A 57,671-nucleotide genomic window follows, 5' to 3' on the forward strand; every position below is an offset into this window, starting at 1 on the left:
GCATCCTTCCATCCGTGGATGCAGCGCTATTCGTGCATCCACGGCCGGCGGTACGACGCCGCGGGCAAGCCCTTCTTCTGGCAGCACCTCCTCCATGAGTCCCTCGGGGTGCACCTCCCGGTCCGCGGAGACGTCTTCGAGGACTCCCCGGTCTTCCACACCAACGTGGGCTGTTTCGAGGGGATGCTGGTGTCCTCGGAGGTGGTGCGCGAGATCGGCCTCCCCGACGCCCGGTTCTTCCTCAACGGCGACGACCTGACGTACGGCTGGCTCATCTCCCGGCGTCACCCCGTGGCGTACGTGGACGCGTTCGTGCTGCAGAAGACCAGGGCGCAGCGCCAGATCGATCTGGGGGTACGCCACCTGAACGACTCGAGTGACCTCTCACGCTTCTGCGGCATGCGCAATCGTGGGCACCAGGCGCGATACCTCCAACTCCACGGCAGCTACAGCAGGGTGGGGTTCGGGGTGGGGACCCTCCTCGCTGCGGGCAAGGAGTTGGTCCGACTGGTCGCCGTCGAGCGCTCGCTCACCGGGCTGGCCCCCGTCTGGCGCGGCTGGCGGGCCGCACGGACGATCCTGCGCGATCCGCACTGGCGCCCCGAGCCCCCGTTCGGCGACCGGCGTGCGGGCGGTGCGTCATGAGCTGGGCCGTGGTGGGCGGCTCGGGCTTCGTGGGAACGGCGGTCATCGAGGCGCTCGCGGCTGCCGGGATCGAAGCGCACACCGTCCCGGCCCCCCGCCTGGCCACGGAGGCAAGGACCGCTGCCGCCCTCGTCGCGGAGGCCCTCCGGTACGACGTCGGCGCACTGGGAACGGCGCTGCGCGGGCACGACGTCGTGGTCAACGCCGCCGGGATGGCGACCCCCTCGGGCCAGGACGGCCCGGACCTGCTGGGCGCGAACGCGCTGCTTCCCGCCGTCGTCGCCCGCGCGGCGGCGGGGGTCGGAGTGCAGCGCGTCATCCACCTCAGCAGTGCCGCGGTGCAGGGCAGTGCCCGGATGCTGGACGAGACGACGGCGGTGCATCCGTTCTCCGGCTATTCCCGCAGCAAGGCGCTCGGCGAGCAGGCGCTCACCGCACTGGACCCGGCGGACCTCTCGATGGTGATCCTGCGGGCCACGTCCGTGCAGGGCCACGGACGACCCACGACGGCCTCACTCGCGACACTGGCGCGCTCACCCCTGGCCTCGGTGGCGGCTCCCGGGACCGCGCCGTCGCCCATCACATCGGTCGGCGCGCTGGCGGACCTCGTCGTCACGATCGGCCGGCACGGGGCAGCCGTGCCGGACATCGTCCTGCAGCCGTGGGAGGGCCTGTCGGTGCGGACCGTGCTCGAGGCCGCGGGCGGGCGGCCGCGCCTGCTCCCCGCCGTCCTGTGCAGGATCGCGGTCACGGCAGGCTTCAGGATCTCGTCGCTGCTGGGCGGCCGCCTCGACGGACAGGTGCGCCGCGTCGAGCTGCTCTGGTTCGGGCAGGACCAGGTAGCGGGGTGGGCCGCGGACCAGGGACTCGTACCCCGGGCCCGGGTGCGGGACGTCCTGGCCCGGGCCGGTCGCGGCGACTGGGCCGGTCGGTAGCTGTGGTCGGCGGCCTCGGTCGGTAGCGCCTCGGCCAGTATGCCCGGCGTCAGAGCTTCAGTCAGCCGGGTCCCTGTCCTCCGGTGCTGCGTCCGCCGGGTCCCTGTCCTCCGGTGCTGCATCTACCGCTGGCGCTGCGTCCGCCGCCGGGGCTGCGTCTTCGCCGGCACCGGCGAGATCCGGCACCACCTCGCGCAACCGTTCCACGGAGAGGGTTCCCTGCCGGACGATCCGCAGGACCTCGCCCGTCGCGTCGACGATGGTGGAGCCCATCCCGTCGGCAGCGGTCCGCGGACCGGCGTCCAGATAGACGGCCACCGATTCGGCGAGCTGCGCTGCGGCATCGGCCGCCGTGGTTGCCGCGTCCTGCCCCGTCCTGTTCGCCGAGGAGACCGCGAGGGGGCCCGTGAGGGCGAGCAGCTCGAGCGCGACGTCGTCGTCGGGTACCCGCAGGGCCACTGTTCCCAGCGTGTCGCCCAGATCCCAGCTCAGGGACGGCTGCGCGTGGCAGATGAGTGTCAGGGCTCCCGGCCAGAACGCCTCGGCGAGTCGCCGGGCGTCCGGGTGGACCTCGGCGGCGAGGCCGTCGAGCGTCTGGATCCGCGGGATGAGGACGGGCGGGGGCATGTTCCGCCCGCGCCCCTTGGAGGCGAGCAGTGTCGCCACGGCCTGCGGGGAGAAGGCGTCGGCGCCGATGCCGTACACGGTGTCCGTCGGCAGGACCACGCACTGCTTGCGCTCCACCGCCTGGTGGGCGGCGGCGAGTCCTTCGCTTCGCTGGGCAGGATCTGAGCAGTCGTAGCTGGTAATCACGCCCTCATCCTTCCACTGCGGAACAGCGCGGCGCACATCGCCCACCAACAACGGCACGCATCCTCGGCGGAATACCTCAGGAGGACGGCGGAGGGCCGAAGCCCCTGCCCCTCAGACCGCCCGCGTAGGCGGAGAACCAGGCCCGCAGTCCCGGGAGATCACGCTGGGTGAGGAAGTAGTAGGGGAAACCGATCACATCCGCCCCGAACCAGCGGAGATTACGGTGCTTGCGGGCCAGGTGGGCCCGGTTGCGGAAGTAGGAGAACCGTTTGAAGTCACCCTCGGGGATCACCGGGGTGAGGAAGCCTCCGAAGATCGGCTTCATCTCGGACCAGGTGGCCGGATGCCGCACCGCGACACTCGTCAGTGTCCCGTAGCGGAGACCGGCCTTCCTCACGCGGGCCAGGAAGTCCACCTCGTCGCCGCGGATGAAGTACTTCATGTCCGGCAGGCCGATCGTCGAGAAGACCTCGGCCCGGATCAGGGCTCCGTTGAAGAAGTGCACCATGTCCGGCAGGTAGCCCCGGGCCTCCAGCGTGGCCCTGTCGTTCGTCAGCAGTCCGTTGATACGGAAGTTGAAGGACAGGCGGGTGGGATCGGAGGTCGCCGCAACCAGCGGGCTGACGATATCGAGGTCGTGCTCGCGTGCGGCGTCGAGCAGCGCCGCGAGGCACCGCTCGTCCTCGGGGTGGCCGTCGTCGTCCATCAGCCAGATCCACTGTGCCCCGCTGGCAATGGCGGCGAGGATCGCGAAGGCGAAACCGCCGGCACCGCCGAGATTGGCCTCCGAGCGGAGATAGTTGATGCTGCCCTTTGCCGCGTCGACGACGGCGGTGGCCGGCGTCGTGCCCGAATCCACGAGGGCGACGGTCCTGATGGGTGCGCTCTGCGCCGCGAGCTTGTGCAGCAGCAGCGCGAGTTCCGCCGGCCGGTCGTAGGTGACGGCGGCCACCGCCACCGTCGCGGGAGGTGCGGCGCCCTCTGTCCGTGTCGTCATCGCCCGGCCCCGTTCGTCGTCGACCCGCCGGGCCGTTCGCTGATCCGCACGGCACTTGTTGCCCGGTCCCGGCCCGTGAGGTCCTGGTGCGTGGTGACCGCCTCCCACGATCCTGTGCCGGCGAGGAAGGCCGCCACCGCAGGAGCCTGCACCTCGGCGTGCTCCATGACGAAGTAGCCGCCGGGCTTCAGGAGCCTCGCCGCGGTTCTCGCGGCTGCACGCGGCAGGTCCAGGCCGTCCGCTCCCCCGCCGTACAGGGCCAGGTGCGGATCGTGGTCGGCGACCTCGGGGTCCACCGGCACCGCGTCGGGAGGGATGTACGGCGGGTTGGACACGACGACGTCGAACGAGCCGCCCTGCTCCGGCAACGCCGTCGCCAGATCGCCCTGGGTGAGCTGCACGCCGGACGACGCGAGATTGCGGCCCGCCCAGGCCAGGGCCAGCTCGCTGAGCTCGACGGCGTGCACCTCGGCGCCCGGGACCTCGTCGGCGATCGCCGCCGCGATGGCTCCCGACCCCGTGCCCAGGTCCACGATCCGCGGAGCGTCCAGCTGCACCGCCCGGTCGATCGCGAGCTGCGCCACCGACTCCGTCTCCGGACGCGGGACGAAGACCCCGGGACCCACCGCGAGGTCCACCCGGCGGAAGGTCGCCGTGCCCGTCAGGTGCTGCAGCGGGACGCGACCGGCCCGCTGCTCGACCAGTGCCTCGAATCCCTCCGGCACCTCGGCGCCGGTCAGGACCAGCGCCCGCAGGCGCCCCCGGGAGACACCCAGCAGATGCGCGGCGAGGAGCTCGGCGTCGACCCGGGGGCTGGGGATCCCGGCCACGCGGAGCCGCTGTTCCGCCGAGCGCAGCGCGTCCTCCATGCCTACTCGTCCGCGCCGATGGCGTCGAGGCGCGCCTGCTCGTCCAGCTCGATCGCCGACTGCACCACGGGCTCCAGATCGCCGTTCATGACGGCGTCCAGATTGTAGGCCTTGTAGCCGGTCCGGTGATCGGCCACGCGATTCTCCGGGTAGTTGTACGTGCGGATGCGCTCCGAGCGGTCCATCGTGCGGATCTGCGACTTGCGGATATCGGAGTTGGCGGCATCGATCTTCTCCTGCTCGTGCGCCAGGATGCGCGAGCGCAGCACCCGCATGGCCGCCTCGCGATTCTGCAGCTGGGACTTCTCGTTCTGCATCGCGACGACGATCCCCGTGGGCAGGTGCGTGATCCTGACCGCCGAGTCCGTGGTGTTGACGGATTGGCCGCCGGGCCCTGAGGAGCGGTAGACGTCGATCTTCAGGTCGTTCTGGCTGATCTCGACCTCCTCCGGCTCGTCGACCTCCGGAAGCACGAGCACACCCGCGGCGGAGGTGTGGATGCGTCCCTGCGACTCGGTGACCGGGACGCGTTGCACGCGGTGCACACCGCCCTCGAACTTGAGGCGGGCGTAGACGCCCTCGGCCGGGTCGTTGGAGGACTGCTTGATGGCCATCTGGACGTCCTTGTAGCCGCCGAGATCGGACTCGTTGGCCGAGAGGAGTTCGGTCTTCCAGCCGCGGGACTCGGCGTACCGCGTGTACATGCGCAGCAGGTCACCGGCGAAGAGGGCTGCCTCGTCGCCGCCCTCACCACCCTTGACCTCGATGATCACGTTGCGGCCGTCGTTGGGGTCCCGTGGGATGAGGAGGCGGCGCAGGCGCTCCTGTGCCGCGGCGAGCTGACCCTCGAGGACGGGGACCTCGGCGGCGAGCTCCGGGTCCTCCCCCGCCATCTCGCGGGCGGCCTCGAGATCCTCGTCGAGCGCCGCCCACCGGTTGTGTGCGTCGACGATGCGGCCGAGCTCGGCGTACCGGCGTCCGAGCTTGCGGGCCAGTGCCTGGTCCGCGTGGACGGCGGGATCCGCGAGCTGGTCCTGCAGCTCGGAGTGCTCATCGAGCAGTCCCTGGATGGATTCGAACATCGGGTGTACCTCTTTCGGCGTGTGCAGCCAGTCTACGAAGGACGAGCTGGCAGGAATGACCGTTCACCACGCACTGGGGCGGTCGTTCCTGCCATCTCGGCACCGGCCTTAACGGCCACAGCCGTCCGGGACACACCGGGTGGCGGCGTGTCCCGAACGGCTGATGGGGTGCTAGTCGGAGTCCTTGGAGCCCAGCGTGGTCTTCTGGACCTGCATCAGGAACTCCACGTTGGACTGCGTCTCCCGGATCTTGTTGGTGAGCAGCTCCAGTGCCTGCTGGGTCTCGAGACCCGACAGCACGCGGCGTAGCTTCCACATGATCTTGACCTCGTCGGGCGAGAGCAGATTCTCCTCGCGCCGAGTACCGGAGGCGTTGACGTCGACGGCGGGGAAGATCCGCTTGTCCGCGAGATTGCGGGAGAGGCGGAGCTCCATGTTGCCGGTGCCCTTGAACTCCTCGAAGATGACCTCGTCCATCTTGGACCCGGTCTCCACGAGCGCCGTGGCGAGAATGGTGAGCGAGCCACCGTTCTCGATGTTGCGCGCCGCACCGAAGAAGCGCTTGGGCGGGTAGAGCGCCGCGGAGTCGACACCGCCGGAGAGGATACGTCCCGACGCCGGAGCGGCCAGGTTGTAGGCACGTCCCAGGCGCGTCATCGAGTCCAGCAGCACGACGACGTCCATGCCCATCTCCACGAGGCGCTTGGCGCGCTCGATGGAGAGCTCCGCGACGGTCGTGTGATCGTCGGCGGGCCGGTCGAAGGTCGAGGCGATGACCTCGCCCTTGACCGTGCGCTGCATGTCGGTGACTTCCTCGGGACGCTCGTCCACCAGGACCATCATGAGGTGCACCTCAGGATTGTTGATCGTGATGGCGTTCGCGATCGCCTGCAGGATGAGCGTCTTGCCTGCCTTGGGCGGGGAGACGATCAGACCGCGCTGGCCTTTGCCGATCGGCGCCACGAGATCGATCACGCGGGGACCGATCTTCTTCGGGTCCGTCTCGAGGCGCAGGCGGTCCGAGGGGTACAGGGGCACGAGCTTGGCGAACTCGACGCGGTCCGTGAGCTCCTCCGCCGACTTGCCGTTCACCGAGGTGACGCGGACGAGTGCGTTGAACTTCTGGCGCGCGCTGGCCTGGGTCTCGCCCTCACGGGGAGCGCGGATGGCTCCCACCACGGCGTCGCCCTTGCGCAGACCGTGCTTCTTGACCTGCGCGAGTGAGACATAGACGTCGTTGGGGCCCGGCAGATAGCCGGAGGTGCGGACGAAGGCGTAGCTCTCGAGGATGTCGAGGATGCCCGCGACGGGCAGCAGGACGTCGTCCTCGGTGACCTCGACGTCGTCGACGTCGGGGTTCTGGTTGCGTCCGCGCCGGCGGTCGTTGCGCTCGTTGCGGTCACGGAACCGGCTGTTGCGGTCCTCGGAGGCGTTGCCACCGCGATTCGACCGGTTGCGCCGGTTGCGACCGCGACCCTCGTCGTCATTCGAGGAGTTCGACCGGTTGTCACTGCGGGCGCTGTCGTTCCGGTTCTCGTTCCGGTTGTCACCACGGTTGTCATTACGCGAGTTGTCGTTCCGGGCGCCGTCGTTCCGGTTCTCGTTCCGGTTGTCATTACGCGAGCTGTCGTTCCGGACGCCGTCGTTCCGGTTCTCGCCACGGTTGTCACTGCGCGAGCTGTCATTACGCGAGCTGTCGTTCCGGGCGCCGTCGTTGGAGGCGTCGTCCCCTGCCGGGCTGTTCCCCGCATTGCCGGACGAGGTGTTCGAGGAGTCGTCCCGCCCGTTGCGTGAGCGACTGCGCCTACCGTCCCGGCCCTCGGACTGCGTGTCGGTCGAGACAGCGTTCTGCCCGCCGTCCTTGCCACTGCTCTCGGAGCTGTCCTGGGAATCACCCTGGTCCGTCTGGGCGTCGGTACGGTCCTCGCCCCGCCGGTTCCGGCGATTGCGCGAGGGCCTGCTTCCGGCGTCGCGGTCAGTACGATCCTGCTGCTCTCCGGCGGGAGCCGTGACGCTCGCGTCCGTGCCGGAGGCCTCGGCCGGGCTGTCCCCCGTTGCCGCCTCGCTCGCGGACACCACACCGTCGCTGCCTGCGCGGCGGTTCCGGTTCCGGGTGCGTGGCTGGCGCTCCGCGGGAGCGGACTGTCCGCCGCCGGACCGGTCCTCGTCGGACGTGTCGACTGCGGCAGGAGTCTCGGGCGCCGACTTCTCCGTGTCGGCCTTCGCCGTGTCGGAGCCGCGTGCGCCGGAGCTCTTCTGGCGATCCGCGACGGCGCCGCCGCGCTGGTGGTCGGAGATGGCCGAGACGAGATCACTCTTGCGCATCCTCGACCCGCCGGTGATGCCGAGTTGACCGGCAAGAGCCTGCAGCTGTGCGAGTTTCAGGCCTGCAAGGCCGCTGCTCTTGGTAGCTGGTGCGCCGTCTGCTGCAGCGTCTTGGGTGGCCACACCTGGTAACAGGTCAGTGGTGTCAGTCACGAAGGATCCTTCCCCCTCGTCGGGCGGCCATCAGATCGGTGGTCCGCGGTGGTGTGCCCGTGCCGCTGTGCGGACTGGGCGGCCGGTGGTGGTCCGGCGTCGGCTGTGTACTGGGAGCCTGAGGATGTCCGCGTGCGGCAGCCCTGAGAGCCGCGCACGAGAATAAGGTCGGAGGCTACACCGAGGTGGGCAACTGCTGAAGGGGAGCTGCAGTGGTGCGGCGGTCTTCAGAGGACGGCCAGATCAGCAGGAGCACACGATGTCCGGTGGACGAGGAGCGTCATCACGACGCCGGTGCCCGGGAACACGGTAGGACCAGAGTGCGCACGCTGTGCGCCGGAACGATCTCTACCCTTGATGCACTCCCACATTAGCACCTTCCCGCTCCACTGCGAGCCTGATGATCCGCCAGCCGCCCGGCGTTTCGTCCTGCTCCAGCAACGCGTGCAGCGCATCCTCGGCAGCGCCCGCGTCGGACTCTCCCACCGCCAGGGTCAGGACACTCGGGCCGGCGCCGGAGATGGTGCTGGCGAAGCCCTCCGCACGCATCCCGCGCATGAGGGTGGCGCTGGGCAGCATCGCCGGCGCGCGGAAGTCCTGGTGGAGTGCGTCCTGCGTCGCGGCCGGGAGCAGGGACGGATCGGCGCCGAGTGCGTGGACCAGCAGGGCTGCGCGGCCGGCGTTGGCGGCAGCACTGCGGTGGGAGACCGACGTCGGCAGCAGCGCCCTCGCGCTCTCCGTGGACAGCGAGGTGTCCGGGACGGCGAGGACCGGAACGATGTCCGGGTGCACGTCCACCCGGGTGCTGTGGTAGACCCGGCCGCTCTCCCAGGAGATGGCGAGCGAGCCCATCAGCGCCGGGGCCACGTTGTCGGGGTGGCCCTCGAGGGACGCGGCCCACTGCAGCAGCTGCGCCGGCGCGAAGCGCTCCCCCGCGGGCAGCAGCGCGTTCCCCGCCAGCACCCCGGCGACGATGGCCGCCGCCGACGACCCGAGCCCCCGACCGTGCGGGATGACGTTGAGCGTATCGAGTTCGAGACCGTCCGCTCGATACCCGGCCCGCTGCAGCGTACTGATCAGCGAGGCTGCCACGAGGTGCGTCCCGTCCGTCGGCAGACCGTCGGCGCCCTCACCCTCGGAGCGGACCAGGATCGTGCCGGAGGCGGTGGTGCGCACGCGCACGGTGTCGTGGAGCGTCAGTGCGAGACCCAGGGCGTCGAAGCCCGGTCCCAGGTTCGCACTCGTGGCAGGCGCCCTGACGGAGACGTCCTGTCCGGCCTCCACGGCGGGGAGTGCAAGGACATCCGGCAGCACCGGTACGGCAGGCAGGCGTGCCATCTCAGCCCTCGAGACCGAGGGCAGCCGCCACGCTGACGACGTCGAACTCCACCTTGGTGGGTTGGATGTCGGCGCCGTCCGCTGTCCGGAGGGCCCACTGCGGATCCTTCAGGCCGTGCCCGGTGACGGTGATGACGATCGTCTTGCCCGTGGGCACCTTGCCCTCGGCGTGCTTCTTGATGAGGCCGGCGACACCCGCGGCGGAAGCCGGCTCCACGAAGACACCTTCCCTGGCGGACAGCCAGCGGTGCGCGTCGAGGATCTCCTCGTCGCTCACCGCCTCGATGAGTCCCCCCGACTCGTCGCGAGCGGCGACGGCGAAGTCCCACGATGCGGGATTTCCGATGCGGATGGCGGTCGCGATGGTGTCGGGCTCGGTGACGGGGTGGCCCTTGACCAGGGGCGAGGCCCCTTCGGCCTGGAAGCCCCACATGATCGGGGTGCGCGTGGAGACGGGGGCGAGCTCACCGTGGTGCATGGAGGCGTAGGGCGCGGCGTACTCCGTGTACCCCTTCCAGTACGCACTGATGTTCCCCGCATTGCCGACGGGCATCAGGTGGTAGTCCGGTGCGTCGCCGAGGGTGTCCACCACCTCGAAGGCCGCCGTCTTCTGCCCCTCGAGCCTCGCCGGGTTCACGGAGTTAACGAGAAAGACGGGGTAGGACTCCGCGAGCTTCCGGGCCACGTCGAGGCAGTTGTCGAAGTTGCCGTCCACCTGGAGGAGCTGCGCGCCGTGGGCGATGGCCTGGCTCAGCTTGCCCATCGAGATCTTGCCGTCCGGGACGAGCACCGCGCAGGTGATACCCGCCTGGGTGGCGTAGGCCGCCGCGGACGCCGAGGTGTTGCCGGTGGATGCGCACACCACGGCCTTGGCGCCGGCGGCGACGGCCGCCGTCATCGCCATGGTCATGCCGCGGTCCTTGAAGGACCCCGTGGGGTTCATGCCCTCCACCTTCAGGTGGACACTGCACCCGGTGAGCTCGGACAGGTGGCGCGCGTACACGAGCGGCGTACCGCCCTCACCGAGCGTGATCACCTCCGTGGCGTCGGTGACCGGCAGGCGTTCGGCGTACTCGCGGATGACTCCGCGCCACTGGTGGGCCACTTAGATTCCCTCTACTCGAAGAACGGATGAGACGGCGGTGATGACCTCGAGCTCGGCGACCTGCCGCACGGTGGCCGCCAGGGATGCCTCGACGGCCCGGTGTGTGACGATGCGCAGCTCGGCCGTGGTGGCGCCGTCGGGCCCGTCCTGCCGGATGCGCTGGCGCATGGTCTCGATGGAGACCCCGTTGGCCGCGAAGATCTGCGCGATCCGCGCGAGGACACCGGGCTCGTCGACCACCTGCAGGGCGATGCAGTAGCTCGTGCGCACGGCGTCGATGCCGAGGGCCGGCACCTGGGAGGTGGTCGTCTCCGTGCGGCCGGGGCCTCCGAGGACCCTGCGGCGCGCGGCACTGACGACATCGCCGAGGACGGCGGAGGCGGTGGGCGTACCCCCGGCGCCCTGCCCGTAGAACATGAGCTCGCCGGCGTTCTCCGCCTCGACGAAGACGGCGTTGAAGGCCCCGTGCACTGCGGCCAGCGGATGGGTGCGCGGCAGCAGGGTGGGGTGGACGCGCACTCCGATCCCCTCCGCACCGGTCGCATCGGTGAGCAGCTCCGCGATGGCGAGCAGCTTGATGACGTAGCCGTCCTCCGCCGCGGCGGCGATGTCGTCGGCCGTGACGGACGTGATGCCCTCGCAGGAGACGTCCTCGAGGGCGAAACGTGTGTGGAAGGACAGGGAGGCCAGGATGGCGGCCTTGGCCGCGGCGTCGTGGCCCTCGATGTCGGCCGTGGGATCCGCCTCCGCGTAGCCGAGGTGTTGGGCCGCCTGCAGCGCGTCGTCGAACTGGGCTCCCGTGGAGTCCATCTGGTCGAGGATGTAGTTCGTGGTGCCGTTGACGATGCCGAGGACGCGCGTGATGCGGTCACCGGAGAGGCTGTCACGGATAGGTCGGAGAATGGGGATGGCTCCGGCGACGGCGGCTTCGTAGGACAGCTGCACGCCCGCGGCATCGGCCTGCTCGTAGAGCTCCGGTCCGTCCAGGGCCAGCAGCGCCTTGTTACCGCTCACCACGGCGGCGCCGTGCGCGATGGCCCGGAGGATCAGCGACTTGGCCGGCTCGATGCCCCCCATGAGTTCGATGACGATGTCCGCGTCCGCGACCAGCGCGTCGGCGTCCGTGGTGAGGAGCCCGTCGGGCAGCTCGACATCGCGCTCGGCGTCGAGACTGCGGACCGCGACACCCACGAGGTCGAGCCGGGCGCCCGCGCGGCCGGCGAGGTTGTCCGCGTCGTCGAGGAGGATGCGGGCCACCTGCGAGCCGACCGTGCCGCAGCCGAGCAGGGCCACGCGAAGGGCTCGTGCGGCGGGCGTTGCTGGAGTGGTCATGGGTGTGCGTCTCCTGGATCGGTGGCGGGTTCGCGCTGGACGTCCCTGCGGAAGAGGTCGTCCTCGGTCTCACCGCGGACGATCAGCCGGGCGGCGCCGTCGGCCACCGCGATGACGGGTGGGCGCGTCAGGTAGTTGTAGTTGCTCGCGAGCACCCAGCAGTAGGCGCCGGTGCCGGGAACGGCGAGGAGGTCTCCGGCTCCGGTGTCCTCCGGGAGATAGGCGTCACGCACCACGATGTCGCCGCTCTCGCAGTGCTTGCCGACCACGCGGGAGAGCACCGGGGCTGCCTCGGGTGGGCGCGAGGCGAGAACGGCGGAGTAGTCCGCTCCGTAGAGCACGGGGCGGGCGTTGTCGCTCATGCCGCCGTCCACCGACACGTAGCGGCGCGGATGCGTGGCGGGCACTGCCTGGCCCTGCTCGCTCCCCGCGGAGTCCACGCGCACGGTCTTCGTGGTGCCCGCGGTGTACAGGGTGAAGGTGGTGGGGCCCACGATCGCCCGTCCGGGCTCGATCGAGATGCGCGGTACGGCCAGGCCCAGCTCGCGGCAGGTGGAGCCGACGACGCCGGCCATGGCCCGGGCGATCTCGGCCGGCGGGCGCGGCTCGTCCGCCTCGGTGTAGGCGATGCCGTAGCCACCGCCGAGATCGAGCTCGGGCAGTTCGACGCCGTGCCGGTCGCGGACAGCGGCGAGGAACCCCAGGAGCCGCTGCGCCGCGAGTTCAAAGCCCTCGGGCTCGAAGATCTGCGATCCGATGTGGCAGTGCACGCCGAGCAGATTGATGCCTGGGTGCGCGAGTGCGTTGGCGACGGCGCGATGCGCGGGGGACGTGCCGCCGTCGTCGCCCGGGCCCTGGCCGACTGCCGGCTCGGTGGTCGCGTCAGCAGCCAGGGACAGACCGAACTTCTGGTCCTCGTGGGCCGTCGCGATGAATTCGTGGGTGTGGGCGTGGACCCCGGGCGTGAGGCGGATCATCACGTTGGCGATCCGGCCGCGCTGCACGGCGAGATCCCCGACGAGGGCCACCTCCTGCAGGCTGTCGACGACGATCCGCCCCAGGTCCGCGTCGATGGCCCGGGTGATCTCCGCCGCCGACTTGTTGTTGCCGTGCAGACCGAGCCGGTGCCCGGGCATGCCGGCGCGCAGCGCGACGGCCAGCTCCCCACCGGAACACGTGTCGAGGCCGAGTCCCTCCTCGCGGACCCAGTGCGCCACCTCGGTGCACAGGAAGGACTTTCCGGCATAGAAGACGTCCACACCGCCGCAGAGTTCGCGGAAGGCGTCGTCGAACGCAGTACGGAAGATCCGCGCGCGGGCACGGAAATCGCGCTCGGAGACGACGAACAGCGGCGTGCCGTACTGCTGCGCCAGCTCCGTGACGCTGACGCCGTCGATCTGCAGGACGCCGTCGTCGCCGCGCTCCACGTCCTCGGCCCACAGCTTCGCCTCGAGCCGGGCCTGGTCCTCGGGCAGGGTGAGCCACGCGGGGGCGAGCGGCGAGGCCCCGGCGGCCGTGGTCGTCACCGTCACATCCGCTCCGGAGCCGAGACGCCGAGGAGGGTCAGGCCGTTCGCGAGGACCTGCTGCGTCGCGTTGTTCAGCCACAGCCGTGAGCGGTGGAGGTCCTCCACGGGCTGGTCCCTGAGCGGCGCGACGCGGCAGGCGTCGTACCACCGGTGGTACGTGCCGGCGATGACCTCGAGGTGGCGGGCCACCCGGTGCGGTTCCCTGAACGCCGCGGACTGCGCCACGACGCCGGGGAACTGGCCGAGGGCCGCGAGCAGTTCGCCCTCGGTCGGGTGGCTCAGCGAGGCGGCGTCGAACGCGCTGGTGTCCACGCCCGCGGAGACGGCGTTCCGGGCGACGGCGTGGGTGCGGGCGTGGGCGTACTGCACGTAGAACACGGGGTTCTCGTTGGTGTGCCGGGTGAGCAGATCCAGATCGATGTCGATGTTCGAATCGGCAGAGAAGCGGGCCAGGGTGTAGCGCGCGGCGTCCACGCCGACGGCCTCGACCAGATCCTCGAGCCTGACCACGGTTCCCGCGCGCTTCGACATGCGGACCGGTGCGCCGTCCTTCACCAGATTCACCATCTGGCCGATCAGGACCTCGACGGCGTCGGGATCGTCCCCGAGCGCCGCGGCCGCGGCCTTGAGGCGGGCGACGTACCCGTGGTGGTCCGCACCCAGCATGATGATGTTCAGATCGAAGCCGCGACGGCGCTTGTTGACGAAGTAGCCGATGTCGCCGGCGATGTACGCCGGGGACCCGTCGGACTTGATGACCACGCGATCGCGGTCGTCGCCGAAGTCGGTGGACTTCAGCCACCAGGCACCGTCCTCCAGGAACAGGTTCCCCGAGGCCTTCAACTGGTCCAGGAGGCCTTCCACGAAGTTGTCCTGGAAGAGGGAGTGCTCGTGGAAGTAGACATCGAAGTCGACGCCGAAGTCGTGCAGCGACGCCTTGATGTCATCGAACATCGCGTCGACGCCCAGGGCACGGAAGCGCTCCACGGCGTCGTCCTGCCCGAGGTCCAGGATCCCCGGCTCGATGGCCAGGACCCGCTGAGCGATGTCGACGATGTACTGGCCCGCGTACCCGTCCTCAGGGGCGGGCCGTCCGGTCGCCGAGGCGTAGAGGGAGCGCGCAAAACGGTCGATCTGCGCGCCGTGATCGTTGAAGTAGTACTCCCGCGTCACATCGGCGCCCTGCGACTGGAGGATGCGGGCCAAGGCGTCGCCCACGGCTGCCCAGCGCGTTCCGCCGATGTGGATGGGACCGGTGGGATTCGCGGAGACGAACTCCAGATTGATCTTCTGTCCGGCGAGCGCGTCGTTCGTGCCGTAGGCCGGACCCGCGTCCACGATGGTGCGTGCGAGCTCGCCGGCTGCACCGACGTCGAGCGTGATGTTCAGGAATCCGGGGCCGGCGATGTCCACGCTCTTGACGCCGTCGATCCCGGCCAGGCGCGCGCTGAGCAGCTGCGCGAAATCACGCGGATTCATCCCGGCCTTCTTGCCGAGCTGGAGGGCGATGTTCGTGGCCCAGTCGCCGTGCTCGCGGTTCTTCGGTCGCTCCACCCGCACCTCCGAGGGGAGGTCGACGCTGATGTCACCCGCGTCGACGGCGGCCTGCAGGCAGGCGGAAATGGCGGAGGAGAGTTCGTCGGGAGTCACCCGTCCAGCATAGCGGCGAGGCCGTGCCGGGTCCGAAGTGCGGCCCGGCGTATGACGTGCCCGCCGCTGGGCCGTCCGGCCTACTCCCTGGAACGAATGCTTCCATGGGACGCTGAACCGGCCCGGTGCGCGTACCGGACCGTCCACCTCCCACCGCGCGGATCGTCGTCCGCCCGGTCAAGCCATGCGATCCACCAGGAGCACCCCGTGACCAGGACACCCCCGACCGCCCTCCTCACCGCGGCGTCCTCCCTGCCGCGTTCCGGCGCCGCTTCCGACCGACGTGTCCTCACGATGCTTGCCGTGGTGTCCATTCTCGGAGCTGCGGGCTGCGCCGGAGCGGATGCTTCCGCCGACAGTGCCGCTGACTCCTCGATGGAGGGGCCCTCCTCCGACGCCTCCGCGGCCGCGCCGCAGCCCGCTGCTGGACAGTCCGCCGCCGGCGGTCAGGTCTATGAGGACGGCGAGTACACGGAAACCGGCGGCTACCAGTCCCCCGCCGGACCCGAGGAGGTCGGCGTGACGCTCACGCTCGAATCGGACGTGGTGACCGCCGTGGAGGTGGAGCCCATGCCGGAGAACCCCACCACCACCGTTTACCAGGAGCGCTTCGCGGGAGGCATCTCGGAGGCGATCGTCGGCAAGAAGCTCGACGACCTCTCGGTGGACAGGGTGGCCGGTTCCTCTTTGACGAGCGGCGGCTTCAACGACGCCGCCGACAAGATCAAGAGCGAAGCCCGGCTCTAGGCCGTCATGTCCTCCTCCTTCGGCTTCGAGGCGATCGGCACGAGCTGGCGCGTGGACAGCGGCCGCGCCCTGCCTGCAGCACAGCGGTCGGAGCTCCTGCGCCTCGCCGAGGACTACGACGCCCTCTATTCGAGATTCCGCGCCGATTCCGGCATCACCAGGCTGGCGACGATCGGCGGCTCACTACCGCTGCCGCCGCACGGGGACGCTCTGGGCAGGCTGCTCCGTTCCCTGCACGAGCTCACGGACGGCGCGGTGTCACCGCTGATCGGTGAGCGACTCGCGGAGCAGGGGTACGACGCCGCGTACTCCTTCGTCCCGACGACGACCCCCTCCCCCGCCCGGGTCTGGGACGACCTCCTGGACTGGACGGCCGGAACGGTCACCGTGCGGGAGCCCGCACTGCTCGACGTCGGCGCCGCCGGCAAGGGCCAGCTCGTGGACCTGATGCTCGAGTACCTCGTGGCCGAAGGGCACGACGACGTGATCGTCGACGCGAGCGGCGACATGCGGCGCAGCGGACCCGGCTCGATCACCGTGGGTCTGGAACACCCCTTCGATCCCTCGCTGGCGATCGGCACGCTGGACCTCGGGACCGGCGCGCTGTGCGCCTCGGCGTCGAACCGACGTGTGTGGGGCGACGGACTGCACCACGTCATCGACGCCCGGACCGGGCGCTGCGTCGACACCGTCGTCGCCACCTGGGTCCTCGGAGCGGACGCCATGACCGCCGACGGCCTGTGCACCGCCCTGTTCTTCGCCGACCCCGCGGTACTCTCGCGGTCCTTCGACTTCGACTACGTCCTGATGTACTCGGACGGTCGTGCCCGTTACTCCGACCCCCTCCCAGGAGCCCTCTTCTCATGACCTCGTCGCTGGACGCCCTGCTGGGCCGGATCACCCTGTACCGGCTGATGCTGGCCCTGCTGCTGATCCTGGCTGCGGAGGCACTCCTGCTCTCCGTCACGGGCCTGCTCGCCTACACACCGGCGGAAATCGCCGCCACCCTCGCGGCCGCGGTCGGCGGCACGGTCATCGGCACGCGGCTCATGGCCCTGATCCTGCGACTGCGGCCGCATCAGGACTCCTCCCTCATCACCGGGCTCATCCTCTTCCTCATCATGTTCCCCTCCAGTACCGCGGCCGGACTGCTCGGGGTCCTCGCGGCAGGCGTGGCAGCGGGAGCATCGAAGCTCGTGCTGGCCTTCCGCGGCCGCCACATCTTCAATCCCGCTGCGGTGGGCGCCGTCGTCGCGACGTTGCTCGGCGTGGGCGCTGCGGCCTGGTGGGTCGCCAACGCCTACATGCTGCCCGTCGTCGCACTCGGGGCCCTCCTGATCCTCCACCGGATGCGCAAACTTTCCATGGGGGCCGTGTTCCTCGTCGTGGCGCTGGGGATCCTCGTCACCGGGCTGGTGCTCGGCGGTATGGCACCGCTGTCGGGTCTGCAGCTCGTCCTGACGTCGTACCCGGTCCTGTTCCTGCTCGGCTTCATGCTGACGGAGCCGCTCACGCTACCTCCGCTGCAGTGGCAGCAGTGGCTCTACGCGGCGATCGTCGCCGCCGTCTTCGCCCTCCAGCTCTCCGTCGGTCCGGTGTTCCTCGGCCCTGAGTTCGCCCTCGTCATCGGTAACGCCGTGGCCTTCGTGATGGGCCAGCGCCGGGGAGTGCGGCTGACCTTCTCCGGGTCACGGCAGCTCACGCCCACGAGTACGGAACTCGTGTTCGAGCCCTCGCGACCCGTGCGGTTCAGGGCGGGACAGTACATGGAGCTGGATCTGCCGCATCGGAGCACCGACAGCCGCGGGAGCCGTCGCGTCTTCAGTATCACCTCGGCGCCCCAGCGCACCGACGCCGTGACCTTCGGCCTGAGGACGTCGGAATCCGGGAGTTCCTTCAAGAAGGCCCTCCTGGATCTGCCGGCGAATGCGCACCTCACGGGCACGGTGGTCGGTGGCGATTTCCTCCTCCCGCGGGACACCTCGGTACCCCTGCTGCTGGCCGCCGGCGGCATCGGCGTCACGCCCTTCATCTCGCAGCTCCGCGACGTGGCGGCCGGGGGCGAGCAGCGCGACGCCGTCCTCGTGTACGTGGTGCGGGACGACGAGGAGATCGCGTTCCAGGACGAGCTGGTGGCGCTGGGAACCCGCGTGGTGCTGTTCAGCCCGGGCAGCCCCGATGCCCGACCCCTCCCGCAGGGCTGGGTCCGCGTCGGCGAGGCGGCGACCGCGGAGCTTCTCCTCGCTGCCGTGCCGGATCTGTCCGAGCGCAGGATCCTGGTCTCCGGGGCACCGCAGTTCATCCGGGACATCCGGCGTCAGGTCCGCACGGCGGGCGGATCGCGTGTGCGGACGGATGCCTTCCTCGGCTACTGACGACGGCGTCGTCGGCCACCTGACGTTTTCCCACCCATGCGGCACCTGCTAAGCTCGACGAGTCCCATTCGGGTACGGGATCAACCCCGTTTCCGCCTTCGTAGCTCAGGGGATAGAGCGTCTGCCTCCGGAGCAGAAGGTCGTAGGTTCGAATCCTATCGAGGGCACACAACGACTCACGGAGTCCACCGCCGTCGGCCCTTTGGCCGGCGGCGGATCTGTTTCCCTCCGGGACCCCGCGTGGTCCTCAACCCTTGGTGCCGCTCGCTCGGTCCCACCAGTCGCGGCTGGCTCGCGGGTACAGATGGCCCCGATCGGCCGACCCCACTATTCGCTGGTGAAGCGCGGGAACGAGCGGTCAATCCCACCGGAGCCAGCCGAACAACGGGATCGACGCCGACACCCCTCCCCCGATCCCACTATTCGCGGATGACAGGTGGGAACGAGCGGTTCATGTCCCCCAATCCCAGCATTCGCGGCTGGCTCGCGGGTACAGATGGTCCCGATCGGCCGACCCCACTATTCGCTGGTGAAGCGCGGGAACGAGCGGTCAATCCCACCGGAGCCAGCCGAACAACGGGATCGACGCCGACACCTCTCCCCCGATCCCACCGTTCGCGGGTGAAGCCTGGGAACGAGCGGTTCCGGTCGCTCGATCCCACCGAATTCGAGCGAACAACGGGATCGATGTGGGAGCCTTTTATCCGACCCCTTCCCATCCCGACAGGGCATGAGCGCCATGCCTCGATCGCTTCCCTCCCGTAGGACAGGAGAGGTACCACCAAGCGCCTTGCCGTGACACGATGACCCCCGAGGGGAGGATGCACCCATGGCAGACCCGGAACTGACCGAGGTCATGGCGGCGCTCCGCGCGCTCGAGGACCCGCGAGTGCGCGCCGTGAACGAGAAGCACGGCGACGATCACGCCGTTAATCTCGGCCAGGTGCGCAGCCTCGCGAAGCGGCTCGGACCTCGGCCGGAGCTGGCCCGCGAACTCTGGGCCACCGACGACAGCGCGGCGCAGCTCCTCGCCGTCCTCGTCTCCCGCCCGAAAGGACTCGACCGCCGGGAGCTCGACGCCATGCTGCGCCAGGCACGCACCCCGAAGGTGATCGACTGGCTCATCAACTACGTGGTCAAGAAGAGCCCGCACTCCGAGGAGCTCCGCCGGGCCTGGTTCGACGATTCTGACCCGACCGTGGCGAGTGCCGGCTGGACCCTGACGGCTGAACGAGTGAGGAAAAAGCCCGAGGGTATTGATCTTGCTGGCTTGCTCGATCTCATCGAGGCGCGCATGAAGACCGCACCGGACCGCCTCCAGTGGGCCATGAACGACTGTCTCGGCCACATCGGGATCGAGCACCCGGAGTTCCGCGCCCGCGCCGTGGACATCGGCGAGCGCCTGGAAGTCCTCAAGGACTATCCGACGCCGCCGAACTGTACGTCACCGTTCGCCCCCATCTGGATCGCGGAAATGGTGAGGCGACAGAAATCTTGAGAGCGCGCCAGTTCCGGGATCACGCCACAGCAATCCCGACCTGAACGTACGCAGGGCCGCAAGGCCGCAAGGCCGCAAGGCCGCAAGGCCGCAAGATGGCAAGGTACCAGGGCCGCAGGGAGGAACTGTTTTGGTAGGCTCCACAGATCGTGAGTCCGAAGGTCCGGACGGCCACCACCGGGGGGAAACGTGGGATCGAGACGCACCACACCCCGGGGCGAGAGAGACCGGAGTGAAGGGCACCGGGATGAAAGAGACCGGGGTGAAGGGCACCGGAGTGAAAAAGGCGACGGCATCGCGTCCCACGCCCGATCCGAACGACTCGTCCCCTACGTCCTCACCGTCGTCGTGCTCGTCCTCGCCGTCCTGGCGGCGGGCTCCATGGGCGAGCTGTCCGCCCGGCCGGTCGTCGATGCAGGCGCGGGAGCCGTGGAACCCACGAGTGTTCCCACCCCCTCCGCCGAGGCAGGTCCCGAACCACTGGTCGACGACGGCGACCGCCTCCGGATCGACCCGAGCGTGGCCGTGGCTGTAGCCCTGCTCCTGGTCATCGGGCTCCTCGCGCTGCTCGTGCGGTTCCTCCTGCGGCTGCGCGCCCGACCGCCGATCCGGGGCGGCAGCCTCGACAGCGCCCGGGTGCGCCCGCCCGGGATTCTCGAGCCCCTCGCCGAATCACTCCCCGCCTGGACCCGTGCCGCAGAGGACGAGTTGACCGGGAGCACCGACACCTCCGACGCCGTGATCCGCTGCTGGCTGGCCTTCGAGCAACTGTGCGCCGGGGCAGGGATACCCCGCGGGTCCACCCAGACGACGTCGGACTTCGCCGCCGCGGCCGCGCAGAGCCTCGACCTGCCGATGGATGCCGTGACCGCCCTCAACCGCCTCTACCAGCGGGCCCGCTTCGCGCGCGATCGGCGGGACGACCGCGAGGCCCTCGGTCCTGGTGATCGCGCGCTCGCGCTGCGGAGCGTCCGCCTGCTGGCAGCCTCCGTCCAGGACGGCGAGCGCCCGTGAAGGGCTCCGCCTGGGTCATCACGCTCGTCCTGACTGCTCTGGCGGTCGTTGCCGGCTGGTTCTTCGGTCTGGACCCGGCGCACGCCGTCGTGCTCGCCGGGGCCGGCCTCGCCGCAGGTATCGCGAACGGGGTGCTGGAGTCCGTCGACGCACCGCGCCCCGTACTGACCCCACTCCCCCAGCCCGTGCGCGGTCTGGCCGACCTCCAGGCCCTGGAGTTCTCGCTCTCCGCCTCCGAGCCCGGAATGCGTGCCATCCTCGAGCTCCACTCACTCGCCCGGGACGCGATCGCAGCCCGTGCCTCCGCACCGCGGACGACGGCGCTGAACACCTTCGCGGCCGGAACAGCACCCTCCGCACTCGGGCCGCGGGAACTCCGCACCCTCATCGACGACCTCGAGCGCCTCGTGCGCCACAACGACCAGACGGCACCCACCAGGAGAACCCTTGACGAGCCCTGACCCCCAGAACACCGGCATGGCCGTCGGTACCGACTTCCGCCCGGACGGCGCCCTCCCTGTGATCGCCGACGCCGCCCGCGCGGGCCACGAGGTCCTGGACCGCACCGGGACCGTGGTCGTGGGCGCCACCCAGCCCCTGCGCCTTGCCCTCGCAGCGGTCCTCGCGGGCGGACACGTCCTGTTCGAGGATCTTCCCGGCCTCGGCAAGACCCTGGCGGCCAAGACGCTCGCGCAGGCCCTGGGGCTGGACTTCCGGCGCCTGCAGTTCACCCCCGATCTGCTGCCCTCGGACGTCACGGGCTCGTCCATCTTCAATCCGGCCACGCGGGAGTTCGAGTTCAGACCCGGGCCCGTCTTCACGGGCCTGTTCCTCGCCGACGAGATCAACAGGACCTCGCCGAAGACACAGTCCGCCCTGCTGGAAGCCATGGCGGAGGGCCAGGTCTCGGCAGAGGGCACCACCCTGGTGCTCCGCCGTCCCTTCCACGTCTTCGCGACCTCCAATCCGATCGAGTTCGAAGGCACCTATCCGCTGCCGGAGGCCCAGCTGGACCGCTTCATGGTCCGCCTGCGCTTCGGTTACCCCGGTCCGGGTGGCGAACAGGAGATCATCACCCGGCGCATCGGACGACGCCGGGAGGCCACGGAGGTTGCGAGTGTCATCTCCGCCGACGGACTCCTGGCCCTGCAGGCAGCGGTCGAGGCCGTGGACGTGGATGAGGACGTCATCGACTACGCCGTACGCCTGACCGCCGGGACCCGCCATCATCCCGCGATCGAGGTGGGTGCCTCCCCCCGGGGATCCCAGGCCCTCATCCTGCTGGGCCGCGCCCTGGCCGTGCTCGACGGCCGCTCCTTCGTGCTCCCGGAGGACGTGAAGGAGTGTGCCGTCGCCGTCCTCGCCCATCGACTCACCCTGACACCGTCGTCCTGGGCGCAAGGCACCTCGACGGAGCAGGTGGTGACGGAGGTCCTGGCGCAGATTGCCACACCGACGACGGCGCCGCGTGGCTAACGGCGCCGAGACCGCCCGCTCGCCCGGCTGGGCGGTCGCGCTGATCATCGCGTTGGTCTGCATCGTCGCGGGTCTCGTCTCGGGCCGGCCGGAGACCGTGGCCCTCGCAGCGCCGTTCGCGCTCCTCGTCCTCTCCGGGCGATCCACGGTGGACGGCGCGCAGGAGCCCTCCGTCCGGATCGCTGCCGATCGGAGAATGGAGGGCAGCGGCAGGCTCCGGCTCCTGCTGACGTCCCTGCCTCCGGGAGGCGCCCACACCGCGGAAACTACCCGCGCAGAGCAGAGCGCGGCGGGGAACGCCCGGCCGGCATCATCGCTCGTCGCCGTCACCCTGGCCGCGCCCGCGTGCCCTGCCGACGCGCTGGTCCTGCGGGCCGACGAGGACTGCCCCCTGCTCGTGGACGTCCCGGGCTCCGGCGAGATCGCCGTGCTGTCCTACGGTTCCGCCGGATTCTCCGCCGACCTCATGATCACCACCGCCTTCGTCCCCGCACCGGCCGTCCGGGTGACCATCCTCCCGCAGCTCGGCGGGACCGTCGCACTGCCCGTCTCCAGGCGGTTGAGCGGCGTCACGGGCTCCCATACCTCCAGGCGGCCGGGTGAGGGCGGGGAGCTGAGGTCCATCGCACCGATGCAGCCCGGGGATCAGCTGCGGCGCATCGACTGGCGGGCCACGGCGCGGAGATCGGCGGACCAGGACAGACTGATGGTGCGGCGGAACTTCGCCGACGCCGAAGCATCCGTTCTCCTGATCATCGACCAGGGCCACGATCTGCCGGCCTCGACGGAGGACTGGTTCTCCTCGACAACGGATCTCACCGGGCAGGGCTCCCTGCACGTGGCCCGCACCGCAGCCGCCACCGTGGCGGCGTCGTACCTGGCCGCCGGGGACCGCGTGGGACTCGACGACCTCTCCGGGACGCGCCGAGCGCTCCGGACCGCCTCCGGTGGGCGACACCTCGAGCAGATCCGCACGCGCCTCGCCGGTACCGCCGTGGTCCCTCGGCGCCGGCGACGTCGGGATCCCGTCCCGCCGCAGGGCGCCGTCGTCCTCGTGTTCTCGGCGTTCCTCGATCCCGAACCGGCGCGTCTCCTGCGCCTCTGGCACGCGCAGGGACACGTGGTGGTCGGGGTCGACTGCGTGCCGCAGCTGGAGCGTACCGAGGCCTCGCCGGCGCAGGCGCTCACCGTGCGCCTGACCCTGGTGCGGCGTCGGCTGCTCCTCGAGAACCTGCGGGCCGAGGGCATACCCGTCCTCTCGGGCGCCGCTGCCCGGTCCGCTGCACCCCACACGACCTCACGCGACGCGCGCGGCCCGGGCCTTCCGGGCACCACAACCGACACGGAGGAGTTCGGCGCTGCACTGGACCTCGGGTCAGGGCTGCGGCTGCTGGCACGCCGTACCGGCCGGGGAGCCGGGCAAACCCCGGCACCGGGCACCACCCGGAGCCTCCCCTGATGGCCCGTACCGCGCAGCCACCCGGGGTGCGGGCCATACCCGGGCGGGCCGGTCTGATCCCGCTGTGGACGGTCCGCTGCGCCACCGCCCTGATCGGCGTCCTGCTCGGTGGTGTGGTCTGGGCCGGTTCCGCCTGGATCGCACTCCCGCTCGTCGTTGCGGTGGGCGCCGCGATCCTGCCCTCGACCGGCCTCGTCGCGCTCTCCCTCCTCCTGCTCGTGGTGTCCTATGCCGTGAACATGCCCGACGGATGGCCGTGGCTGCCGGTCTTCGTCGCGGGCCTCCACGCGCTCTTCATCCTCTACCTGCTGCTCCTGCCCCTCCCGCGTCACGGCTGGATCAGCATCCTCGCCCTGCGGGCCCTCGCCCTGCCCTATCTTCGTCTCCAGGCCCTCGCCCAGCCCGTCGCGTTCCTCGCGCTCCTCGTGGACGACGCCGGGTCCAACCTCGTCGTCGTCGTCGCGGGGGTCGCGGCCGTCAGCGGCTGGTCACTGTGGCTGGTGCGACGCCGGGCGCTCCGACAGGCGGACCGGGTGGTCGGGGGGACGAGCACCTAGACTGGGAGGCAACTATGGCACTGACAATCTCCTATCCCGCCGACCTCCCCGTCTCGGAACGCCGCACCGACATCATGGCCGCGATCGCCGCCAACCAGGTCACCATCATCGCCGGCGAGACCGGCTCGGGGAAGACCACGCAGATCCCCAAGATGTGCCTCGAACTCGGGCTCGCCGAGCACGGGCTGATCGGCCACACCCAGCCGCGCCGGCTCGCAGCCCGCACTGTCGCGGAGCGCATCGCCGAGGAACTGCAGGTGAGCCTCGGCGAGGAGGTGGGCTACCAGGTCCGCTTCACCGGTTCCGTGGGGCGGAAGACGAAACTCAAGCTGATGACCGACGGCATCCTGCTGGCCGAGATCCAGCACGACAGGATGCTGCGCAAGTACAGCACCATCATCATCGACGAGGCGCACGAGCGCAGCCTGAACATCGACTTCATCCTCGGATACCTCAAGCGCATCCTGCCGCAGCGCCCCGATCTGAAGGTCATCATCACCTCCGCCACCATCGACCCCGAGCGTTTCGCCGCGCACTTCGCGGCCGACGCCGCGGTCGCGGAGACCTCCCCTGCGCCGATCATCGAGGTCTCCGGCCGCACCTACCCCGTGGAGATCCGCTACCGTCCGCTGGACCAACCGCCGGGCGGGCTCGACGACGGCGATACAGCGAGCGGCGCGGACAGCGAGCTGGAGGAGGAGCGTGATCCGCTCGACGCCGTGTCCGACGCCGTCGACGAGCTGTGCGCGGAGGCCCCGGGGGACATCCTCGTGTTCTTCTCCGGCGAGCGCGAGATCCGCGACGCCGCCGAGGTGCTGCGCGCCCGCATCCAGTCGAGCGCACGCCTGCGCGGCACCGAGGTCCTCCCGCTGTTCGCCCGGCTCTCGCTGGAGGAACAGCACCGCGTCTTCCGCCCCACGGGGAACCACCGGCGCATCGTGCTCGCGACCAATGTGGCCGAGACGTCCCTGACGGTCCCCGGCATCAAGTACGTGATCGACACCGGGACGGCTCGTATCTCCCGCTACTCGCACCGCACCAAGGTGCAGCGCCTGCCGATCGAGCGCGTCTCGCAGGCCTCGGCGAACCAGCGTTCGGGCCGCAGCGGCCGTGTCTCGAGCGGCATCGCCATCCGCCTGTACTCGGAGGAGGACTTCGCCGCGCGGCGTCCGTTCACCGAACCCGAGATCCTGCGCACGTCCCTGGCCGCCGTCATCCTGCAGATGGCCGCCATGGGCGTCACCCGTGGGCCCAAGGACATCGCTGACTTCCCGTTCGTGGAGCCACCGGAGTCGAAGGCCATCAACGACGGCGTCACCCTCCTGCGCGAGCTCGGTGCCCTGAAGGACGACGGTGGTCTCTCCCCCGTGGGGCGGCAGCTCGCCCAGCTGCCCGTGGACCCGAGGCTCGGACGCATGATCGTCGAGGCCGGGACGCGGGGTGCCGTGAAGGAGGTGATGGTCCTCGCGGCCGCCCTGACCATCCAGGACCCGCGTGAGCGCCCGTCGGCGGACCAGCCCGCCAAGCAGCAGCAGGCAGCCGAGAAGCACAAGCGCTTCGTGGACGAGAACTCCGACTTCACGGCGTATCTGAATCTGTGGCGGTACCTCCAGCAGAAGCAGGACGAGCTCTCCTCCACCCAGTTCCGCAAGCTGTGCCGCACGGAGTTCATCAACTATCTGCGCGTACGGGAATGGCAGGACCTCTTCCAGCAGCTCCGCCAGCTCGCCAAGCCGCTCGGAATCACACTGCACTCGGGTCCCGTGGATCCCGTGGGCCTGCACGAGCAGATCCACATCAGCCTGCTCTCGGGCCTGCTGAGCCATATCGGCCTGTACGACCAGCGCAAGCGCGAGTACGCCGGAGCGCGCGGCACGCGCTTCGCGATCTTCCCGGGCTCCTCCCTGTTCAAGAAGTCCCCGGACTGGGTCATGGCGGCCGAACTCGTGGAGACGTCCCGGCTGTGGGCGCGCGTGGTGGCCCGCATCGATCCCCTGTGGGCCGAGCAGGTGGCTCCGCACCTGGTCAAGCGCTCCTACAGCGAGCCGCACTGGTCCCGGAAGATGGGCTCGGTCATGGCCTACGAGAAGGTCACGCTGTACGGGGTGCCGATCGTGCCGCAGCGGCGCATCAACTACGGGCGGATCGACCGCGAGGTGGCCCGCGAGCTCTTCATCCGCCACGCCCTTGTGGAGGGCGACTGGAAGACGCACCACACCTTCTTCAGCCGCAACCAGGCCCGCCTGGCCGAGGTGGAGGAGCTCGAGAACCGGCTCCGCCGCCGCGATCTGCGCGTGGACGACGAGACCCTGTTCGAGTTCTACGACCAGCGCATCGGCCCCGACGTGGTCTCGGAGCGGCACTTCGACACCTGGTGGAAGAAGGCGCGCCACGACCAGCCCGATCTGCTCGACTTCGACCCGGACCAGCTGCGCAGCGAGGACGCCGCCGATCTCGACGAGACGGCCTTCCCGAGCACGTGGCACCAGGCCGGGTTCGAGCTGCCGCTCACGTACGAGTTCTCACCGCTCACCCCGGAGGCGCACGACGGCGTCACGGTCACCATCCCCGTCCTGTTCCTCAACCAGCTCGACTCCAGGCCCTTCCGCTGGCAGATCCCCGGCCAGCGGGTGGAACTCGTCACGGCGCTCATCAAATCGCTGCCGAAGCAGGTGCGGAAGAACTTCGTCCCGGCCCCCGATGTGGCCCGCACCGCCGTCGCGGCCCTCGCGACCGACGCGGACCCTGCGCAGGACGATCTCGAGGCGTCCCTGGAACTCGTCCTGCGGCGCTCACGCGGTCACATCATCCCGCCGGGTTCCTGGAACTGGTCCGCCGTCCCGCAGCATCTGCTCATGATGTTCAGGGTGGTCGACGCCGACGGACGCGTCCTGGACGAATCCCGCGATCTGGAAGCACTCAAGGAGTCCCTCGCCCCCGCCGTCAGCCGGGCCATCGCGCTATCGCTCGGCGCCACCCCGGGCACCACGCATGGACCGGGATCCGCGGGGCGTGCGGGCTCGGGAACGACACGTGCCGGGACCGGTCCCGCGGGCCGGCAGGCGGGCGGGCGGAAGGACGGGCGCACCCAGGGCGGCCGGCAGGGCTCCGATCGCGGGTCGCGCACTGACGCGGCTCCGGCAGCCGGGCCCTCGGGCGCGGTGACACTGCCGGCGGGCGGTGTAGCCCTCGCGGAGGCTCCTGCCGTCGCTGAACGCACCGGCGAGAGGAGCTGGGTCTTCGGCACCGTGGAGCGCGAGGTCTCGCGCGCCGTCGCCGGTCATCGGGTCACGGGCTTCCCCGCGATCGTGGACGAGGGCACCTCGGTGGGTCTGCGGGTCCTGCCCACGGCCGGCGAGCAGGCCACCGTGATGCGCGCCGGTGTCATCAGGCTCCTGTCGCTGCGCATCCCGAGCCCCGCGAAGTACGTGCTGGAACACCTGAGCAACACGGAGAAGCTCACCTTCAGCCAGAATCCGCACGGGAGCGTCGCCGAGCTCATCGGCGACTGCACCCTCGCAGCGATCGACAAGCTCGTCCCGGCGGACCTGCCCTGGACCGAGGAGGCGTTCGACCAGCTGTACGAGGCGGTCCGCGCCGAACTCATCGACACCGTGTTCACCGTGACGGCAACCGTCGAGAAGGTGCTCTCGAGTACGCGGCGCATCCAGAAGCAGCTCAAGGGCACCACGAGCCTGGCGCTCATCTCGGCGCTGAACGACATCAGGAGTCAACTGGAGCACCTCGTGTACCCCGGCTTCGTGGCAGCGACAGGCTACGCGCAGCTCGCCCAGCTCCCCCGGTATCTCGCGGCGATCGAGATGAGACTGGAGAAGCTGCCCACGAACGTGCAGCGGGACGGGCTCGCCCTGGCCACGGTCCAGCGCCTCGAGGACGACTACGACGACGCCGTTGCCTCCCTCGCCGCCGGCCGCCACCGCCCCGAGGGCCTCCTCCGTGTGCGCTGGATGATCGAGGAACTGCGGGTCAGTCTCTTCGCGCAGGATCTCGGGACGGCCTACTCGGTGTCGGAGAAGCGGATCCGGACGGCGCTGAACGAGGCCCTCGCCGCAACAAGGTAGCCGGGCGGCTTGGATCAGTCCGAGACGTGCTCGCCGTGGCCCGCCTCGCGCAAAGCATCGCGCAGCGTCTGCGCGGCCTCGTCCAGCGCGGCCGGGTCGGGCGAGAGATCCACGCGCTTGACGTCGAAGTCCGCCGGTGACTGCGTGGGCCAGACGTGGACGTGGAGGTGGGGCACCTCGTACCCCTCCATGAGGACGCCCACGCGGCGTGCACCGTAGGCCTTTTCCTGGGCCTTGCCGATGGTCTGCGCCACGGCCATGACCTTCGAGAGCAGCTCGGGCTCGGCGTCGAGCCAGTGCTCGATCTCCCGCCGCGAGACCACCAGGGTATGGCCGGGCGTGATCGGCGCGATCGTCAGGAAAGCGACGACGTCGTCGTCCTGCCAGATGAACCGCCCCGGGATCTCACCCTCGATGATCTTCGTGAACATGGTCGCCATGGTTGCTCCTGCTGTGTCGGTCGGAGGGACACCTCGGGCCGGGCGTTCCGGCAGCGCGACGGCACCGCGCAGCGGCGGTGGTCCGGGGCGTCCTGGGTGCATCCTCCGACGCTACCGCGCCCGGACCCGGCGGACCAGTGGTGATCCGCCGGGCAGGCACGGGGTTGCACGGCCGGCTCAGGCGCCGGTGGCGACGGGCAACCCCTCGGTGGTGGACCACTGCGACCAGGACCCGGGGAACAGGGAGGCGCTGATACCCGCGATGTCCAGTGCGGCGATCTCGTGGGCGGCGGTGATGCCGGATCCGCAGTAGACCGCCACACGCCCCTGATCGGCGCCGAGCGCGCCGAATCGGCGGCGGAGATCGGCGGCGGGCCGGAAGCGCCGGTCCTGGCCGAGGTTCTCCATCGTGGGGGCGCTCACGGCGCCCGGGATGTGGCCGGCCTTCGGGTCCACGGGCTCCTGCTCCCCGCGGAAGCGTTCTCCCGCGCGGGCGTCGAGCAGGACGTCGACGGTCGCATCGTCGAGCAGGTCCGGGACCGCCACGACGGGCATGTGGCCGCTGGAGAGGGTCACGGAGCCCATGCAGTGCTGTTCCTCCCCGCCCTCGACCTCGAAGCCCGCGGCACGCCACGCCGTCAGGCCGCCGTCGAGCAGGCTGACGGAGTCGAAACCGGCGTCGCGCAGCAACCACCACAGGCGGGCGGCGGCAAGATTACCGGAATCGTCGTAGGCCACCACGGTGGAGTCGTCGTCGAGCCCCCACTGCCGGGCCGCTTCCTGGAGCGCGTCGGGGTCGGGCAGTGGATGCCGACCGATTCCGGGGCCGCCCGGGGCGCACAGCTGCGTCTCCAGGTCCACGTAGACGGCACCCGGGATGTGCGCTGCGCGGTAGTTCTCGTGGCCGTGGGCGTCGCCCAGCGCCCAGCGTACGTCGAGCAGGATCAGCTGCGCGCCGGAGGTCATCCGGTCCTGCAGTTCCTGCACATCCATCAGAGTCTTCATCGAGATCTCCTGTCGGAACGGGTGACCGGCACGTGAGGTCCTCCACGGCCGATCCTGATGGACGTCAGTCCACCACACCGGCGGGTGGACACCAAGCACTCCCTGTCCGGGCGACGCCGGGGCGGCGTGCGGCGGCCTTGTAGGCTGGCCCGATGGCCAGGTTCAGCTCCGCCGATCGATCGTGGTCCGACGACGCCGTGCGGCGGATCGAGGCCGACGGCAACAGATCGGCGGACACCCACCTGTTCTCCGTGCCGCTCCCGGAGCACTGGGGTGTGCAGGTCTACCTCAAGGACGAATCGACGCACCAGACCGGCAGTCTGAAGCACCGCCTGGCCCGGTCCCTGTTCCTGTTCGGGCTCGTCAACGGCTGGATCACGGAGGGGACCACCATAGTGGAGGCCTCCAGCGGCTCCACAGCGGTCTCCGAGGCGTACTTCGCGCAGCTGCTGGGACTCCCGTTCGTCGCCGTCATGACGGGCACCACGAGCCCGGAGAAGATCGCCCTGATCGAGCAGTACGGCGGCACGTGCCGCTTCGTCGCTCACGCCTCCGAGGTCTATGCCGAGGCCGAGGCCGTGGCGCGGGAGACCAGGGGCCACTACATGGACCAGTTCACGTTCGCCGAACGGGCCACGGACTGGCGGGGCAACAACAACATCGCCGAGTCCATCTTCGGGCAGCTCGCCCTCGAGCCGCATCCCCTTCCGGACTGGATCGTGGTCGGCGCCGGAACCGGCGGCACGAGCGCCACCATCGGCCGGTACGTGCGCTACCACCGTCACCCCACGCGCCTCGCCGTCGTCGACCCGGAGAACTCCGCCTTCTACCCGGCGTGGGCGGACCCGGGGTCCCGGCCCACCGGGCGCCCCTCGCGCATCGAGGGCATCGGCCGGCCGCGGCTCGAGCCGAGTTTCGTGCCGAGCGTGATCGACACCATGATCCGGGTACCCGACGCAGCGTCCGTCGCAGCGGCGCGTCACCTGCGCACCCTCACCGGTCTCCATGCCGGACCTTCCACCGGCACCAATCTCTGGGGGGTCTGGCAGCTGGTGGCCGATCTCGTGTCCGAGGGGCGCACGGGCAGCATCGTGTCGCTGATGTGCGATTCCGGTGACCGCTACGCGGCGACCTACGACGACGACGCCTGGCTCGCCGACCGCGGTCTGGACCCCTCCGGCCCGCTCACCGTGCTTCACGACTTCTTCGCGACCGGCGTGTGGCCGGCGGACAGCCCCGAGCACGGCACGGACGCCGGATGACGTCGCTGGGAGTCAGAGGTCAGAGATCGACGGACTCGCCCGTCGACAGGTGCTCGAAGCTCGTCCCGTACCGGGCCCCGAGCCGCGTGAGATGGCCTTCGACCAGCCCGAGTCCGACGTCGCTGAGCAGCGCCTCATGGAGCTGAAAGGCCCGTGGGGCGCGGACCGAGATCATGAAGTCGAGAACCTCCTCGAGCTTCGACCACGGCGCGTGCACGGGTATCAGCAGGGCCTCCACCTGGATGCCGTCCGGCACTGTGAAGGAGTCCCCCGGGTGGTACAGGGAGTCCTCGACCAGGTAGCCGACGTTGCCGGTGATGGGGATGAGCGGGTGGATCAGCGCATGCTGGTCGCCGAAGGTCCTCACGGCGAGACCGGCGGCGGAGAACTCCTCGCCGCCGCCCACCGCGTGGATGCGGTCCGCGGCGTCACCGACGGCCGAGCCGAGGGCGTCGATCGCCCCCTGCGGGGCCCAGAGCTCCACCGACGGATTCGCCGTGAGGAATGCGACCACGCGGTCCTGGTCGAGGTGGTCGGCGTGCTCATGCGTGACGAGGATGGCGGCGGCGCCGTCCAGGGCCTCGTCGAGCTCCGAGAAGGAACCCGGGTCGATGACGAGCACTACGCCGTCCTGTTCGAGGCGGACACAGGAATGGGTGAACTTGGTCAGCAGCATGGCCCCACCCTACCTGCGCCGACGCTGATAATCTTGACTCCTATCCAGGGCGGCAGAACGCCCACGGAAGGGCCGTGAGATGATCCCCGAGGCAGTACCCGACGTCGCAGCACGCGACTCCGAGGCCGCACCCACAGCCAGCCGGGGTTCCGGTCAGCGCGTGACGCGTCAGCGTCGGGCCGTCAGCGCAGCCCTCGACGATCTCGACGACTTCGTGAGCACGCAGGAACTGCATCGCGTGCTGCTCGATCGCGGCGCATCGGTCTCCCTCCCCACCGCCTACCGCATCCTCCAGTCCATGGCGGACGACGGCCTGGTCGACGTGCTGCGCAATGCCGACAATGAGGCCGTCTACCGGCGGTGCGCCGTGGAACATCATCACCATCACCTGCTGTGCACCGAGTGCGGCACGGCGGTGGAGATCGAGGCTCCCGCCGTCGAACAGTGGGCCGGACGCGTAGCCGCCGAGCACGGGTTCACCGACGCCGCGCACACGGTGGAGATCCAGGGTGTGTGCCCCGAGTGCACCGCGCGCCGCGCAGCTTCCTGAAGCCCGCGGTACCGTCACCCCGCGTGCCTTCCTCCGGGCCCGGAATCAGGCTGCAGGCGTGGTGACCGACGCGCGCGGGGTCCTGGTCGCGGAGACAGCTCCGCCTCGGCGCGCACCGATGGCCCGGCAGATCAGGTAGATGGCGAACGAGATCGTGGTGACGTAGGGACTGATGGGGATGCGCCCGCCGAGCGCCAGCAGGATCCCGCCCACCACGGAGATGCACGCGAAGGCGACGCTGAGGAGCACCACGCGGCCGGGCGCGGCAGTGATCCTCAGCGCCGCAGCCGCCGGGGTGATGAGCAGCGAGAGCACCAGCAGCGCCCCGACCACCTGGATGGACAGGGCCACGGCGACGCCCAGCAGCACCATGAACAGGACCGAGAGGCCACGTACGGGGACCCCGCGCGCCTCCGCCAGATCGGCGTCCGCGCTGGCGAACGTCAGCGGACGCCAGACAGCGGCCAGGGCGACGATCACGACGACGGCACTGCCGACCAGGAGATTGAGCTGTACGTCGTCCACAGAGACGATCTGGCCGGTGAGGAGGCCGAACTTGTTCGCGGCGCGGCCCTCGTAGAGGGAGAGGAAGAGGATGCCCAGCCCCAGGCCGAAGGGCATGACGACCCCGATGATCGAGTTCCGGTCCCGGGCCCTGATGCCCATCAGACCCAGGACGAGGGCCGCCAGGACGGAGCCCACGAGCGACCCGGCCACGACATTCGCCCCGACGAGCAGGGCGAAGGCCGCACCGGCGAAGGACAGCTCCGCGATGCCGTGCACGGCGAAGGCGAGATCACGCATCATGACGAAGACGCCGATGAGCCCGCCGAGGAGCCCGAGGACGGCCCCTGCCAGCAGCGAATTTCGTACGAGCGGCAGGAGTTCGGCGTAGTTGTCGAAGGTGAAGACGGCCCGGAGTGCGTCCTGGAGATCCATGGGTCAGACGCCTTCGTGATGGTGGGTGGGGGCGTCGGGCAACCCGACGACGATGATCCGGCCGTTGCTCTCGAGGACCTCCACCGGGCTGCCATACAGGTCGGAGAGCACCTCGGAGGTCATCACCTCCGCAGGGGTCCCCACACGGAACCTGCCGTCCGCCAGATAGAGGACCCGGTCCACGTAGTCGATCACGGGGTTGATCTCGTGGGTCACGAAGACCACGGCGCTGTTCTTCTCGTGGCACTGCCGGTCGATCAGACCACTCACCGCCTGCTGATGGTGCAGATCGAGCGAGAGCAGTGGCTCGTCGCACAGGAGCACGGCGGGGTCGGTCGCGAGGGCCTGCGCGGCTCGGAGCCGCTGCTGCTCCCCCCCGGACAGGAGCCCCACCGGTGTATCGGCATAGGACTGCGCACCGACATCCTCGAGGAGGGCTTCCACGCGGCGGGTGTAGTCCCTGGTCCTCAGTCGCAGGCCCCAGCGATGACCGTCCACACCGAGCCCCACGAGATCGCGCGCCCGGAGCGGGGTGTCCGGGGGGAAGGACTTCTGCTGCGGAATGTAGCCCAGCGCACGGGATCCGCGGGCTACGGGCCGGCCGTCGATGGCCGCTGTCCCCGCGTCGAGAGCCTGCAGACCCAGCAGCACCTTCAGGAGGCTCGTCTTGCCCGATCCGTTGGGTCCCAGGACCGCGAGGAACTCCCCCGGCATGACATCCAGGTCCAGGTCCTCCCACAGTGTGCGGCTGCCGAAGGACAGGGATGCCCCGCGCAGCCTGATGGCCGGCCGGACCGGTGCGCCCGTCGGCGTGGGTGCCTGCCCGGGAATGGTCGAGGTCATGCGTAACGGCTTCCTGTGGGTGGGGCTGTCGTGGGTGTCCTTCATCCGCTCAGGAATCGAGCGCCGCGGCGATGTCCGCCGTATTGGCGCTCATCCAGGACACATAGTCCTCACCGTCGGGCAGGGTCTCGCCGAAGTCCAGCACGGGGAGGTCCGCGTCCTCGGCGACTGAGCGGACCAGCTCGGTCTGCGAGCCCTCGGTCTGGTCGTTGTAGGCGAGGAACGCCAGGCTCCCCGAGGAGACGAGGGTGGTCATCTCCTCCATCGCTGAGACGGGGACATCCGTGCCTTCCTCGATGGCCTCCGTGAACCCGCCCGGCGTGACATTCTCGAGCCCGGCGGCCTCCAGCAGGTACACGGGGACGGGTTCAGTGACGGCCACCCGTCCGCCGTGTCCGTCGGCGGCGAGGGTGTCGAGCCGGTCCCGTACGGGTGCGAGATCCTCGACGAACGCCTCGGCGCGGCGGCGGTAGTCCTCCGCGTTCGGCTCGTCGAGCCGGGCGAGTTCGTCGGCGACGGCGCCGGCAAGATTCTCCATGGCGGGCAGGCTGTACCAGACGTGCTCGTTGGCGCCCGGCCCGCCGTCCTGCCCGAAGCCATCGAGCCCCGACACGGTGACGGCACTGAGCACGGAGCGGTCGGTGTCCTCGGCGAGGCGGGCCAGGAAGGGGTCATAACCGCCCCCGTTGTCGATGACCAGCTCGGCCTTGGAGACCGTGAGCTTGTCCTGCACGGTGGCCTCGTAGGAATGCGGATCCTGGCTGGGACCGTCCACGATCGATGTCACCTCGACCTCCGGGCCCCCGACGCGCTCGGCGATGTCACCGAAGACGTTGGTGGAGGTGACCACCGAGATGCGGCCGTCAGCCGACGAGTTCCCGGCGTCGGAGGCGTCGCCCCCGGCTCCGGAGCCGCACCCCGCGAGCGCGAGGATGGACGCCAGCAGCAGGGCGGGTCCTGTCGGACGACGGTACGGGGACATCGGAACCTCGATCAACCTAATGAGAACTGTTTGCAATAACAGTCCGAGCTTAGCCCATCGAGCAGGAGCGGCGCGCACGCGCCGCTCGTCACCTCACCGACTCGTGCGCGCCGCCGGCACTCCCGTTCCTTCGAGCCCCCTGGTTCTGGGTCGCATCCCGGATCTCCCCGATCAGCTGCTCGATGACGTCCTCGAGGAAGAGGACCCCGCGCGTCGCACCGTCCGGACCCAGCACGCGCGCCAGATGTGATCCGGTGGCCTGCATGACCGACAGGGCGTCCTCGATCGCGTCGTCGACCGCGAGATTGGCGAGGGTGCGCACCTTGTTCTCCGTGATGGGCCTGCGGTAGACGGCCTGCGGCAGGGACATGATGTCCTTCAGGTGCATGTACCCCGTCAGGTTGCCGTGCTCGTCCACCATGACGAACCGCGAGAACCCGGTACGTCCCACGGCCCGCTCGAAGTCCTCCGGCGTCGCGTCGGTGCGGACCGTCACGAGCTCGCCGAGGGGGACCATGGTCGTCTCGGCGGTCTGCCCCGAGAACTCGAGGGCCCCCGAGATGAGGCCGGACTCGTCGTCCACAAGGCCGCTCTTGGTGGACTCCTCCACGATCGACTGAACCTCCTCCAGCGTGTAGGTCGAGGACAGCTCACTCTTGGGTTCCACCCTGAGGGCCCGCAGGATGTGGTTGGCCGTCCAGTTCAGGGAGCTGATCACGGGATTGACCGCACGCGCGATCATCACGAGTGGCGGAGCCAGTACGAGTGCGGCCTTGTCCGCCACGGACACCGAGATGTTCTTCGGCACCATCTCGCCGAAGGTCACGTGGAGGAAGGTCACCAGGATCAGAGCCAGCGCGAAGGCGATACCGCCGGCGAGCGCCACCGGGACACCGACCGCCTCGAGTGGGAGGACGAAGAGGTGATGGATGGCAGGTTCTGCGACCTGCAGGATCAGCAGGGAGCAGACGGTGATGCCCAGCTGGGCGCAGGCGAGCATGAGCGAGACGTGCTCCATGGCCCACAGCGTGGTCTTCGCCCGCTTCGACCCCTCGTCGGCGAGCGGTTCGATCTGGCTCCGGCGCGCGGACATGATCGCGAATTCGGCGCCCACGAAGAAGGCGTTGCCGAGGAGCAGCACCACCAGCCACAGGATTCCTGCCCAGTCACTCATCGCTCACTCCTGATGGCCGTGCTGCCCGCGAAGGCGGACCGGGATGGGTGCTCCATGGGAGGGGCGTCCTGCGGAACGGCCTCGTGCTCGGCGACGACCATGTGGTCCGCCTCGGTGTCTTCTGCCCGGGGTGCCGGCCTGAACTGGATCCGATCGATACGGCGGCCGTCCATGCGTTCCACGGTCAGCATTCCCGTCGGCAGTTCCACGGTGTCACCGGGTTCGGCGATCCGCCCCAGCTCGGCCATCATGAATCCACCGACCGTCTCGTACCCGGCCTCGTCCGGGACATCGCTGCCGGGGATCTGCACCGACACCTCGTCGGGGCGCATGAGCCCCGGGAAGAACCAGTCCCCCGCGGCGCTCTGCAGCACACCGGGTGTGGAGGTGTCGTGCTCGTCCGCGACCTCGCCCACGATCTCCTCGACGAGGTCCTCGAGCGTGACCACGCCGGCGGTGCCGCCGTACTCGTCGAGCACCACGGCCAGCTGGAGATTGGCCTCGCGCAGTTCGCTCAGGAGGGAGTCCAGGTGCACGGTCTCGGGGACCCGCAGGACGTCGGTCAGGATGGTGCCGGCCGGCAGCTCGGCGCGCTTGTGCCGGGGTACGGCCACGGCCTTCTTCACGTGGACCACTCCGCGAATGTCGTCGGCGGATTCACCGAGCAGCGGGAACCGGGAGAAGCCGGTGCGGCGTGCGGCGTCGACGACGTCGGCCACGGTCTGGTCCGAGTCAATGGCCTCCATCCGGTTGCGCGGGGTCATGACATCGGCCGCGGTCTGCTCCGAGAAGCTGAACGTGCGGGCCAGGAAGTTCGCGGTGCCCTGGTCGAGAGTGCCCATCTCCGCCGAGCGGCGGACCAGGGAGGACAGCTCCGATGCCGTCCTGGCGCCCGAGATCTCCTCCTTCGCCTCGAAACCGAAGATGTTGAGGACCCGGTTCGAGAAGCCGTTGAGCACGACGATCGCCGGCTTGAAGACCGCCGTGAACATGAGTTGCGGCCGGGCCAGTGCGCGGCCCACCTGGAACGGCAGCGCGATCGAGAGATTCTTGGGGACCAGTTCGCCCATGAGCATGGAGAGCAGGGTGGCCAGGACCATCGCGATGACGAGCGACGCCGAGGTGATGAGCGCGTCCGACAGTCCGAGGGCGGCCAGCGGGGTCTCGAGCAGGCTGCCCACCGAGGGCTCCATGACATACCCGGTGAGCAGCGTGGTCAGGGTGATACCGAGCTGGCAGCTCGAGAGCTGGGTCGACAGGGACTTGAGGCAACGCAGGAGGGGTTCGGCCCGGGTGTCGCCCTCATCGACGGCCCGCTGCACATAGGTCTGGTCGAGCGCCACGAGGGCGAATTCGACGGCCACGAAGAAGCCGGTCCCGAGGATGAGCACGAGGCCGGCGGCCAGATAGATCCATTCCACCGCTACTGGCCTTCCCTCTGGATGCCGGGAAGGACCGGCGGCCCGTGTCTGAGGGGGTCCGCTGCGTCGGTGGGCAGAAGCGCCTGGTCCGGGGCGGATCCGAGCGGCCGGCTCGCGTCGGACGTCGGGAGCGCAGGGGCGGGGGCTGGGGGGTTGCCGGCGAGGAGCCGGCTCCTAGAAGGACTGTCCATAAGACGGCCAGTTTACCGGTTCGGACACCGCGAAGCCTACGGATCGCTCAGCGGCGACGCGCCGGACGCCACCACGGCACGGACCGGCGTCACCAGCTCTGCTGCAGCGGCCGTCCCTCCTCGTACCCGGCCGCCGACTGCACGCCCACGAGTGCGCGCTCCCGGAAATCCTGCAGCGAGGTGGCCCCGGCGTACGTCATGGAGCTGCGCACACCGGCCGTGATCAGGTCCACGAGATCCTCCACCCCGGGGCGGGCCGGGTCGAGGTACATCCTCGACGTGGAGATCCCCTCCTCGAACAACGACTTCCGGGCACGGGCGAAGACGTCCTCGCGCTGCGTCCGGTTCTGCACGGCCCGGGCGGAGGCCATGCCGAAACTCTCCTTGTACCTGCGGCCGTCGTTGTCCGTCTGGAGGTCCCCCGGGCTCTCGAAGGTGCCGGCGAACCAGGAACCGATCATCACCTGCGATGCGCCGGCGGCCAGTGCGAGGGCGACGTCGCGCGGGTACCGTACGCCGCCGTCGGCCCACACATGGGCGCCCAGCTCGGCGGCGACCTGCGCGCACTCGTGGACGGCCGAGAACTGCGGACGACCCACGGCGGTCATCATCCGCGTGGTGCACATGGCACCCGGGCCCACGCCCACCTTGACGATCGAGGCACCGGCCGCGACCAGATCGCGGACGCCGTCGGCGCTGACCACGTTGCCGGCGACGATCGGCACCGCCGGGTCGAGCCCGCGGACGACGGCGAGCGCGTCCAGCATCTTGCGCTGGTGGCCGTGCGCGGTATCCACCACGAGCACGTCGACGCCGGCCTCGAGCAGGGCCTCCGCCTTCGCGCCGACATCGCCGTTGATCCCGACGGCGGCGGCGACCCGAAGGCCCCCGGCCGCGTCCACAGCGGGCGTGTAGATGGTGGAGCGGAGCGCACCCGTGCGCGTTATGACGCCCACCAGGACGCCGTCGCGCACCACCGGCGCCAGGGGCACCCGGGCCCGGTCCAGCTCCTCGAAGGCCCGCTGCAGGGCCTGCGCCCCGTCGGCGTCGAACAGGGACGCCTCGATGGCGGCGGGAGCCGGGCGCATCACTGCGTCGAGGGAGGCGAAGCGGTCCACCCCCTCGCAGTCCTCGGCGCCCACCACGCCCACGCACGTACCGGACCCGTCGACCACGAGTACAGCGCCGTGCGCGCGCTTGTGCATGAGGTGGAGCGCGTCGATCACGGTGTGGTGCGGCTCCAGCCTCAGGGGTGTCTCGAAGACCGGGTGCCTGCCCTTGACCCACGAGGTGACCTCCGCGATCACCTCGGTCGGGACGTCCTGCGGCAGGACGCCGATACCACCGCGCCGCGCGATGGTCTCCACCATGCGCCGCCCGGTCACCGCCGTCATGTTGGACACGACGAGCGGGATCGTGGTGCCGCTGCCGTCGTCCGAGGAGAGGTCCACATCGAAACGGGAGACCACCTCCGAGGCCGAGGGCACGAGGAACACGTCGGAGTACGTGAGATCGGTGGTGGGCGGGGTGATGAAGCGCATGGATCTCCCTGGTCTGGAGCCGGTCGGACAGCCGCGAAGAGTCTAGTGGCCCGGTATGGCTGATTGGATTGTTCTTCGATCCTGTCACTACACTTGGACAGGGTCCGGACCCGGCGTCACGCCGATCCTGCCGACCGCTTCGCGCTCAGGGCAACTTACGGAAGAGGCGTATACGACGTGCCAGAACAGACCAGCCATCGTCTACCTGAAGAATTCGGCGGGAACGAGTGGCTTGTTGACGAGCTGTACGAGCAATTCCGCAAGGACCGCCACTCGGTGGACAAGAAGTGGTGGGAGCTGTTCGATTCCTTCGATGCCGACTCCGGCCATGACGATCAGCAGCAGACCCGCAAGAGCTCGGATGCACCGGCGGGAAAGACTCCCCGGCCCACCATGGCACCGACCGGGGACCGCGCACCTGCTGCGCCGAAATCGGATCCTCCCACGAGAGAACTGCCGGTCGTGAGGGCCGAGACGCAGGCCCCGAAGGCCTCGGGCGAGAGTCCCGCCAGTACGCAGCAGAGCGGCAAGCCCCCCGTGCCCAACGAGCCGGCGAAGAAAGCCGACGCGGCGGCGCGCAACGACAAGACCACCCCCATCCCGGCCCAGTTGCCGGCCTCCGACCGCTCCGATCAGATGGACGAGAACAAGGTCAGCGTGCTCCGGGGCCCCGCCAAGGCGATCGCCACCAACATGGAGGCCAGCCTCACGGTCCCCACCGCCACGAGTGTGCGGACCATCCCGGCGAAGCTCCTGATCGACAACCGGGTGGTCATCAACAGCAATCTGGCCCGGGCGCGCGGTGGCAAGGTCTCCTTCACGCACATCATCGGCTACGCGATCATCCGCGCGCTGGCACAGTTCCCGTCCCAGAACGTCTACTACGACGTCATCGAGGGGAAGCCGTCGTCCGTGCAGCCCGCGCACGTCAACTTCGGCCTGGCCATCGACATGCCCAAGCCCGACGGCACGCGTTCGCTCGTGGTGCCGAACATCAAGAAGGCCGAGACGCTGAACTTCTCGGAGTTCTGGACCGCCTACGAGGAACTCGTCAAGAAGGCCCGATCGGGCAAGCTCGGCGCGGACGACTACGCCGGCACCACCGTGTCCCTCACGAATCCGGGAGGCATCGGCACCGTCCACTCCGTCCCCCGGCTCTCCAAGGGGCAGGCCTGCATCATCGGCGCCGGTGCCCTCGAGTATCCGGCCGAGTTCCAGGGGTCGAGCGAGAAGACCCTGGCCAAGCACGCGATCAGCAAGACCATCACGCTGACCTCCACCTACGACCACCGGGTCATCCAGGGTGCCGGCAGCGGCGAGTTCCTGCGCATCATCCACCAGCTCCTGCTGGGTGAGCAGAATTTCTACGACGACATCTTCGAGTCCCTGCGGATCCCCTACGAGCCCGTGCGCTGGAGCGCGGACATCCAGGTGGACCCGATGGACCAGATCAACAAGGTGGCCCGGATCCAGCAGCTGATCCATGCCTACCGCGTGCGCGGCCACCTCATGGCGGACACGAATCCGCTGGAATACGTCCAGCGCAAGCACGCCGACCTCGACATCCTTACCCACGGCCTGACGCTCTGGGACCTGGATCGTGAGTGGCCCACCGGCGGCTTCGGCGGCAAGCCCATGCTCAAGTTCCGCACCATGCTCGGGGTCCTGCGCGATGCGTACTGCCGCACCACGGGCATCGAGTACATGCACCTGCAGGATCCGGTGGAGCGCCAGTGGTTCCAGGACGAGCTCGAGCACCCGTACTCCAAGCCCGACCGCGAGGAACAGCTGCGCATCCTGGAGAAGCTCAACTCCGCGGAGGCCTTCGAGACCTTCCTGCAGACGAAGTTCGTGGGGCAGAAGCGCTTCTCGCTCGAGGGTGGGGAATCCCTGATCCCCCTGCTCGATGCCGTTCTCTCCGGAGCGGCCGACGACGGCCTCGACGAGGTCGCGATCGGCATGGCCCACCGGGGACGGCTCAATGTCCTGACGAACATCGCCGGGAAGACCTACGCTCAGGTTTTCCGGGAGTTCGAGGGTACGCAGGATCCGCGGTCGGTCCAGGGCTCGGGTGACGTCAAGTACCACCTGGGCACCGAGGGGACCTTCACCTCCGACTCCGGCAACCGGACCAAGGTCTACCTCGCCGCGAATCCCTCGCACCTGGAGGCCGGTGATCCCGTCCTCGAGGGGATCGTCCGTGCCAAGCAGGATCTCCTCGACCAGGGCGAGAGCTTCCCGGTCCTTCCCATCCTGATCCACGGTGACGCAGCCTTCGCCGGTCAGGGCGTGGTGGCGGAGACCCTGAATCTCTCCCAGCTGCGGGGCTACCGCACGGGCGGCACCATCCACGTGATCGTGAACAACCAGGTGGGCTTCACCACGAGCCCCACCTCCTCGCGGTCCTCGGTGTACTCGACGGACGTCGCGAAGATGGTCCAGGCCCCGGTGTTCCACGTCAACGGGGACGACCCCGAGGCCGTGGTCCGGGTGGCCCAGTTGGCCTACCAGTTCCGGCAGCGGTTCAACAAGGACGTCGTTATCGACATGGTCTGCTACCGCCGCAGGGGCCACAACGAGGGTGACGATCCCTCCATGACGCAGCCCATGATGTACAACCTCATCGAGGCGAAGCGCTCGGTGCGCAAGCTCTACACCGAAGCACTCATCGGCCGCGGGGACATCACCCAGGACGAGGCCGAGCAGGCCCTGCGGGACTACCAGGAGCGGCTCGAGCGGGTCTTCGCCGAGACGCACGCCGCACAGACCTCCCCTATCCCGATCATCACCGACGACCTGCACTCCGTCGCCGATCTGGAACGGCCCTTCTCCCAGCAGACGGAGAGCGGGGAGCGCCCGGTGCCGCAGACGGCGATCAGCGCCGACCGGCTCGCGCAGATCGGCGCGGCTCACACGGCGATCCCCGAGGGGTTCACGGTGCACCCGAAGCTCAAGGCGCTCCTCGAGAAGCGGGAGCAGATGTCGCGCGAGGGTGGGATCGACTGGGGCTTCGGCGAGATGGCAGCCTTCGGCTCGCTCCTCACCGAGGGCGTCCCGGTGCGGCTCGCCGGCCAGGACTCGCGCCGTGGGACCTTCGTGCAGCGCCACGCCGTCTTCCATGACCGCGTGACCGGCCGCGAGTGGCTACCGCTGGACGACCTCGCCGAGGACCAGGCCCCGTTCATGATCTACGATTCGTTGCTCAGCGAGTTCGCAGCCATGGGCTTCGAGTACGGCTACTCGGTGGAGCGGCCCGACGCGCTCGTGATCTGGGAAGCGCAGTTCGGCGACTTCGTCAACGGCGCACAGACCATCATCGATGAGTTCATCAGCTCCGCGGAGCAGAAGTGGGGGCAGCGCTCCTCCCTCGTGCTGATGCTCCCGCACGGCTACGAGGGTCAGGGGCCCGACCACTCGTCCGCGCGGATCGAGCGGTTCCTCCAGATGTGCGCCGAGGAGAACATGGTGGTGGCCAACCCCAGCACCGCTGCCTCGCACTTCCACCTGCTGCGCCAGCACGCCTACCGGCGGCCGCGGAAGCCGCTGGTCATCTTCACCCCCAAGCAGCTGCTGCGCCTGAAGGCTGCGGCCAGCTCGGTCGAGGACTTCACCCAGGGCACCTTCCGGCCCGTCATCCCCGATGCGCTGCGCCCTGCGGGCGACGACGTGAAGCGCGTCATCCTGGTGTCGGGCAGGCTGTACTACGATCTCCTCTCGATGCGGGAGAAGCTCGACGACACCACGACGGCGATCGTCAGGGTGGAGCAGCTGTATCCCCTGCCGCGCGAGGAGATCACGGCGGTCCTGGCCGAGTATCCGCAGGCGGAGATCGTCTGGGCGCAGGACGAGCCTGCCAACCAGGGCGCCTGGCCCTTCATGGGGCTGCATCTTCCGCCGGAGGTCGACCGCCCCATCCGCCTGGCATCGCGACCCGCGTCGGCCTCCACCGCCACCGGGTCCGCGAAGAACCACGGCCTCGAGCAGGAGGTCCTGCTCAAGAAGGCCTTCGGGCGCTGACGCGGTACCCGTACGATGTCGGGTGGGGTCCAGATCCCACCCGACATCCCCATGCGCACGGGCGGGCCCCGATGCCGATCATCCGACGACCAGCACATCGAGGGACCAGTGGACTTACGCAGAATCCGGCTCGCAGCAGTGGGCGACGAACTCCTCGCCGGTCTCGGTGATCCCCGGTCCCTGGGCTGGATCGGTCGTGTACTCGCCCGGACCCGGCCGGACAACGCCTCGCTGGAGGCGTACACGCTCGCCGCTCCCGGTGAGGGCACGGAGGCACTGGCGAACCGCTGGCTCCCCGAAACCGGTCGGCGCTTCGCCGAAGGCTTCGAGAACCGACTGGTGATAGGCCTGTCGGACCGGGATCTCGATCTGGACCTGTCCACCGCACGAAGCAGGCTCAATCTTGCGAACGTCCTCGACGGCGCGTCCCAGATGAGCGTGAAGGCCCTCGTGGTCGGCCCGCCCCCGGGCCTCGACGCCGAGCGGAATCGTCGACTCGCTGATCTCTCCGCCGCGTTCGGTGACGTCACCACCCGGCGGAAGCACGTCTTCGTCGACACCTTCACCCCCCTCCTCGCGCACGAGCAATGGCGCAACGACCTCGCGGCCAACGGGGGCCTCCCGGGCCAGGCCGGCTACGGCCTCATGGCGTGGCTGGTGTTGCACCGCGGGTGGTACCAGTGGCTGGACATCCCAGCGCCCGAGTAGCCACAAGCCGGAAAGGCAGAGCCCGGGGACAGTCGATGTCGCCCCTTGGCTTTTTCGTGCCCGAAGGAGCGGCATCGCCGTGCCACCTCACATCTCGCCGCGATAACAAATCGGTGAGTGGTTGCTCACTGAGTGTCGAGGGCAACAATCATTCGCTATGCTTTCCCCGTGTGATCGCCGTCACGACGGTGGTCCGCTTCGGGGGACCTTCCTGTGTTCCTCGCACCCAGCACAGTAAGGACTATCGAATGCGTAACAAGCGCACCATGTCGCTCGCCGCTCTCTCCATCGGAGCCCTCATGCTCAGCGCGTGCGGTTCGGCCGGCGGAACCTCCGACTCCGACTCCGCCTCATCGTCTGGCTCGGACGAGAACCTGGCATCGACCATCACCATGGCGATCAGCCAGGCACCGACCGCCTACAACGGCAATACCGCAGCCACCAACGCGGTGTACAACACCTACGTCGACAACCTGACCTCAAGCGCCTTCGCCGCCTTCGCAGCCAGTGGCAATCTTGAGCGCAACGAGGACTTCGGGACCTACGAGAAGACCAGCGACGACCCGCTGACCGTGAAGTACACCATCAACGAGGATGCCGTCTGGTCCGACGGAACACCCATCGACTACGACGACGTCCTCCTGAGCTGGGCGGCGATGTCGGGTACGCACCCCACCGGCGAGACGGACGAGGAGACAGGCGCCGAGGCCGACCTCTTCCAGGCCTCTTCGACCAACGGCTTCGCCCAGCTGAAGATGATCGAGGGCGAGGCCGGCGACAAGGAGTTCGAGGCCGTCTTCGAGGACCCGTACGCCGACTGGGAAGCCATGTTCACCACAGGGCTCTTCATGCCGGCGCACATCGCCGCCGAGCAGGGCGGCCTGTCCGCCGATGGCGACGGCGCGGAACTCATCGACGCCATCAAGAACGACGACCGCGATGCCCTCACACCCGTGGCCGAGTTCTGGAACACCGGCTGGGCCTACGAGGCGGATCTGCCCTCTCTCCCGGACCCCGCCCTGCTGCCGTCCTCCGGCCCGTACAAGCTCGACAATGCCGTCAACGGCACCCTCACCGTCGTGAAGAACGACAAGTACTGGGGCGAGGAGCGGGAGGGCCAGACCGACACCATGGTCTTCAAGACCGTCGTCGACGAGGAGGCCGTCCAAGCCCTCCAGAACGGCGATGTGGACGTCATCGACCCCTCGAGCCCAACGGTGGACACCAAGACCGCCCTCGAGCAGATCGGCGAGACCGTCACCGTGGACACCGGGCAGTCGCTCACGTTCTCGCACGTGGATCTGGACCAGCGTCCGGGTGCCGTGTTCGAGGATCTGAAAGTGCGCCAGGCCTTCGCGGCCTGCATCCCCAGGGCCGACATGGTGGACAAGTTCGTCACCCCGGTGGACCCCGAGGGTTCAGTGCTGAATCTGCACGAGTACCAGCCTGCGCAGGAGGACTACCAGACCGTGCTCGACGGCGCCCCCGCCGCACAGGGCGACGGCGTGGCCGACCTCGAGAAGGCCAAGTCCCTCCTCGAGGAGGCCGGCAAGACCGAGCCCGTCAAGGTCTCCATGATGTTCGCCTCCACGAGCCAGCTGCGCGCCGACCAGGTTGCCCTGGTGAAGGATTCCTGCGACCAGGCGGGCTTCGAGATCACCCCGCAGCCCGAAGCCGAGTGGAGCGCCAAGCTCTCGCAGCCCGGTGCCTGGGACGCCGTGGTCTTCGGTTGGGCAGGCTCCGGTCTCGTGGCCTCGGGCCAGTCCATCTACGTCACCGGTGGCGAGCAGAACTTCGGCGGCTACACCAACGAGAAGGTCGACAGCCTCTGGGACGACATCGCGATGAACACGGACGCCGAGCAGGTCGTCCCGCTCAAGTCCGAGCTGGAGCAGATGCTCGCGGAGACGCAGTACAACGTGGTGCTCTACGCCAACCCGAACATCACGGCATACTCCTCGAAGCTCGAGGGAGTGGAGCAGAACCCCACGCAGACGGGTGTTACGTGGAACGCCTACAGCTGGACGAAGCAGAGCTGATCGCAGCTTCCGGTTGAACGCATGAGGACGGGCAGGCCCTCGGGCCTGCCCGTCCCTGTGCCCACTCTCGCCCTGACCTGAAGCGCCTCCTAGGAGCCCCGTGTTCTATTTCATCGCCAAGCGCACCGTCATCTCGTTCTTCATCATGCTCGCGGCCACCACCCTCATGTACTTCCTCACCATCTCCTCGGGCGATCCCTTCGAGGATCTGGGCGAGACGAGCGGTCCGGAGAAGGCCGCGACCATCGCGGCCCGTACCGCCGCCATGAATCTCGATGTGGCACCGATCCCCCGCTACTTCCTCTGGCTGCAGGACGTGGGTCACTGCCTCGTCCCCGGCGGCATCTCCTGCACACTCGGCCAGGATCGTACCGGGGCCGCGGTCCTTCCACAGCTCGAGAACGCCATGGGTTCCACACTGCGACTCGTCGTCGTCGCGACGGTCCTCGCCCTGGTCCTCGGCGTCGTCGTCGGGATCGTCACGGCGATCCGCCAGTACAGCACGTTCGACTACTCGATCACCTTCGTCTCGTTCCTGCTGTTCTCCCTGCCGCTGTTCTGGCTGTCCACCCTGCTCAAGCAGTATCTGGCCATCGACCTGAACACGTGGCTGGACAATCCCCAATTCTCTTATCTCACGATCGCCCTGATAGGGGTGGTCGCCGGCGTGATCTGGGCGGTCGTCGTCGGCGGCGACCGCCGGCGCAGACTGGTCGTCTTCGCCGTCGCCGCCGTGGCGACCGCGCTCGGGCTCTACCTGCTCCTCGTCACCGGCTGGTTCGTCACCCCCGGGTTCGGTGTGATCGGCATGCTCGTCTCCGCTGCGGGTATCGCCGTCCTGTGGACGGCACTGCTCGCAGGTTTCCGCCGTCGCCGTGTGCTCAACGCGGCTCTCGCTGCTGCCGGCGTGAGCTTCGCCGGCTACCTCGTGTCCATCCAGCTCCTGAACGATCCGAACTGGCTCGTGCTGGTCGCCCTGGTGGTCGTGCTGGCGATCATCTGCTACGTGGTGGCCGGTCTCATCGGCGGTCCGTTCCGCGCGCAGGCCGCGAGGATCGGGGTGGTGATCGCGGTCTCGATGAGCCTGCTGATCGTCGTGGATCGCCTGCTCCAGGCGTACCCCACGCTGTCGGCCAAGGCCGGCGGGCGCCCCATCCCCACCACCGGATCGCAGTCCGCGAATCTGGAGGGCACCTTCTGGGAGATCAATCTCGACTACGCGCTGCACCTGATCCTGCCCACGATCGCCCTGACGCTGATCTCCTTCGCCACCTACACCCGGTACACCCGGGCCAGTCAGCTGGACGTCATGAACCAGGACTACATTCGCACCGCGAGGGCCAAGGGCCTGAGCGAGCGCACGGTCCTGGTCAAGCATGCGTTCCGCAACGCGATGATCCCCATCACCACCCTCATGGCCTTCGACTTCGCAGGTGTACTGGGTGGCGCGGTGATCACCGAGCAGGTCTTCGGCTGGAACGGCATGGGCAAGCTCTTCGTCGACGGCATCAATGCCGTGGACCCGGGGCCGGTCATGGCGTTCTTCCTCGTGGTGGGCACCGCAGCAGTGCTGTTCAACATGCTGGCCGACATCGCCTACGCCTTCCTCGACCCGCGCATCACCCTGAGCTAGGACATCCCCATGAGCAAGAATGACAAGCAGCGGGACGATTCCCGCCCGTCCGTCGAGCTGTCGGAGCTGACCCTGCTGAGCCAGGACTCCGACATCGCCGGCTCCCCCCGCACCCGGGACCAGACGGCGCGGGTCCAGACCGAGGCCAAGAGCCAGGGCAAGCTGATCCGCGAGCGGTTCTTCCGGCACAAGGGAGCCCTCGCCGGCATCACGCTCCTGGTGCTGGTCTTCGTCCTGGCCTTCAGCTCCATCGGGTTCGCCGGGATCCCCGGTTGGTGGGACAAGGAGTACGACGTCCTGGCCGACCGCTTCAACGAGGGCAGGCCCACCCTCACGCTGTGGCCTTTCAGTCTCGGCGAGCATCCCTTCGGGCAGGACGTCCTGGGCCGCGACTACTTCGCCCTGACCATGCGCGGCACGCAGACCTCGCTCATCATCGCCTTCATCGTGGGACTCGTGGCCATGGTCATCGGCACCACCGTCGGTGCGATCGCCGGGTACTTCCGAGGCTGGACCGAGGCGTTCCTCATGCGCATCACCGACGTCGTCATCACCATCCCCACGCTGGTCATCGCCGCCGCGGTGGCGGGAATCGTCGCGAAGGCGGGCATCGTCCCGTTCGCCCTGTTCCTCGGTGTGGTCACGTGGACGGGCCTGGCACGGCTGGTCCGCGGCGAGTTCCTGTCCCTGCGGGAGAAGGAGTTCGTCGAATCGGCCAAATCGGTGGGCGCGAGTTCCACCCGCATCATCTTCCGCCATATCCTCCCGAACACGGTGGGCGTCATCATCGTCTCGACGACGCTCGCCATCTCGGGCGCAATCCTCCTGGAGACGGCGCTGAGCTATCTGGGGCTCGGCGTCTCGGCCCCGGACACCTCCCTCGGCAAGGCCATCAACGACAATCGGTCCGCCCTCACGGTGCGGCCCTGGCTGTTCCTGTGGCCCGGCGCGTTCATCATCGGGATCGCCCTGGCGGTCAACTTCATCGGCGACGGCCTCCGCGACGCGTTCGATCCCAAGCAGACAAGGGTGAAGCAGTAATGAGTTCCAGCACAGCCGTCATCTCCGACGAACAGACCCCTGTCCATAGCGGTCCCATCCTCGAGGTCTCGGGGCTGGGCGTCGAGTTCAACGTCGACAACGAGTGGGTCATGGCCGCAGAGAACGTCTCCTACGAGATCCGTCCCGGTGAGATCCTCGCGATCGTCGGTGAATCCGGCTCCGGCAAGAGCATGTCCTCACTGGCCCTGCTCGGCCTGCTCCCCCGCAACGGGCGCTGCTCGGGCAGCGCGAAGATGCAGGGCAACGAACTGATCGGCGCTCCGCAGAGTACGCTCCGGAAGATCCGCGGCAACGACATCGCCATGATCTTCCAGGAACCCATGACGGCCCTGAACCCCGTGCTGACCGTGGGGGAACAGATCCGCGAAGCCATCGAGCAGCACACCGAGCTCTCCCCCGCCGATGCCAAGAAACGCGCCATCGAACTGCTCCTGATGGTCGAGATACCCGAGGCCGAACGGCGCTACGACTCCTATCCGCACCAGTTCTCGGGCGGTCAGCGGCAACGCGCCATGATCGCCATCGCCCTGGCGAACGACCCGATGCTGCTCATCGCGGACGAACCGACGACGGCGCTCGATGTGACGGTGCAGGCCGAGGTGCTGGATCTGCTGCGCACGCTCAACAAACGACTCAACAGCGCCATTCTCCTCATCACACACGACATGGGCGTGGTGGCCGATCTCGCCGATCACGTGGTGGTCATGGAGAAGGGCAGGATCGTCGAGGCTGCGCCGACCGCGCAACTGTTCGCGTCCCCCACCCAGGACTACACGAAACAGCTCCTCGGCGCCGTTCCCCACCTCGGCTCGAAGGTAGGCGGGGTCCTGTCCGACGTCGAGGTCGTGGACGGGCGCCTGCAGATCCACGAGGAGTACGCCGAGGAGGCCCGGCGCGCGCAGGCCGACCACACCGCCTCCGGCGTGGAGCCGGCCCTCCAACTCGTGGACGTCGACATCGAGTATCCGGGCCGCTTCCGCCAACCGGCCTTCAAGGCTGTCAGCGGGGTGTCGATCACCATCAATCCCGGAGAGGTCATGGGCCTGGTGGGCGAATCGGGGTCGGGCAAGTCGACTATAGCGCGTGCCGTCACAGGACTGATCAGGACCTCCGGCGGCAGTATCTCCATCAACGGGACGGACATCACCACCCTCAGCGCACGCAAGCTCAAGCCGCTGCGCAAGAGATTCGCGATCGTCTTCCAGGACCCTGCGGCATCCCTGAATCCGCGACTGTCCATCGGCGACAGCATCGGCGAGCCATTGCTTCTCCACGAGAAGCTCGGACGTGAGGAGCTCGACAAGCGTGTGGCCGGCCTTCTGGAGGACGTCCAGCTGCCGGTCGCCTTCCGCAACAGGTATCCGCACGAGCTCTCCGGTGGGCAGCGACAGCGCGTGGGTATTGCGCGTGCACTGTCCCTGCGCCCGGATCTGCTCGTCGCCGACGAGCCCACCTCCGCACTCGATGTCTCGGTGCAGGCCGCGGTGCTCGAGCTGCTGCAGGAACTGCAGCGGGAGCGTGGCTTCGCCTGCCTCTTCGTGAGCCACGACCTCGCCGTCGTCGAGCTCCTGGCGAGCCATATCGCCGTCCTCAACAAGGGCCGGCTCGTGGAGCAGGGCAGCACGGAGCAGATTCTCAAGTATCCGAGGGACCCCTACACGCGCCGCCTGCTCGCGGCGGCTCCCGTGCCCGATCCGCAGGAGCAGTCCAAGCGCCGTGAGCAGCGCTCGATCATCCTGGCCGCCGGGGCCACCGAGTAGGGCCGGGCGCCAGGGCCACCGGGTGGGCCGCGCGGTCGGCCTCGAAACGTGAGGAGCCCCTGTCGTACGCGACAGGGGCTCCTCACGTTTCCAGCCGGTGATCGATCAGTGGCGGAAGACGATCTTGCCGAAGACCTCGCCGTTCAGCATGCGCCGGAATCCGTCGGCCGCGTTCTCGAGGGGAAGGACGGTGTCGATCACCGGGCGGACACCGGTCGCGACGAGGAAGCGGGTGAGCCGCAGCATCTCCTCCCGTGTCCCCATGGTGGAGCCCAGCACCCGGAGCTGGAGGAAGAACACCCGATTCAGATCGGCCGACGGCGCAGGGCCGCTCGTCGCGCCGCAGGTCACCACGGTACCGCCCGGAATGAGAGAGCGGAGGGAATGGGCCCAGGTGGCCTCACCCACCGAGTCGAAGACGACATCCACGCGCTCCGGCAGGCGCGCACCGGCGTCGAACACCTGATCCGCCCCGAGGTTCAGCGCGCGCTGCCGCTTCGCCTCGCTCCGGCTCGTCGCCCAGACCCGGAAGCCCGCAGCCGATGCCAGGGCGATCACGGCGGATGCCACCCCGCCCCCGGCACCCTGCACGAGCACTGTCGATCCCGGCACTGCGGGTGAGACGGTGAAAAGCATGCGGTATGCGGTGAGCCAGGCCGTGGGCAGGCAGGCGGCCTCCTCGAAGGACAGCTCCGCAGGTTTGGGAACGAGATTGCGCTCCGGGACCCAGACGTAGTCCGCCATGGTCCCGGGGTGCCGTTCCGAGAGCAGGGAGCGTGTGGGGTCGAGGGTCTCGTCGCCGCGCCACTCGGGCGAGGACACGACGCCGTGGACGATCACCTCGTTGCCGTCGTCGTCGATCCCGGCCGCGTCGCAGCCGAGAATCATCGGCAGTCGCTCCTCGGGAAGCCCCACGCCTTGCAGTGACCACAGGTCGTGGTGGTTGAGGCTGGAGGCGACAACCTTGACCCGCCGGAAGCCCTCCGGTGCGGACGCCACGTCCAGCTCCCCGACGGTGAGGCCGGCGAGGGGATGGTCTGCGGACTGGGTGGCAGCATAGACCGCGCGCATACGTGAGCTCCTTCGGTGGCGGATGATTCTCCTCATCCTAGGTGAGCGTATGCGGCGCGTCACCGGCGGTATGGGATACTTGGATGCAGTCCCGCGGTTCCAGAACGTCAGAAGGAGAGAGCCATGAGCAAGCGAGCACGGAAGAAGCGCGATCGGAAGCGCAGCAACGCGAACCACGGTAAGCGCCCCAACGCCTGACCAGGGGTCAGCAGTAACGGGAGAACCTCCGGCACCCATGGTGCCGGAGGTTCTTTCGTTGAGCTGGGTCGTGGCTGGGTCGCCCTACCGCTGCATCAGTGGTCCACGGTCTTGAGGTGATTGATGCGCCCCAGGATGTCCGCCTTCAGCGTGGCCGGGGCCACCTCGGTGCAGGAACGCTTGACCACCGAGCGGATCACGCACTCGAGATCATGCTCTTCGGCGCACTGGGGGCATCCGTCCAGATGATCCTTGATCTCCACGAGGTCCTGGTGGGAGAGTGCACCGTCCAGGTACTCGTACAGCCGTTCGATCCTCGAGTCGGCGCAGTCGCCGAGGCTCTCGCAATCGCTCATTTCGTCGTCTCCTGTTCCTTGCCCGCCGGAGCCGCGACCTTCGACGCGGCAGCACTTCCTTCACTGGTTCCTGCAGTACCCGCCGTACCTCGCCCGAGTCCACGCTCGTAGGCGTACTCGGCGAGGATCTCGCGCAGCAGCTTGCGCCCACGATGCAGCCGGGACATGACCGTGCCGATCGGGGTGTTCATGATCTCGGCGATCTCCTTGTACGCGAAGCCCTCCACGTCGGAGAAGTACACCGCGAGGCGGAAGTCCTCCGGAATGGCCTGCAGTGCACGCTTTACATCCGAGTCGGGGAGGTGATCGAGTGCCTCCACCTCGGCGGACCGCAGCCCGGCGGACGTGTGCTCGGCGGCCTTGGCGAGCTGCCAGTCCTCGATGGTGTCCGAGTGCGACTGCAACGGTTCACGCTGCCGCTTGCGGTACAGGTTGATGTACGTGTTGGTGAGGATCCGGTACAGCCAGGCCTTCAGGTTGGTTCCCGGCCGGTACTGGTGGAATGCGGAGAACGCCTTCGTGTAGGCCTCCTGCACCAGGTCCTCGGCATCGCTGGGATTGCGCGCCATACGCATGGCCGCCGAGTAGAGCTGGTCGACGTACTGCATGGCGTCGCGCTCGAACCGCGCCTTGCGGTCGCTGTCCGACTCCGTGGAGACGTCCAGCTGGGCGTCCTCGGCCTGATTGCTGCCTGCGGGGGCTGTTGTATTCATCGAGCTGAAGTCTACTCGTCCGCGCTGTCGCGGCACCGTGCCGACCACGCGCCGTGGCGCCGTCGACAACTGGAAATCCGGCCTCTCGACCGTCGTGGTGCGTGTACTCGTCATCCGTGTCACCTCTTTCCGTTACTCCTGGTCCAACCTCTTCACCGGTCCCCTTATTCCGGTTCGACCGTTCCTCTCCCTCTGTCGGGGCCCGGAGATCGCCCCCGTCCCGGCGGCCATGTCAAACTAGACTCAGCATGCTTGGTACAACACAATCGAGCCCGGCACAGGCCGCCGGGAACCTGGAGGCAGTTATGACCCTTGTCCGTGTACTCGCCCGACCCCTCATCGCCAGCAGTTTCGTGTTCTCGGGTGTGGAGCGCCTCCGCACGGCCGGCGCCACCGCCCCGCAGCTCAAGCCCGTTCTCGCCGGTGTCACCAAGGTTGTCCCCTCCGCCGCGGCCGTGACCGGCAACGAGAAGCTCGTGGGCCAGGTGCTCGGCGCCACCCAGATCGGGGCAGCCCTGCTGCTGGGCATCGGCCGGTTCTCCCGGTTCTCCGCCCTGCTCCTGACGGTCACGACGACGGTGAACACACTGGTGGACTACCGCTCCGCGGACTCCGCCACGCCCGAGGACAAGAAGGCCCGGCGCTCGCAGCTGCTGAAGAACCTCTCCCTCATCGGTGCTGTGCTGCTGGCCTCGGTCGACACCAACGGACGGCCCGGCGTGGCCTGGCGCGCCGGTCACCTCGCCACGGGCGCCCGCAAGAACGCGGTGGGCCTGGGCAAGGATGCACGCAAGCAGCTGCAGAAGGCTGACAAAGCCGTGCGCAAGACCGCCTCCGACGTCGTCGGTTCCTAGCCACGTGCCGGCACCATCGGGTGGGGTCGCGGGGCACGGGCTGTGGCCGGCGCCCCACCTGACGGGCCCGGTGGACGCGGAGATCTCCATCCCGGGATCCAAGTCGCTCACCAATCGTTTCCTGGTCCTCGCGGCACTGGCCGACGGGCCGAGCATCATCAGGAGACCGCTCCACTCACGTGACACCGCGCTGATGATCGCGGCTCTGGAGGAGCTCGGGGCGGTCATCGACGAGCTCCCGGCGCACGCGGACCCGGGCTCCGGGCCCGATCTGCGCGTGAGCCCGCTGCCGGACACCACGGCCGATACCTCGCGGTCCATCGACTGCGGGCTCGCCGGGACCGTGATGCGGTTCGTGCCGCCCCTGGCCGCGCTGGTCCGCGGCGTCACCGTGTTCGACGGCGATCCCCACGCACGCCGTCGTCCCATGGGGAGCACCATCGCCGCCCTCCGCGGGCTCGGGATCGGCGTGGACGACGCCGGGACCGGCAGCCTCCCGTTCTCCCTCCACGGGGAGGGGAGGGTCGACGGCGGCCGGCTCGTCATCGACGCCTCCGCGTCCTCACAGTTCGTCTCCGCCCTCCTGCTCGTGGGTGCCCGTTTCACCGACGGGCTGCATCTCGAGCACATGGGCGGGCCCGTGCCGAGCTTCGACCACATCCGGATGACCGTGGAGGTGCTGCGCTCCGCCGGCGTCACGGTCGACGACTCCGAGCCGAACCACTGGCGGGTCTCCCCCGGAAGCATCCGCGCCTTCGACGTCGCCGTCGAACCCGATCTCTCCAACGCCGGCCCCTTCCTCGCCGCCGCCGTCGTCACGGGTGGAACCGTCCGTGTGCGGAACTGGCCCGTCGGCACCACGCAGGTCGGCGATCGCTGGCGGGAGATCCTGCCGCTCATGGGGGCGTCGGCAGAGCTCGACGGGGATCTCCTCACCGTCACCGGCGGATCCTCCCTGCGCGGCGGGGTCTTCGCGGAGACGTCCGAACTCGCACCCACCGTCGCTGCCTTGTGCGCCCTGGCGACGACGCCGTCCACCCTCACCGGCATCGCCCACCTGCGCGGGCACGAGACGGACAGGCTCGCAGCCCTCGTGGCCGAAATCAATGCCCTGGGCGGCGATGCGGAGGAGACGGCCGACGGCCTGCTGATCCGGCCGGCCCCGCTGCACGGGGGCGTCTTCCACACCTATGACGATCACCGCATGGCGACCGCGGGGGCCATCGTGGGCCTGGCAGTGGAGGGCGTCGAGGTGGAGAACATCGGTACCACGGCCAAGACCATGCCCGACTTCCCCGAGCGCTGGGCCACCGTGACCGGCACGCACGCTCCGGCGGAGAGTCCGACACGCGCGGAGCCCGTCGTATGAGCGAGGCCGGGAACCGCCGCGGCTCGCGGGCCTGGGACGAGTCGGACGTCCGGATCCGGCCCAACAAGAAGGGCACCCGCCCCCGCACCAAGAACCGCCCCGCCTACGAGGACGCCGTGACCGGCCGGATCGTGACCGTGGATCGCGGCCGCTACACCGCCGTGGTCGACGAGGACACCGCGCAGGAGCGGATCGTCGTCGCCGCGCGTGCCCGCGAGCTGCGCCGTGAGCCCGTGGTTGCCGGAGATCTCGTGGCACTCGTCGGGGACCTCTCCGGAGGACCGGACTCGCTGGCCCGCCTCGTGCGCATCCAGGAGCGCCGCACGGTCCTGCGCCGGAGCGCGGACGACACCGATCCCGTGGAGCGCGTGGTCGTCGCCAACGCGGACCAGCTGGTCATCGTTGTCGCTGCCGCCAATCCCGAGCCGCGAACGGGCTTCATCGACCGCGCGCTCGTGGCGGCCTACGACGCCGGGATCGAGCCGCTGCTGTGCATCACCAAGGCGGATCTGCGGGATCCGACGGAGCTGCTCGCCAACTACGAGCACCTCGATCTGCGCGTGATCGTCAGCAGGACGGACGACGGCGTGGGCGTCGAGACCACCTCCGACGACGGCGACTCCGCCCGGCTCTCCCACGGCGCCGTGGACGCCCTCCGGGCCGAGCTCGACGGCCAGGTGAGCGTGCTGCTCGGCCACTCGGGTGTCGGGAAATCGACCATGGTGAATGCGCTGACGGGCTCCGCGCGCGCCACGGGCGGCGTGAACGCGGTGACGGGCAGGGGACGCCACACCTCGTCGTCGGCCCTGGCCCTGAAGGCTGCCGACGCCTCCGCCGGGACCTGGATCATCGACACACCGGGTATCAGGAGCTTCGGGTTGGCCCACGTGGACGCCGACCGGATCCTGCAGGCCTTCCCCGATCTGGAGCCGGGCACGGAGCGCTGCGAACGCGGGTGCCTCCACGATGCCAACGCCGTCCATTGCGGACTCGACAGCTTCGTGGAGGAGGGACTCGCCGGCGACTCCGGGCCGGTCAGGCTGGCCAGCCTGCGCCGCCTGCTCAGCGCCGGGAGCGCCGACCCGCGCGGCTCGGCCCACGACGCCAAGGAGCTCGGACACCAGTGATACAGCCGATCGCTGATAGACTCAGGAACGTTGTTGTTTGCGCATTATGATTCTGAGCCTTGACCCTCCACCTGGAGTTCGACAGCTTGTGACGATAAGCGGGTAACGAACACCACGATGAGCCCCGAACGTCGGGGCACTCAAGGTAAGGAAGTACAGCATGGCTACTGGCACAGTGAAATGGTTCAACGCCGAAAAGGGCTTCGGCTTCATCGCTCCCGATGACGGCGGCGCGGATGTCTTCGCCCACTTCTCGGCGATCAACTCGAACGGCTACCGTTCACTCGACGAGAACCAGAAGGTCGACTTCGAGACCACCCAGGGCCCCAAGGGTCCCCAGGCCGAGAACATCACCGTTCTCTAGTCTTCCCCGTGCCGCTTCGCGCGGCGCAGGACGGAAAGCCACCGCAGGGCGCGAGCCCGCGGTGGCTTTCCGCTGTCCGCACCCGATGCGGCCCACTCCTGACTGCCGCGCCGGGGCACGGGAAGCGCCGGTCGAGACGATAGGTTGATCGATATGAGTTACACGCAGGGCTACAACGACGATCTCCGGCTCGCCCACATCATGGCCGACTCGGTGGACGACCAGACCATGTCCCGTTTCAAGGCGCTCGATCTGCGGATCGAGACGAAACCCGATCTGACGCCCGTCACCGACGCCGACAAGAGCGCGGAGAACGCGATCCGCGGTCAGCTCTCGCGGGCCAGGCCCCGCGATGCCATCCTGGGCGAGGAGTTCGGCAGCACCGGCTCCGGCTCCCGCCAGTGGGTGATCGATCCCATCGACGGCACCAAGAACTTCATCCGCGGGGTCCCCGTGTGGGCAACCCTGATCTCCCTGATCGACGAGGGCCGGCCCGTGGTCGGTCTCGTGAGTGCTCCGGCGCTGGGCAAGCGCTGGTGGGCCGCGGAGGGAACGGGCGCGTACTCCGGCAAGTCCCTCGCCGCCGCGCAACGCCTGCGCGTCTCGAACGTCTCCCGCCTCGCCGACGCCTCCCTCTCCTACTCCAGCCTGTCGGGCTGGCGCGAGCGCGGCGCACTCGCCCGTTTCGTGGACCTGACCGATCAGGTGTGGCGATCGCGCGCGTACGGTGACTTCTGGTCCTACTGCATGGTGGCGGAGGGCGCGGTGGAGATCGCGTGCGAACCGGAACTCAATCTTCACGACATGGCGGCCCTCGTTCCCATCGTGACCGAGGCGGGTGGTCGCTTCACCTCGCTCGACGGCGAGGACGGACCCTTCGGCGGCAACGCGCTGGCCACCAACGGCACCCTCCACAGTGACGTGCTGCGGATCCTCAATCCCGACGTGGATGACCTGCTCTAGCGCCTTCCCCGACGTCCCCGGTTGCCACCGATGACGTCCGGACCCCGCCTCGGCGGCGAGCGCCGCCTCGATCTGGCGAGCGCCTATCTGTCGGGGGCCGACCGCTACGCCCGGGTACGCCCCGGCTACCCTGCCGGGATCGTGGACTGGATCGTGCCCGACGACGCCGCGGATGCGGCCGACGTCGGGGCCGGCACCGGGATCTTCACGGGCCTCCTCGCGGACCGCGGACTGCGTGTGAGCGCCGTGGACCCGTCTGAGGCGATGCTGGCTGTCCTCTCCCGGCAGCTGCCCGGGGTGCCCGTGATCCTCGGAACCGCCGAGGAGTCGTTCCTGCCCACGGCCGCCGTGGACCTGGTCACACTGGCGCAGGCCTGGCACTGGTGCGATCATCCTGCCGCGGCCGCCGAGGCCGCGCGCGTGCTGCGTCCAA

At 69.2% G+C, this 57,671-nt stretch carries 49 protein-coding genes and 1 tRNA gene (2 of these 50 cut by a window edge); 28 read left to right on the plus strand and 22 right to left on the minus strand.

The features are described from left to right. Together FQ377_RS06770 and FQ377_RS06775 are read left to right on the plus strand one after the other, a co-directional pair. Positions 1–645 carry the 3' portion of a glycosyltransferase gene (locus FQ377_RS06770; protein ID WP_148600462.1) on the plus strand. The gene continues 327 nt to the left of window position 1, outside the view, so only the last 645 of its 972 coding nucleotides appear in the window; its start codon lies off the left edge, out of view; its stop codon occupies positions 643–645. After that, on the plus strand, positions 642–1,580 hold the full coding sequence (locus FQ377_RS06775; RefSeq protein WP_148600463.1) for an NAD-dependent epimerase/dehydratase family protein: 939 nt from the start codon (positions 642–644) through the stop codon (positions 1,578–1,580). The genes FQ377_RS06770 and FQ377_RS06775 overlap by 4 nt, the downstream gene beginning before the upstream one ends. A 57-nt stretch (positions 1,581–1,637) precedes the next feature. Here FQ377_RS06775 and FQ377_RS06780 read toward each other — a convergent pair whose 3' ends face one another. From FQ377_RS06780 to argS, 10 genes are all read right to left on the minus strand, one after another. Then, complete coding sequence (locus tag FQ377_RS06780; protein ID WP_148600464.1) at positions 1,638–2,393, minus strand: L-threonylcarbamoyladenylate synthase; 756 nt, start codon at positions 2,391–2,393, stop codon at positions 1,638–1,640. Between the two features lie 76 nt (positions 2,394–2,469). Next, positions 2,470–3,390 carry a glycosyltransferase gene (locus tag FQ377_RS06785; protein ID WP_148600465.1) on the minus strand — a complete coding sequence of 307 codons (921 nt, stop codon included), beginning with the start codon at positions 3,388–3,390 and terminating at the stop codon, positions 2,470–2,472. Continuing rightward, on the minus strand, positions 3,387–4,259 hold the full coding sequence (prmC, locus tag FQ377_RS06790) for a peptide chain release factor N(5)-glutamine methyltransferase (protein WP_148600466.1): 873 nt from the start codon (positions 4,257–4,259) through the stop codon (positions 3,387–3,389). Before prmC ends, FQ377_RS06785 begins: the two co-directional genes overlap by 4 nt. A gap of 2 nt (positions 4,260–4,261) precedes the next feature. Continuing rightward, positions 4,262–5,341 carry a peptide chain release factor 1 gene (gene prfA / locus FQ377_RS06795; protein ID WP_148600467.1) on the minus strand — a complete coding sequence of 360 codons (1,080 nt, stop codon included), beginning with the start codon at positions 5,339–5,341 and terminating at the stop codon, positions 4,262–4,264. Positions 5,342–5,512: 171 nt separating this feature from the next. After that, on the minus strand, positions 5,513–7,819 hold the full coding sequence (rho, locus tag FQ377_RS06800; protein WP_148600468.1) for a transcription termination factor Rho: 2,307 nt from the start codon (positions 7,817–7,819) through the stop codon (positions 5,513–5,515). Positions 7,820–8,167: 348 nt separating this feature from the next. After that, a complete protein-coding gene (gene thrB / locus FQ377_RS06805) occupies positions 8,168–9,157 on the minus strand; it encodes a homoserine kinase (protein WP_148600469.1) in 990 nt (329 codons plus the stop codon). A 1-nt stretch (position 9,158) separates the two neighbouring features. Continuing rightward, a complete protein-coding gene (gene thrC / locus FQ377_RS06810; protein WP_148600470.1) occupies positions 9,159–10,262 on the minus strand; it encodes a threonine synthase in 1,104 nt (367 codons plus the stop codon). Continuing rightward, positions 10,263–11,594 (minus strand): homoserine dehydrogenase, encoded by a 1,332-nt coding sequence (locus tag FQ377_RS06815; protein ID WP_148600471.1) that lies wholly within the window; start codon positions 11,592–11,594, stop codon positions 10,263–10,265. After that, entirely contained in the window at positions 11,591–13,120 is a 1,530-nt protein-coding gene (locus FQ377_RS06820; RefSeq protein WP_148600472.1) for a diaminopimelate decarboxylase family protein, read from the minus strand. The genes FQ377_RS06815 and FQ377_RS06820 overlap by 4 nt, the downstream gene beginning before the upstream one ends. 2 nt (positions 13,121–13,122) lie before the next feature. Further along, positions 13,123–14,772, minus strand: a complete 1,650-nt coding sequence (gene argS, locus FQ377_RS06825; RefSeq protein ID WP_148600473.1) for an arginine--tRNA ligase — start codon at positions 14,770–14,772, stop codon at positions 13,123–13,125. Positions 14,773–14,979: 207 nt separating this feature from the next. Between argS and FQ377_RS06830 the strand changes: the two genes are divergently transcribed. The 11 genes from FQ377_RS06830 (at position 14,980) to hrpA (ending at position 27,980) form a co-directional block, all read left to right on the plus strand. Next, positions 14,980–15,519 (plus strand): FMN-binding protein, encoded by a 540-nt coding sequence (locus tag FQ377_RS06830; RefSeq protein WP_262364316.1) that lies wholly within the window; start codon positions 14,980–14,982, stop codon positions 15,517–15,519. Between the two features lie 6 nt (positions 15,520–15,525). Further along, complete coding sequence (locus FQ377_RS06835; protein ID WP_148600474.1) at positions 15,526–16,386, plus strand: FAD:protein FMN transferase; 861 nt, start codon at positions 15,526–15,528, stop codon at positions 16,384–16,386. Next, positions 16,383–17,894 carry an FAD-dependent oxidoreductase gene (locus tag FQ377_RS06840; protein ID WP_148600475.1) on the plus strand — a complete coding sequence of 504 codons (1,512 nt, stop codon included), beginning with the start codon at positions 16,383–16,385 and terminating at the stop codon, positions 17,892–17,894. Before FQ377_RS06835 ends, FQ377_RS06840 begins: the two co-directional genes overlap by 4 nt. Positions 17,895–17,988: 94 nt before the next feature. Then, positions 17,989–18,061, plus strand: a tRNA-Arg gene (locus FQ377_RS06845). Positions 18,062–18,723: 662 nt separating this feature from the next. Beyond that, a complete protein-coding gene (locus FQ377_RS06850) occupies positions 18,724–19,392 on the plus strand; it encodes a DNA alkylation repair protein (RefSeq protein WP_148600476.1) in 669 nt (222 codons plus the stop codon). A gap of 348 nt (positions 19,393–19,740) precedes the next feature. Further along, positions 19,741–20,406: a DUF4129 domain-containing protein gene (locus FQ377_RS06855; RefSeq protein WP_148600477.1), complete on the plus strand. Its 666-nt coding sequence runs from the start codon at positions 19,741–19,743 to the stop codon at positions 20,404–20,406. After that, complete coding sequence (locus tag FQ377_RS06860) at positions 20,403–20,867, plus strand: hypothetical protein (protein ID WP_148600478.1); 465 nt, start codon at positions 20,403–20,405, stop codon at positions 20,865–20,867. The genes FQ377_RS06855 and FQ377_RS06860 overlap by 4 nt, the downstream gene beginning before the upstream one ends. A gap of 16 nt (positions 20,868–20,883) precedes the next feature. Then, the gene (locus tag FQ377_RS06865) at positions 20,884–21,882 is read left to right on the plus strand and encodes an AAA family ATPase (protein WP_148600562.1); all 999 of its coding nucleotides are present in this window, start codon (positions 20,884–20,886) and stop codon (positions 21,880–21,882) included. Then, positions 21,875–23,341 (plus strand): DUF58 domain-containing protein, encoded by a 1,467-nt coding sequence (locus FQ377_RS06870; RefSeq protein ID WP_148600479.1) that lies wholly within the window; start codon positions 21,875–21,877, stop codon positions 23,339–23,341. Before FQ377_RS06865 ends, FQ377_RS06870 begins: the two co-directional genes overlap by 8 nt. Next, positions 23,341–23,898, plus strand: coding sequence for a hypothetical protein (locus FQ377_RS06875; RefSeq protein WP_148600480.1), 558 nt, complete (start codon positions 23,341–23,343; stop codon positions 23,896–23,898). Before FQ377_RS06870 ends, FQ377_RS06875 begins: the two co-directional genes overlap by 1 nt. Positions 23,899–23,912: 14 nt before the next feature. Continuing rightward, complete coding sequence (gene hrpA, locus FQ377_RS06880; RefSeq protein WP_148600481.1) at positions 23,913–27,980, plus strand: ATP-dependent RNA helicase HrpA; 4,068 nt, start codon at positions 23,913–23,915, stop codon at positions 27,978–27,980. A gap of 14 nt (positions 27,981–27,994) precedes the next feature. On the opposite strand, the gene FQ377_RS06885 is transcribed toward hrpA, so the two are convergent. Together FQ377_RS06885 and FQ377_RS06890 are read right to left on the minus strand one after the other, a co-directional pair. Beyond that, a complete protein-coding gene (locus tag FQ377_RS06885) occupies positions 27,995–28,420 on the minus strand; it encodes an HIT family protein (RefSeq protein WP_148600482.1) in 426 nt (141 codons plus the stop codon). Between the two features lie 177 nt (positions 28,421–28,597). Further along, a complete protein-coding gene (locus FQ377_RS06890; protein WP_148600483.1) occupies positions 28,598–29,425 on the minus strand; it encodes a sulfurtransferase in 828 nt (275 codons plus the stop codon). 152 nt (positions 29,426–29,577) lie between these two features. On the opposite strand from FQ377_RS06890, the gene FQ377_RS06895 reads away from it, so the two are divergent. Further along, on the plus strand, positions 29,578–30,687 hold the full coding sequence (locus tag FQ377_RS06895) for a PLP-dependent cysteine synthase family protein (RefSeq protein ID WP_148600484.1): 1,110 nt from the start codon (positions 29,578–29,580) through the stop codon (positions 30,685–30,687). Between the two features lie 19 nt (positions 30,688–30,706). Here the strand turns inward: FQ377_RS06895 and FQ377_RS06900 are convergent, their stop codons facing one another. Beyond that, the gene (locus tag FQ377_RS06900; protein WP_148600485.1) at positions 30,707–31,363 is read right to left on the minus strand and encodes an MBL fold metallo-hydrolase; all 657 of its coding nucleotides are present in this window, start codon (positions 31,361–31,363) and stop codon (positions 30,707–30,709) included. A 79-nt stretch (positions 31,364–31,442) separates the two neighbouring features. Here FQ377_RS06900 and FQ377_RS06905 point away from each other — a divergent pair, with 79 nt between their 5' ends. Continuing rightward, on the plus strand, positions 31,443–31,913 hold the full coding sequence (locus tag FQ377_RS06905; protein ID WP_148600486.1) for a Fur family transcriptional regulator: 471 nt from the start codon (positions 31,443–31,445) through the stop codon (positions 31,911–31,913). Between the two features lie 45 nt (positions 31,914–31,958). Here FQ377_RS06905 and FQ377_RS06910 read toward each other — a convergent pair whose 3' ends face one another. The 6 genes from FQ377_RS06910 to guaB1 all read right to left on the minus strand — a co-directional run bounded on the left by FQ377_RS06910 (position 31,959) and on the right by guaB1 (position 39,004). Beyond that, positions 31,959–32,852 (minus strand): metal ABC transporter permease, encoded by an 894-nt coding sequence (locus tag FQ377_RS06910; RefSeq protein ID WP_148600487.1) that lies wholly within the window; start codon positions 32,850–32,852, stop codon positions 31,959–31,961. 3 nt (positions 32,853–32,855) lie between these two features. Further along, entirely contained in the window at positions 32,856–33,695 is an 840-nt protein-coding gene (locus FQ377_RS06915; protein ID WP_187393274.1) for a metal ABC transporter ATP-binding protein, read from the minus strand. Between the two features lie 49 nt (positions 33,696–33,744). Further along, positions 33,745–34,677: a metal ABC transporter solute-binding protein, Zn/Mn family gene (locus tag FQ377_RS06920; RefSeq protein ID WP_148600488.1), complete on the minus strand. Its 933-nt coding sequence runs from the start codon at positions 34,675–34,677 to the stop codon at positions 33,745–33,747. Between the two features lie 88 nt (positions 34,678–34,765). Next, on the minus strand, positions 34,766–35,851 hold the full coding sequence (locus tag FQ377_RS06925) for a hemolysin family protein (RefSeq protein ID WP_148600489.1): 1,086 nt from the start codon (positions 35,849–35,851) through the stop codon (positions 34,766–34,768). Beyond that, the gene (locus FQ377_RS06930; RefSeq protein ID WP_148600490.1) at positions 35,848–37,272 is read right to left on the minus strand and encodes a hemolysin family protein; all 1,425 of its coding nucleotides are present in this window, start codon (positions 37,270–37,272) and stop codon (positions 35,848–35,850) included. Before FQ377_RS06930 ends, FQ377_RS06925 begins: the two co-directional genes overlap by 4 nt. A 280-nt stretch (positions 37,273–37,552) precedes the next feature. Next, positions 37,553–39,004, minus strand: a complete 1,452-nt coding sequence (gene guaB1, locus FQ377_RS06935) for a GMP reductase (protein ID WP_148600491.1) — start codon at positions 39,002–39,004, stop codon at positions 37,553–37,555. 177 nt (positions 39,005–39,181) lie between these two features. Here guaB1 and FQ377_RS06940 point away from each other — a divergent pair, with 177 nt between their 5' ends. The 6 genes from FQ377_RS06940 (at position 39,182) to FQ377_RS06965 (ending at position 50,223) form a co-directional block, all read left to right on the plus strand. After that, positions 39,182–43,021, plus strand: coding sequence for a multifunctional oxoglutarate decarboxylase/oxoglutarate dehydrogenase thiamine pyrophosphate-binding subunit/dihydrolipoyllysine-residue succinyltransferase subunit (locus tag FQ377_RS06940; protein ID WP_148600492.1), 3,840 nt, complete (start codon positions 39,182–39,184; stop codon positions 43,019–43,021). A 108-nt stretch (positions 43,022–43,129) separates the two neighbouring features. Continuing rightward, a complete protein-coding gene (locus FQ377_RS06945; RefSeq protein ID WP_148600493.1) occupies positions 43,130–43,729 on the plus strand; it encodes a GDSL-type esterase/lipase family protein in 600 nt (199 codons plus the stop codon). A gap of 248 nt (positions 43,730–43,977) precedes the next feature. Next, complete coding sequence (locus tag FQ377_RS06950) at positions 43,978–45,768, plus strand: ABC transporter family substrate-binding protein (RefSeq protein WP_187393275.1); 1,791 nt, start codon at positions 43,978–43,980, stop codon at positions 45,766–45,768. Positions 45,769–45,868: 100 nt separating this feature from the next. Then, the gene (locus tag FQ377_RS06955; RefSeq protein ID WP_148600495.1) at positions 45,869–47,401 is read left to right on the plus strand and encodes an ABC transporter permease; all 1,533 of its coding nucleotides are present in this window, start codon (positions 45,869–45,871) and stop codon (positions 47,399–47,401) included. 9 nt (positions 47,402–47,410) lie between these two features. After that, entirely contained in the window at positions 47,411–48,442 is a 1,032-nt protein-coding gene (locus FQ377_RS06960; RefSeq protein ID WP_148600496.1) for an ABC transporter permease, read from the plus strand. Continuing rightward, the gene (locus tag FQ377_RS06965) at positions 48,442–50,223 is read left to right on the plus strand and encodes an ABC transporter ATP-binding protein (RefSeq protein ID WP_148600497.1); all 1,782 of its coding nucleotides are present in this window, start codon (positions 48,442–48,444) and stop codon (positions 50,221–50,223) included. Before FQ377_RS06960 ends, FQ377_RS06965 begins: the two co-directional genes overlap by 1 nt. A gap of 105 nt (positions 50,224–50,328) precedes the next feature. On the opposite strand, the gene FQ377_RS06970 is transcribed toward FQ377_RS06965, so the two are convergent. Then, on the minus strand, positions 50,329–51,294 hold the full coding sequence (locus FQ377_RS06970; RefSeq protein ID WP_148600498.1) for a zinc-binding dehydrogenase: 966 nt from the start codon (positions 51,292–51,294) through the stop codon (positions 50,329–50,331). 123 nt (positions 51,295–51,417) lie between these two features. Here FQ377_RS06970 and FQ377_RS15285 point away from each other — a divergent pair, with 123 nt between their 5' ends. Beyond that, a complete protein-coding gene (locus tag FQ377_RS15285; RefSeq protein ID WP_148600564.1) occupies positions 51,418–51,492 on the plus strand; it encodes a 50S ribosomal protein bL37 in 75 nt (24 codons plus the stop codon). Between the two features lie 95 nt (positions 51,493–51,587). Here the strand turns inward: FQ377_RS15285 and rsrA are convergent, their stop codons facing one another. Together rsrA and FQ377_RS06985 are read right to left on the minus strand one after the other, a co-directional pair. Beyond that, entirely contained in the window at positions 51,588–51,848 is a 261-nt protein-coding gene (gene rsrA, locus FQ377_RS06980) for a mycothiol system anti-sigma-R factor (RefSeq protein ID WP_148600499.1), read from the minus strand. Beyond that, positions 51,845–52,561 carry a sigma-70 family RNA polymerase sigma factor gene (locus FQ377_RS06985; RefSeq protein ID WP_187393285.1) on the minus strand — a complete coding sequence of 239 codons (717 nt, stop codon included), beginning with the start codon at positions 52,559–52,561 and terminating at the stop codon, positions 51,845–51,847. Before FQ377_RS06985 ends, rsrA begins: the two co-directional genes overlap by 4 nt. 305 nt (positions 52,562–52,866) lie before the next feature. On the opposite strand from FQ377_RS06985, the gene FQ377_RS06990 reads away from it, so the two are divergent. From FQ377_RS06990 to FQ377_RS07015, 6 genes are all read left to right on the plus strand, one after another. Then, positions 52,867–53,415, plus strand: coding sequence for a DoxX family membrane protein (locus FQ377_RS06990; RefSeq protein WP_148600501.1), 549 nt, complete (start codon positions 52,867–52,869; stop codon positions 53,413–53,415). Between the two features lie 4 nt (positions 53,416–53,419). Next, the gene (gene aroA, locus FQ377_RS06995; RefSeq protein WP_395858471.1) at positions 53,420–54,784 is read left to right on the plus strand and encodes a 3-phosphoshikimate 1-carboxyvinyltransferase; all 1,365 of its coding nucleotides are present in this window, start codon (positions 53,420–53,422) and stop codon (positions 54,782–54,784) included. Then, entirely contained in the window at positions 54,781–55,911 is a 1,131-nt protein-coding gene (rsgA, locus tag FQ377_RS07000) for a ribosome small subunit-dependent GTPase A (RefSeq protein ID WP_148600503.1), read from the plus strand. The genes aroA and rsgA overlap by 4 nt, the downstream gene beginning before the upstream one ends. Positions 55,912–56,071: 160 nt before the next feature. Beyond that, positions 56,072–56,275, plus strand: coding sequence for a cold-shock protein (locus FQ377_RS07005; RefSeq protein ID WP_136454193.1), 204 nt, complete (start codon positions 56,072–56,074; stop codon positions 56,273–56,275). 153 nt (positions 56,276–56,428) lie between these two features. Next, positions 56,429–57,238, plus strand: coding sequence for a histidinol-phosphatase (gene hisN / locus FQ377_RS07010; RefSeq protein ID WP_148600504.1), 810 nt, complete (start codon positions 56,429–56,431; stop codon positions 57,236–57,238). Positions 57,239–57,268: 30 nt separating this feature from the next. After that, positions 57,269–57,671: the 5' portion of a class I SAM-dependent methyltransferase gene (locus FQ377_RS07015; RefSeq protein ID WP_148600505.1), read on the plus strand. It continues 386 nt past the right edge of the window; the window shows 403 of its 789 coding nt (coding positions 1–403); the start codon lies at positions 57,269–57,271; its stop codon lies beyond the right edge, outside the window.

The organism is Arthrobacter echini (assembly GCF_008107445.1).
Classification (GTDB): Bacteria; Actinomycetota; Actinomycetes; order Actinomycetales; family Micrococcaceae; genus Arthrobacter_D; species Arthrobacter_D echini_A.

What these genes read in the sequence shown, in the direction of transcription:
- FQ377_RS06775 (WP_148600463.1), top strand. Translation starts at nt 642, where the DNA reads ATGAGCTGGGCCGTGGTGGGCGGCTCGGGCTTCGTGGGAACGGCGGTC.
- FQ377_RS06785 (WP_148600465.1), bottom strand. Translation starts at nt 3,390, where the DNA reads ATGACGACACGGACAGAGGGCGCCGCACCTCCCGCGACGGTGGCGGTG.
- prmC (WP_148600466.1), bottom strand. Translation starts at nt 4,259, where the DNA reads ATGGAGGACGCGCTGCGCTCGGCGGAACAGCGGCTCCGCGTGGCCGGG.
- prfA (WP_148600467.1), bottom strand. Translation starts at nt 5,341, where the DNA reads ATGTTCGAATCCATCCAGGGACTGCTCGATGAGCACTCCGAGCTGCAG.
- thrB (WP_148600469.1), bottom strand. Translation starts at nt 9,157, where the DNA reads ATGGCACGCCTGCCTGCCGTACCGGTGCTGCCGGATGTCCTTGCACTC.
- FQ377_RS06815 (WP_148600471.1), bottom strand. Translation starts at nt 11,594, where the DNA reads ATGACCACTCCAGCAACGCCCGCCGCACGAGCCCTTCGCGTGGCCCTG.
- FQ377_RS06835 (WP_148600474.1), top strand. Translation starts at nt 15,526, where the DNA reads ATGTCCTCCTCCTTCGGCTTCGAGGCGATCGGCACGAGCTGGCGCGTG.
- FQ377_RS06840 (WP_148600475.1), top strand. Translation starts at nt 16,383, where the DNA reads ATGACCTCGTCGCTGGACGCCCTGCTGGGCCGGATCACCCTGTACCGG.
- FQ377_RS06850 (WP_148600476.1), top strand. Translation starts at nt 18,724, where the DNA reads ATGGCAGACCCGGAACTGACCGAGGTCATGGCGGCGCTCCGCGCGCTC.
- FQ377_RS06865 (WP_148600562.1), top strand. Translation starts at nt 20,884, where the DNA reads ATGGCCGTCGGTACCGACTTCCGCCCGGACGGCGCCCTCCCTGTGATC.
- FQ377_RS06875 (WP_148600480.1), top strand. Translation starts at nt 23,341, where the DNA reads ATGGCCCGTACCGCGCAGCCACCCGGGGTGCGGGCCATACCCGGGCGG.
- hrpA (WP_148600481.1), top strand. Translation starts at nt 23,913, where the DNA reads ATGGCACTGACAATCTCCTATCCCGCCGACCTCCCCGTCTCGGAACGC.
- FQ377_RS06885 (WP_148600482.1), bottom strand. Translation starts at nt 28,420, where the DNA reads ATGGCGACCATGTTCACGAAGATCATCGAGGGTGAGATCCCGGGGCGG.
- FQ377_RS06890 (WP_148600483.1), bottom strand. Translation starts at nt 29,425, where the DNA reads ATGAAGACTCTGATGGATGTGCAGGAACTGCAGGACCGGATGACCTCC.
- FQ377_RS06895 (WP_148600484.1), top strand. Translation starts at nt 29,578, where the DNA reads ATGGCCAGGTTCAGCTCCGCCGATCGATCGTGGTCCGACGACGCCGTG.
- FQ377_RS06900 (WP_148600485.1), bottom strand. Translation starts at nt 31,363, where the DNA reads ATGCTGCTGACCAAGTTCACCCATTCCTGTGTCCGCCTCGAACAGGAC.
- FQ377_RS06905 (WP_148600486.1), top strand. Translation starts at nt 31,443, where the DNA reads ATGATCCCCGAGGCAGTACCCGACGTCGCAGCACGCGACTCCGAGGCC.
- FQ377_RS06910 (WP_148600487.1), bottom strand. Translation starts at nt 32,852, where the DNA reads ATGGATCTCCAGGACGCACTCCGGGCCGTCTTCACCTTCGACAACTAC.
- FQ377_RS06915 (WP_187393274.1), bottom strand. Translation starts at nt 33,695, where the DNA reads ATGACCTCGACCATTCCCGGGCAGGCACCCACGCCGACGGGCGCACCG.
- FQ377_RS06920 (WP_148600488.1), bottom strand. Translation starts at nt 34,677, where the DNA reads ATGTCCCCGTACCGTCGTCCGACAGGACCCGCCCTGCTGCTGGCGTCC.
- FQ377_RS06925 (WP_148600489.1), bottom strand. Translation starts at nt 35,851, where the DNA reads ATGAGTGACTGGGCAGGAATCCTGTGGCTGGTGGTGCTGCTCCTCGGC.
- guaB1 (WP_148600491.1), bottom strand. Translation starts at nt 39,004, where the DNA reads ATGCGCTTCATCACCCCGCCCACCACCGATCTCACGTACTCCGACGTG.
- FQ377_RS06950 (WP_187393275.1), top strand. Translation starts at nt 43,978, where the DNA reads ATGCGTAACAAGCGCACCATGTCGCTCGCCGCTCTCTCCATCGGAGCC.
- FQ377_RS06960 (WP_148600496.1), top strand. Translation starts at nt 47,411, where the DNA reads ATGAGCAAGAATGACAAGCAGCGGGACGATTCCCGCCCGTCCGTCGAG.
- FQ377_RS06965 (WP_148600497.1), top strand. Translation starts at nt 48,442, where the DNA reads ATGAGTTCCAGCACAGCCGTCATCTCCGACGAACAGACCCCTGTCCAT.
- FQ377_RS06970 (WP_148600498.1), bottom strand. Translation starts at nt 51,294, where the DNA reads ATGCGCGCGGTCTATGCTGCCACCCAGTCCGCAGACCATCCCCTCGCC.
- rsrA (WP_148600499.1), bottom strand. Translation starts at nt 51,848, where the DNA reads ATGAGCGATTGCGAGAGCCTCGGCGACTGCGCCGACTCGAGGATCGAA.
- FQ377_RS06985 (WP_187393285.1), bottom strand. Translation starts at nt 52,561, where the DNA reads ATGAATACAACAGCCCCCGCAGGCAGCAATCAGGCCGAGGACGCCCAG.
- FQ377_RS06990 (WP_148600501.1), top strand. Translation starts at nt 52,867, where the DNA reads ATGACCCTTGTCCGTGTACTCGCCCGACCCCTCATCGCCAGCAGTTTC.
- rsgA (WP_148600503.1), top strand. Translation starts at nt 54,781, where the DNA reads ATGAGCGAGGCCGGGAACCGCCGCGGCTCGCGGGCCTGGGACGAGTCG.
- FQ377_RS07005 (WP_136454193.1), top strand. Translation starts at nt 56,072, where the DNA reads ATGGCTACTGGCACAGTGAAATGGTTCAACGCCGAAAAGGGCTTCGGC.
- hisN (WP_148600504.1), top strand. Translation starts at nt 56,429, where the DNA reads ATGAGTTACACGCAGGGCTACAACGACGATCTCCGGCTCGCCCACATC.